Origin of the sequence: Massilia sp. Mn16-1_5 (assembly GCF_004798585.1) — a bacterium.
Taxonomy (GTDB): Bacteria; Pseudomonadota; Gammaproteobacteria; order Burkholderiales; family Burkholderiaceae_D; genus Telluria.
In genome coordinates this window covers 113394-164805 of sequence record NZ_PPXQ01000015.1, presented here as the reverse complement: position 1 = coordinate 164805, position 51412 = coordinate 113394, and the positions used below count along the sequence as shown (strand labels likewise).

The window sequence follows — 51412 nt, the reverse complement described above, 5'->3', positions numbered from 1 at the left end:
GGCGCCAGCTCGGCCGCATAGTCCAAGTTAAGTTGAAGAGCCATAATAAAAAACGGATTCATGATTGAACATGAATCCGTTTTAGCTCTTGCGGCGCAGAGATCAATGCCTTAAGTGACTGGCATTAGCCCTCAGGGGCGGTTTCCGGTGCTGCTTATTGCATAAGCTCAACGCGAGGACGCCACCATGAAGTCGACGGCGGCCTTGACATCGGCATCCGGTGCGGTCGAGCCACCCTTCGGTGGCATGACGCCAGCCTTGCCCTGGAAACCCTTGAGCGCGTGCTCGTACAGCACGGCATTGCCTTGCTTGATGCGTGGCGCCCAGGCCGCCTTGTCGGCGAGCTTCGGTGCGCCGGCGATGCCGGCACCGTGGCAGGCGACGCAGGCGCTGTTGTACAGGGCCTTGCCGGCGTCGGCATTGGCGACGGCCGGCGCGGCAGCGGCAGCGGCAGGCGCAGCCGGTGCAGCAGCGGCAGGTGCCGCTGCAGCGTTAGGAGCAGCGGCCGGGGTGGCGCTGGCCGTGCCGGCGACCGGCGCCGCCGTGGCGGCATTCGCAGCGGCGGGCGCGGCGCCGGTTTCGGTGCCGGCGGCAGGTGCGGCAGCGGCAGGGGCGGCTGCAGGAACGGCCGGCTCCTTGAACTTGGCGCCGCTCTGGTTGGCCATGTAGACCACCGCGCGCTCGACTTCGACGTTGTCCAGGTCGGGATTGCCGCCCTTGGCCGGCATCGCGCGGATACCCTCGATCGCGTGTTTCGCCAGCGTGTCGTAACCCTGCGCCAGGCGCGCAGTCCAGTCGCCGGCGACGCCGATCTTCGGCGCACCCGCGGCGCCGCTGGCGTGGCAGGCCGCGCACACGGCCGTGTACACGGCATTACCGGCTTGCAGGACTTTCGGCGCGTTGGCGTCGCGCAAAGTAAAACCTTCTTCGGCCACCGGGCGCAGGCGCTGGGCCACCGCTTCCGGACCGAGGCTGTTGGTGCCGGCCCCTTCGAGTTTGTCGTTGGTGACGAAGGAGACAAGCAGGATGATGCCGATGACGATTACCAGGAAGAAGCCTGCGACCACCCCGATGAGTTGCTTGGGCGTCCGGATAAACGATTGTTCATTGTGTGCGTCGCTCATGATTTCCTTAATACGATTAAAAAAACCTGCTACCCGGCGTTTGTTCTTCCTGCATGACTTTTTGGAAAGGTCCGCCAATCGGCGATTATAGTCTCAAAAGATGCCCCATGGCACATGACTCGGTTGCAACTTCTACTTTCCATGGACGGGGGGCGCGAAAGACTGTATCCTTCGCATCGCTCAGGCGTTTCTTACCGATGCCTGACGCGTCCCCCGTGCGGCTGTAGCTCAGTGGATAGAGTATTGGCCTCCGAAGCCAAGGGTCGCTGGTTCGATCCCAGCCAGCCGCGCCATTCGTACTAAGCTAGTACGAACCTGTTTCCTGCCTTGTTTATCCTTGTCGCGGTCGACTGCGCCACATGCGCATTACAGTGTGATGTAGCGCCGCAGGCGCCCGCCCAGGCTGTTCGCCACGCCCAGCGGCAATTTCTGCCAGGCGCTTTCGATCAGCGGACGCAGGGACGAGGCGCCGCCTTGCGCCGCCGGAGCAGCGATCGCCGCCACCCCTTGCGCATCCCATTCCTTCCAGTCGAGCGCCACCGGCTGCGCGCCCCACTGTTTCTTGAATTTATAGGTGCCTTCGCCGAAGGTCGAGCGGCCGAAGTCGAACTGGCGCACCCCGATCCCGCACAGGTGCGACTGGATCGCCCAGTACAGCAGCATGTTCGGTGCCAGCGAGTTGTAGTCGGCCAGGGTCGAGGCCCAGGGAATGACCGCCTTGTCGCCACAGCGCAGCACCCAGCCGGCGCCGACCGCCTTGCCCTCGTGGCGCACCAGGACCAGGAACATGTCGCCGCCGGCGCTGTAGTGGCGGTGGATCGCGTCGAACCAGGCCCGGCTGTGTGGCGGACTGCCCAGGCGCCGCATGTTGCGGCTGTAGACGTCATAAAAGGCGCCTACCGCCTCGAAACCGGTGACCACCTCCGAGGTCAGCCCGTTCTTTTCCGCCTTGCGCACCTGGCTGCGCAGTTTGGGAGGATAGGACTGCATCAGCGCCGCCGCGCTGTCGGGCAGGCCGAGCAGCATGCGCACCTTGCGGCCCTCCAAAGCACTGTCTTCTTCCGTGCCTGCTGCCGAGCAGCGCAGTTCCAGGCCGGTCGCACCTTGCGGGCCGGCATCGCGGCGGGCGCGTGCCGCCAGCGCGTCGGCGGCCTCGGGCGAGACGGCCAGTGGTCCGCCCAGGTCGCAGAAGGGCAGAGAGATCCAGCGCGGACGCGACAAGGGACGGGCGACGGCGCACAGCGGCAGCATGCCGGCGAGTTCTCCGCCTTGCCTTGCGACCAGCACCTTGCCCGCATAGCCGTAAGCGGTGGCGACGGCGCGGCGCCAGGCCGCCAGCTGATAGGCATTGCCTTCCGAATGCGCACGCACGAAGGCGTCCAGCGCATCGTTGCCGGGGTCGTCATTGTCGAGGTAGGAGAATGTAAGGTCGTTCAAGCGCTGCTCCGGCTGTGGCATCGGTGTTGGTTCCGATACATGGTGGGTCGCGCGAGATTGTAATCGATCGACAACATTTTCCGTCGAAGGCGTTTCAAATGTGTGCGGCGCGCACGATTCATTTTCTAACGGAACTTGTCAGACAGAAAATGCTATATTGCACAGTGTCATGCGGGCGCCAAGGCTTGCTCCCCTGTCGGCAGCGGTTCATGCTCCCTGAATAGGCGGGCGCCGGCCAGCCCGATCACGGCAGAGCACCAAAAAACAACGAACACGGGTGGATGCAAATACAACATCATTCCTGCATCCCTGTTGTTGATGGCGTACAAACTAGGATGCTCGGTTGAGGCAAATCTAGTTCCCATGCTATATTAAATATTGGCATAATTGCAAAATTTTATTCGATAACGGAAGCTGATAATGAAAGCAGATCAGGTCGTCGCGGTAGTAGGACTGGGTTACGTCGGGTTACCGCTGGCAGTGGAATTCGGCAAGAAAGTACGGACGATTGGTTTCGACCTGTCGGCGTCGAAAATCGAAAACTACAAAAAATTCATCGATCCGACCGGCGAAGTCTCGACCGAGCAGCTGCAGGCCGCGCGCCAGCTGGAAGTCACCACGGATGCAAGCCTGCTGGCGCAGGCGGACTACGTCGTCGTGGCCGTGCCGACCCCGGTCGACATCGCCCACAACCCGGATTTCACGCCACTGATCGGTGCCAGCACCACGGTCGGTAAAAACCTCAAAAAGGGCGCCATCGTCATCTTCGAATCGACCGTGTATCCGGGCGCGACCGAAGAAGTCTGCATCCCGCTGCTGGAAAAGCATTCGGGCACGAAGTGGAAAGAGGGCTTCCACGTCGGCTTCTCGCCTGAGCGTATCAACCCGGGCGACAAGGAACACACGCTGACGACGATCCTGAAGGTCGTTTCCGGCGACGACGCCGAGACCCTGGAAAGCGTCGCCCAGCTGTACGAAACCGTGATTACCGCCGGCGTGCACCGCGCGTCGAGCATCAAGGTGGCCGAAGCGGCGAAAGTCATCGAAAACACCCAGCGCGACCTGAACATCGCCCTGATGAACGAACTGGCGATCATCTTCGACAAGATCGGCATCGATACGCTGGAAGTGCTGAAGGCGGCCGGCACCAAGTGGAACTTTTTACCGTTCCGTCCGGGCCTGGTCGGCGGCCACTGCATCGGCGTCGATCCGTACTACCTGACGCATAAAGCCGAGATGGTCGGCTACCACCCGCAGGTGATCCTGGCGGGCCGCCGCATCAACGACGGCATGGCCAAGTTCGTTGCCGAGAAGACCGTGAAATCGATGATTTCCTCGGGCTTCCAGGTGAAGGGTGCGAAAGTCAACGTGATCGGCCTGACCTTTAAAGAAAACTGCCCGGACCTGCGCAATTCGAAAGTGGCGGATATCGTCCACGAACTGCAAAGCTACGGCGTCGACGTGCACGTCTGGGATCCGCTGGCCGACGCCGAGGAAGCCCAGCACGAGTACGGCATCAAGCTGGAAAGCTCCTGGGACGCGCTGCCGAAGGCGGACGCCCTGATTGCCGCCGTGCCGCACAAGGAAGTGTTGGCGATGTCGCTGACCGACTTCCAGGGCAAGCTGAACAACGGCGGCTGCTTCATCGACGTCAAGTCGCAATTCGACGAAAAGGCCATCCGCGAGGCGGGCTACTGCGTCTGGCGCCTGTAAGTCAATGTGCGGGACAAGCCGCCGCCTGAACGCGGCGGCTTCGTGCGTTGTGCACTGTCCGAACCGCGGCGTGCATTAATGAGAAAGTGTTCTGAAACTGTGAATAAGATTCAAGACGTTAGGCAGCAGCTGGGCCAGCAAAGCCATCACTGGCTGGTCACCGGCGCGGCCGGCTTCATCGGCTCGAACCTGGTCGAGGCCTTGCTCAAGCTCGGCCAGCGGGTCACCGGGCTCGACAATTTCGCGACCGGACATCGTCACAACCTGGAGCAGGTGAAAGAATCTGTCACGGAAGAGGCTTGGATGAAATTTAATTTCATCGAAGGCGATATCCGCAACCCGGCCGATTGCGCCCGCGCCTGCGATGGCGTCGATTTCGTCCTGCACCAGGCCGCGCTCGGCTCCGTGTCGCGCTCGATCGACGATCCGGCCACGACCAACGAGGTCAACGTCACCGGCTTCCTCAACATGTTGATTGCCGCGCGCGATGCCAAGGTCCGCCGCTTCGTCTACGCCGCCTCGAGCTCGACCTATGGCGACCACCCGGACCTGCCAAAAGTCGAGCACGTGATCGGCAACCCGCTGTCGCCCTACGCCGTGACGAAGTACGTCAACGAGCTGTACGCGAACGTGTTCGGCCGCACCTACGGCATGGAAACGATCGGCCTGCGCTACTTCAACGTGTTCGGCCCGCGCCAGGATCCGAACGGCGCCTACGCCGCCGTGATCCCGCAATGGGTGGCCGCGCTGATCCGCAATCAGGAACTGCGCATCAACGGCGACGGTGAGACCAGCCGCGACTTCTGCTACATCGACAACGTCGTGCAGGCGAACCTGCTGGCAGCCATGGCTTCCCAGGAAGCCGTGAACCAGGTCTACAACGTCGCGCTCAACGAGAGAACGAGCCTGAACGGGCTGTACGCGATGATGCGCGAGCTGCTGCGCGCGCGCTTCCCGCATGTGGACGCGCACCAGCCGCACTACGTCGACTTCCGCCGTGGCGACGTGCGCCACTCGCAAGCCGACATCGGCAAGGCCGCCACGCTGCTGGGCTATGCGCCCACGCACCGGATCGGCGAAGGCCTGCGCCAGGCCATGGATTGGTATGTCGACGACCTGCAAGGGGCACATGGGACACCCATGTCCAAGGTCGTTTCGGATGTAGCAGCTAAGTAAGTAAAAAGAATCAGGAGGCTGACGTGTTCAGGATTTCTAACCATTACGTGTCGAAGATCGTATCCGTCCTGCTTGTCGTGGAAGTGCTGGTACTGCTCGGCGCCGCCTACGCGGGCGCGGCATTGCGCTACATGGACATCGGCACCACGGTGACGGTGCCGTCGCTCGACCATTTCTTCACCTCGGCCGTCGCCTTCGCACTGGCGATCGTGTTCAGCATGAGCGCGATGGGTATGTACCAGCTCGATTTCGAGGAAGGCCTGCGCCATCCCTTCCTCATGAAACTGATGCCGTCCTTCGTGATGGGCTTCCTGATCCTGACCCTGGTGTTCTACGTCGCGCCCGAACTGTCGTTTGGCCGCAGCATCCTGCTGCTGGTATTCGCGCTGTCGGCGGTCGGCATCTTTGTCGCGCGCATGATCTTCTTTAAAACCTCCGAGGCGCGCTTCCTGCAGTCGCGCATCATGTTTCTGGGGGGCGGAGCCCTGGCCAAGGAATGCAGCGAACTGGCCGAGCGCGCCAACCGCTACCACCGCTACGACATCGCCGGCTTCATTCCCGCCCCGGGCGAGGAACTCTGCGTGAGCCAGTCGAACCTGCTCAAGATGCGCGACGGCGAGTCGCTGGTGAAACTGGCGCGCCAATACAACGTGTCGGAAATCGTGGTCTCGGTCCAGAACCGCCGCGGCGGCTTCCCGATCAAGGAACTGCTCGACTGCAAGCTGCAAGGTTTCAAGGTCACCGACGCCGCCACCTTCTTCGAACGCGAAACCTGCCAGATCCGGGTCGATTCGCTGCAACCGAGCTGGCTCGTCTTCGGCGGCGGCTTCGACCAGAGTTTCGTCCGCATCTTCATGAAGCGCACCTTCGACCTGGTCTGCAGCATCCTGATCCTGGCGCTGACCTTCCCGCTGATGCTGCTGGCCGCGCTGGCCGTGTGGCTGGAAGACCGCGGTCCGGTCTTCTATTCGCAGGAACGGGTGGGCAAGGATGGCAAGAGCTTCTTCGTCCATAAATTCCGCAGCATGCGCGCCGACGCCGAAAAGAGCGGCAAGCCGCAATGGGCGGCGCAGAACGACCCGCGCGTCACCCGCGTCGGCAACTTCATGCGCAAGACCCGGATCGACGAGCTGCCCCAGATCCTGAACGTGTTCAAGGGCGACATGTCCTTCGTCGGCCCGCGTCCGGAGCGTCCCTACTTCGTCGAGCAGCTGATCGAAGTGGTCCCGTACTACAATGTCCGCCACAGCATCAAGCCGGGCATCACCGGCTGGGCGCAAGTGCGCTACGGCTACGGTTCCTCGGCCGAGGATGCGCTGCAAAAGCTGCAGTACGACCTCTACTACGTCAAGAACAACAGCCTGTTCCTCGATTTCCTCGTGCTGATCAATACCCTAAAAGTCGTGTTGTTCCGCAGTGGCCGCTAATCGACGCCGGCGCTTGCGATAATGTTATCTGCCGGGCCCCGCGCCCGGCTTTTGCACATGGATAGTGTCTCTCTCACCAGTATCGCCACCTACAGCTACGGCCTCGCGGCCCTCGGCTTCCTGCTGCTGGGCGTGCCGCTGCTGGTCGCCGCCTGCCTGATCTCGAGCTTCTGGGCCGCCTCGCTGGCCTGGGCCGCCCTTGACTTGCTGATGTGGACCGACCTGTCCGATGGCTTCGAAGTGGCGCGCAACGCCGTCTGGTCGCTGTTCCTCGTCGTGCTGCTGGGCGACTGGCGCCAGGCCGGCAGCCGCCTGCCCTTCAAGCTGCGGCCGACCCTGTTCGCAGCCGCCGTCTGCTACCTGGTCGCGCTGGGCGCCGCCATCCTCGGCTACTGGGACCTGTCACTGGGCAACAGCGTGCTGCCGGTGACGGTGCGCGTGGTGCAGGCCGTCGGCGGCATGCTGCTGGTGGAACAGGCCTACCGCAACAAGACGACCCAGGAACGCTGGGCCATCAAGTTTGCCTGCCTCGGCATCGGCGGCATGTTCGCCTACGATTTTTATTTGTACAGCCACGCGATGCTGTTCCGCGAAGTCGATCCGGACATCTGGGCCGCGCGCGGGGTCGTCAACCTGCTGACGGTGCCGCTGCTGGCGCTGTCGATGCGGCGCGCGAAGTCCTGGCGCTCGCCGCTGGCCGTGTCGCGCCGCGCGATGTTCCATTCGGCCGCGCTGTTCGGTTCCGCCATCTACCTGCTGGCGATGGGTTCGGCCGGCTACTACCTGCGCTATTTCGGCGGCAGCTGGGGCACGGTGATGCAGGTGACCTTCCTGTTCGGCGCGCTGCTGCTGCTGGCCGGGATCCTGTTCTCGGGCACCTTCCGCGCCTGGCTGAAGGTCTTCATTTCCAAGCATTTCTACAGCTACGGCTACGACTATCGCGAAGAATGGATGCGTTTTACGCGCACCCTGTCGGCGGCCGGTCCGAACCTGGGCGAGCGCACCGTGCAAGCGGTGGCCGCCCTCGTCGAAAGCCCGGGCGGCGGGCTCTGGCTGCGCAGGGATGGGACAAACGGCGGCGGCCGCTTCGAACCCGCCGCCGGCTGGGAGGTGCCGCTGCCGGATGTCGTCGAACCCGCCGACTCGGCCCTGTGCCGCTTCCTCGAATCGACCCAGTGGGTGATCGACCTCGACGAATACGCGGACGACCCGGACAAGTACGAGGGCCTGCAATTGCCCGAGTGGCTGCGCGCCTGGCCGCGCGGCTGGCTGGTGGTGCCGCTGATGATGGGCACCGAACTGTTCGGCTTCGTCGTGCTGCAGACTGCGCGCAGCCGCGTCAAACTGAACTGGGAAGTGCTGGACCTGCTCGAGATCGCCGGCAGCCAGGCCGCCAGCTACCTGGCGCAGCAGAACGCGGCCAACGAACTGATGGTGGCGCGCCAGTTCGAGTCCTTCAATCGCATGTCCACCTTCGTGGTGCACGACCTGAAGAACCTGGTCTCGCAGCTGTCGCTGATGAACGCCAACGCCGAAAAGCACAAGCACAACCCCGAGTTCCAGGCCGACATGCTGGAAACGGTGTCCTTGTCCGTGCAGAAGATGCGCCTGATGCTGCAAAAGCTCTCGCGCATCGACGTCGAGGAAAAGCCGGTGCCGCTCGCCGTGGACCAGGTGGTGCGCCAGGCGGTGGCCAACAAGGCGGCCTTCGAGCCGCGCCCGCGCCTGGACGTGCGCGATACCGGCCTGCGCGTGCGGGCCGACCGCGAACGCCTCGAGCGGGTGGTGGGCCACCTGATCCAGAACGCGATCGAGGCCACGCCGAAAGACGGCAGCGTCACCATCGCCCTGCTGCAGGAGGGCGAGACGGTGCGCATCGAGATCACCGATACCGGCGAAGGGATGAGCGAAGAGTTCATCCGCGAGCGCCTGTTCAAGCCTTTCGAGTCGACCAAGTCGGCCGGCATGGGTATCGGCGTGTTCGAAAGCCGCGAATACATCAATGAGCTGGGCGGGCGGCTGGACGTTGTCAGCAAGCCGGCGCTCGGCACCACTTTTAAAGTCATCCTGCCCCTGTACCGGCAGGATGCGCTGCTCGTCGACCGCGCAGCCTGACCGAGGATTTAGCACTGTGACCCAGAACAAACCGAAACTCCTGATCATCGAAGACGACCCGGGCCTGCAAAAGCAGCTCAAATGGAGCCTGGACGCGTATGACGTGGCCGTCGCCGGCGACCGCGAAGCGGCCCTGGCGCAGATCCGCCGCCACGAACCGGCGGTGGTGACCATGGACCTGGGCCTGCCCCCCGACCCGGACGGCTCGACCGAGGGCCTCGCCACCTTGCAGCAGATCCTGGCGCTGGCGCCGGACACGCGCGTCATCGTCCTGACGGGCAACCAGGACCATTCCAACGCCGTGAAAGCGATCGGCATGGGCGCCTACGATTTTCACCAGAAGCCCTGCGACCCCGAAGTGCTGAACCTGGTGATCCAGCGCGCCTTCTTCCTGCACGAGCTGCAGCAGGAAAACCGCCGCATGCAGCGGGAGCAAGCCGATTCGCCGATGGCCGGCGTGATTTCGCGTGCGCCGAGCATGCTCAAGATCTGCCGCAACGTCGAAAAGGTCGCGCCGACCTCGGCCTCCGTGATGCTGCTGGGCGAATCCGGCACCGGCAAAGAAGTGCTGGCGCGCGCCGTGCACGCATTGAGCCCGCGTTCGAAAGAGCGCTTCATGGCGATCAACTGCGCGGCGATTCCCGAGAACCTGCTGGAATCGGAACTCTTCGGCTACGAGAAGGGCGCGTTCACGGGCGCGGCCAAGCAGACCAAGGGTAAGGTCGAACTGGCCCACGGCGGCACCTTCTTCCTCGACGAAGTGGGAGACCTGCCGATGCCGCTGCAGGCCAAGCTGCTGCGTTTCCTGCAGGAGCGCGTGATCGAGCGTATCGGCGGCCACGAAGAGATTCCGGTCGACGTGCGCATCGTCTGCGCGACGCACCAGAAATTGAAAGAGTTATGTGCGCAAGGACGCTTCCGCGAAGACTTGTATTACCGCCTGTCCGAGATCGTAGTGACGATCCCGCCGCTGCGCGAGCGAGAGGGCGACGCCGCCCTGCTGGCTCACCACTTTAAAAACAAGTTCTGCGCCGCCGAAGGCCGTTCGGCGCTGCACTTCGCCCCCGATGCGATCGCCGCCATCGAAGCCTATCCATGGCCGGGCAATGTGCGCGAGATGGAAAATTATATTAAACGCGCCGTGATCATGGCCGACGGGAACACGATCGTGGCCGACGACCTCGGCCTGCCGGGCGAAGGCCTTGAAGAAGAGCCGATCAACCTGCGCCAGGTGCGCGACGAGGCCGAATACAAAGCCATCGTGAAGGCGCTGGCGCGGGTGGACGGCAACATCGTCAAGGCCTCCGAAATCCTCGGCATCAGCCGCCCGACCATGTACGACCTGATGAGCCGTCACAACATCAAGACCGCGGCATGAAGTGGATCGCGGTGCTGGCCGCGCCGCTCCTGCTGGCGCTGGCCGGCGCCGGGGCTGGTCTGGTTTACCTGCAGTCGAAAGGCGCCACGCCGCGCGCGCTGGCGCCCTACCTGCTCAAGCGCACCAGTGGCCATAACGCTTACATCGAAGACGCGGGCCGCGTCGCCTCGTCCACCTTGCTCGCGCTCGACCGCGGCAAAGCGGCCCCATATGCGCCACCGCCGCTGATCCTGGGCGCGCAGCCGGAAGGCCCGGCGGCACCAAGCGGGCGCGAACGCCTGGTCGGCTCGATCGACGAAGCGCGGCGCGCGATGGCCGAAGCCGTGCCGGGCGAGGTCATCACGTTCCTGCCGGGCGATTACGTATTGCGCAGTACCGTGTATGCAAGCCGGCCGGGCAGCGCCGCGGCGCCGATCGTCGTGCGTGCGGCGCGTCCCGGCACGGTGACCATTGCAGTCCAGGCCAACGAAGGTTTTACGGTGACGGCGCCCTGGTGGCGTTTCGAGAACCTGGGCCTGCGCGGCGCCTGCCGCCACGACGACTACTGCAACCACGCCTTCCACGTGGTCGGCGGCGCCCATCACTTCGTTGCCCGCAACAACACGATCAGCGATTTCAATGCCCATTTTAAAATCAATGGCAACCGCTCCGGCTTTCCCGACCATGGCCTGATCGAAGCAAACACCCTGGCCAATACGGCGCCCCGCAAAACGTCGCGTCCGGTCACGCCGATCGACCTGGTCGCCGCAAGCGACTGGACCATTCGTGCCAACCTGATCCACGATTTCGTCAAGGCCTGGGGCGACCGCATCAGCTATGGCGCATTCGCCAAGGGCGCCGCCGAACGCACCGTCTTCGAGCGCAACATGGTGTTGTGCGAAGCGGCGCTCAGCGGGCAGCCGGGACAGCGCATCGGCCTTTCCTTTGGCGGCGGCGGCACCGGCAAGCGCTACTGCCGCGACGCGCGCTGCATCACCGAGCACGCGGGCGGCAGCATGCGCGCCAACCTGGTGGCCGGCTGTTCCGACGTCGGCATTTATCTGAACAGCGCGTCCGGCACGCAACTGGTCGACAATACGGTGCTCGACACGGCCGGGGTGCAGGTGCGCTTCCCGACCAGCAGCGCTACGCTCGCGGGCAACCTGGTCGATGGCCCCCTGCGCGCAGACGAGGGTGGCGTGCTGCGCGGCGAGGACAATCTGTCGACCGCGATCCCCTGGCTCTACCTGGGACGCCATCCGCAGCGCAGCCTGTTCGCGGATCCGGCACGCCTGGATTTGCGCTGGCGCGACGATGCGCCACAGCGCAACGCGGGCGCGCCGGCACCCGGCCTCTGTGAAAGTGAGCGAGGCAAGCAACGCGCCTACGGTGCCTTCGACGAATTCAAGCGCTGTCTTGGCGCAGCGCGCCAATCAGGGACGCTGGCTCCAGGGACCGCTGCGGGCGAACCAGCGGTGCAATAGACTGCGGGGAGGCGGTTCCCGAAACACCTTCCACCAGGTCGCATCGGCGACGCCCCGCCCGGATGCGAGCTGCAGCACGTCGACGTCGCCACCGGAATTAACCTCGATGGTTTGCGGACCTTGCTCCGTAAACGCGATGTCCCAGGACTGGTATTTAATGCCCGGGAACAGCGGGGCCGCGCGAATGCACATGTCCTTCGCCCGCTCCCAATCGGGCAAGGCGAATCCGATGATCTGCTCGCCGGTGTCCGGATGCGTGGCGATGGTGTCGAGCCGGGTCTTGTTCTTGCCGATCACGTTCGAGACAATGCCGGTGTCGATCTCGATGGCGCCGAGCAGGTTGCCCGATGCCCCATGCTGGAAATTGTCGACCATGTTCTTGCCGGCGGGGATACGCAGTGCGGCGCGATGGACAAGGGGCCCGTCCTCGGTCACCAATACGACGATCCGTGCCGTTGCCAGGCGGGGGCCGAAGCGCGCGGCGATCTCCGGGTGCGGATGCGCCACGGCTTGCAGCACGATCCCCTCGAGACAGAGCCAGCGTTCGAAGTATTGGGCGACAGGAATTGTATTCCCGTTGCGCAGCAGTAGCATCCCATCGGCATAGCCGTCCACCCAAATCGAACCGGCGCCGGCGTTGCCGGCGATCGGCTTCATAAACAGCGGGAACTCGGCTTGTGTTTCGAGATAGGCCGATACTTCCTTGACGGATTTGAGCGCGGCGGCGCCGGGAAAACCGCGGGCCGGATGCCCGACCGCCTTGATTTCCGGGAAGGGGAATTGGTGCAGGTACAGGATGCTGTACGCGATCAGCTTATCCCGGGTGAGCGCCTGGGAGCGCAAATCATTGTTCGAACTGATCGCCGTCGTTGAATTACCTCCAAGGAATTCAGCTTTTTCTTCCCAAGTGCGGCCTTCGAGCTGATAAAGGTCGTATTCGGCTGGCGTCAGACGATTGGGCGGCCGCCGCAGCTGTGCCATTTCATAGGTGCGTTTCATGTGCCTATATCCCGGTCCTGATAGACCGCCATACTAATTCAGTCAGCAACCATTTGTCCACACGCTACGACGACAGCAAGTCCATACTGGCTCACCAGCTGCGCGGTCGGTGCCGCCCAGTAGGGCGGCTGAAGCTCAGGCCGGCAGGATGTTCTGGTTCGCGCGGAACAGGTTTTGCGGATCGTACTGCGCCTTGACCTGGCGGAGCCGCGCGTAGTTCGGACCATAGGCTTCGGCGATGCGGTCGACCTCGTCCTCGTTGAGAAAATTGATGTACACGCCGCCGGCCGCATGGGGCGCGGCCGCTTTAAAAAATTCGCGCGCCCAGGCCAGGCAGCTTGCATCCTCGCTTGGCGTATCCCAGCGCGTGTGCACGTTCATCGCATACAGCGCCTTGCGGTGCGGGTAGGCCGTCTCGTCGGGCGGGCGGGTATTCGCCGCGCCGCCGATCAGTCCCAGGAAAATCTCGCTTTGCGTGGACGGCAGCCTGCCAGCATAGTCGACCACGACGTCGATGGCGGCATCGGACAAGGTATTGAAATTGTGCGACTTCCAGTAATTGCGCGCCGGCGGCACGAGTAGCGGATCGAAGGCCTGCTGCCAGGCGGCGTAGGGCACGGCGCCCACGTGTTCGCCGATCGGGGTGCCGAAGCCGCGCACGGTGGCCAACGCGTCCTGCACCTGGTCCACGGGCTGCGGCGAAAAGAAGGCGAGCGCCACGATCCCGGTGCCGTGCACGGATTCGGGCAGGAAGGGCAGCGGCGGCGCGCCGCGCAGCACGGCCCAGACCGAGATATTGTCGTCGAGCGCTTCGACGTAGTCGCGGTAGCTGCGCAGCAGGGAGCGCGCCTCGGCGAACGGGAACACGATCAGGCCGGCGGTCACCAGCGGGCCGACCTGGTGCAGCGCGAACTCGAAGGTGGTCACCACGCCGAAGTTGCCGCCGCCGCCGCGGATGGCCCAGAACAGGTCGGGGTGGTGGTCGCGGTCGATGTGCAGGCGCTCGCCGCCGGCGGTGACGATGTCGGCTGATACCAGGTTGTCGACGGCCATGCCATGCTTGCGCGTCAGCCAGCCGAAACCGCCGCCGAGGGTCAGGCCGCCGACGCCGGTGGTCGAATTGATGCCGAGCGGCGTGGCCAGGCCATAGGCCTGGGTTTCATGGTCGACGTCGCGCAGCAGCGCGCCGCCCTCGACCCAGGCGCGCTGCTTGTGCGGCGCCACCTGTACCGAGCGCATGCCTGACAAGTCGATCACCAGGCCGTCGTTGACGAGGGCGCTGCCGGCGATGTTGTGGCCGCCGCCGCGCACCGCCAGCGGCAGGCCGCGCTCGCGCGCGAAGTCGACGGCCGTGCGCACGTCGGCCGCCCCGGCGCAGCGCACGATCATGGCCGGGCGCTTGTCGATCATCGCATTCCAGATTTTACGGGCCTGCTCGTAGTCCGCATCCTGCGGCAGCAGCACGCTCCCCCTCAGGCTGCCTTGCAACACCTCCTTCTCGCTGCGTTCGACGGTGTCCATCACCTACCTCCGCATTGGTTCGTTGACGAACTTTCAGGATAGGGGAGTGGAGAAGAGATGCAAGCGAGGTCGGCGCCCGCCAGCGGACGCTGCGCAGCAGCAGCCCAAGGTCTTGCTTACCAGCTGCGCAGCCAGTCGCGCGTCCAGCTCGATACCTGGTCCTGCCAGGGCCGCCTGGAAAAGGTGTGGTCGGCCTTGTCGATCTGCTGGCGCGTGAAACGCGGCGTGCCCAGCAATCGCTGCCAGGCGCCGGGGCGGCTGGAGAGATCGGCGAATTCCTGGGCCGTCAGGTCGGCGCCGCTCAGCACGACCAGCACGCGGCCATGAAAACCGGTCAGCGCGCCGTGCATGCGTTCGGGCAGGGGCGCACTGTCGTTGCTGTCGCCGGCGCCGCGGTTCGGACTGAAGGCTTTACCGACGTTGTCCCACAGCGAACTGACCGAGGCCTTGACGTCGAACTCGCCCTTCTTGATCTTGTTCCACAGGCGCGGGTCGAACAGGCGGTCCTTGTAGTAATGCTTGATGGTGGCGCGCGCGGCGCCTTCCTCGGTGCGCACCCAGGGATTCAGTAACACCAGTCCGGCCACGCGCGCATCCTGCGGCGCGTACAGCGCGGCGGCCGAGGCGCCGTCGCACAGGCCCCACAGCACCACTTCGGTCATGCCCGGCACCTCGGCCATAAAGCGGTCGATGGCGGCGCGCAGGTCCGCGTCGACGTTCTCGAAGGTCTGCAGGTCTCCTTCGCTGTCGCCCATGCCGCGGTAGTCGAAGCGCATGGCGGGGATGCCGGCGGCGGCCAGGTCGCGCGCGAGCAGGGTGAACTGGCGGTGGCTGCCGGCGCGGTATTGCGGGCCGCCGACGACGATCAGGACGCCGCGGCGCGCGGCGCTGCTCGCCTGCGGCAGGCTCAGGATGCCGTACAGCCAGGCGCCGCGGCAGGCAAAAGCGAGGGCGCGTTCAGTCATCGGCTTTCTCCAGGCTGGCGAGCGTGGCGTCCAGCAGGGCGGGGCAGTCGACCGTTTCCGGCGCGGTCCAGAACTGGGGGCCCTGCACCGTCTGCACGTCGACCCGGCTGCCCTGCAATCTCCAGGTATCGGCCACGCGCACGGCGGCCGGCGGCAGCGGGCGCCCGGCGGTCGCCGTGACTTCGAACCAGCTGATCGGACAACGGGGGCCGAGCGCGCGCGCATCGGCCGCGTCCAGGCCGGCGGCCAGTTGCGGGTTGAGCAGGTAGCCGGCGATCTCGAGCGACTCGCCGGCGGCCAGTGATTCGCGCAGGAGTTCGGTGCCGCCGCTGTCGCTGCCGCCGGCCAGCAATTCGCCGGCCAGGCGCAGGCGCAGGAAGCCGTTCAGGTAGCCGGACCCGTTGGTGACCGGCTGCCACAGCAGCAGGCGTTCAGGCGGCACGGCGGCGGTCTGGGCGTGCACCACCGCGAGCAGGGCGCCGACGCGCAGGCCCATCAAACCGGCCGTGCGTCCCAGGCGCTGTTCGATCCAGGCGCGGCCAGCTGCGATATCGCGCAGCCAGCCGTCCCAGCTGGCGTCGCCGAAATCTCCTGCACTGTCGCCACAGCCGTGCAGGTCGAGCAGCAGCACGCCAACACCTTGCGCGGCCAGGGCGCGCGCGCCCAGCGCGGCCATGCGGCGCGAACGGTTCATCTCTTCGGCAAAGGGGTGGACGTAGACCAGCGCGCCGCGGCATTCGCCTCTTGGGGCGTGGTACAGGCAGAAGCGCTGCCCGTCGGGCGTGTCGAGGAAGAACGCGTCAGCGTGCGCGTGGCCGGGGAGCTCCATGCCTGGTTTATTCCGCGCGCTCAGCCACGAAGGCAGCCAGGCTGCCGAGGGTGGCGAAGGTGCTGGCGCTGATATCGTCGTCGTCGACCATGATCCCGAAATGCTCTTCCAGGGCGCCGATCAGGCTCACCACCGCCATCGAGTCGAGCTCGGGCAGGCTGCCCAGCAGCGGCGAATCGGCGTCCAGCGATTGTCCGGCCGGACCCAGGTTCAGCACGTCGATCAGGAGGGTTTTGACTTCTTCAAGGTACTTCATAGGCTTGTCGTCGTAGTGTGGGCCGCAGGTGAGCTCGTCCTGGAACGCGCCTGGGAGCGGGCTTCCAGCAGCCCATGCAGGCGGGCCAGTCCCGGCCAGCGGTAATAATTGACATGGTACATAGTGCGTACCTCTTCCGTCCAGCGTGTATGCCACTCCATCACGCGGCCGTAGAATTCCAGGCGCGTAAAGCGCCCCGCCTCGAACAGCTTGCGGGTGGCTTCCTCGCGCATCAAGAGGGTGGGCGACAGGTTCGAGGGCACGCTTTCGTCGTAGGCCGTTTTGAGCACCACGATGCTGTCGCCGTCCTCGACGCACAGGTCCATCGCCACCAGCTGCTCGCCGAAATAATAGCGGTAGACGCTCGCGGCGCCGTTTGCCGCCATCCCTTCGAGCATGGCGCGGTAGTAGCGGCCCTGGGCGTTCTCGCTGCTCACGGCCGTCCCTTCGCTGCCCTTCCAGCCCGCCGTTTCCAGGCGGCCGTAGTCGCTGACCGCCTGCGCCATGGCGGCTGGAGCGCGGTCGACAACCATGCGCGTCGTGACGCCTTCGCGTTCCAGGCGTGCACGCTGCTTTTTTAAATTGCCGCGCAGGTTTTTGCCGCGCGCGTTCCAGTAATCGTCGAAGGAACCGTCGAGCGTCACGCGCGCCGTATCGATGTAGTCAAGGGTGCGGGTCAAGGGGCCATCCTGCGGACGCGGCGACAGGTGCGGATCCATCTGCGTCAGCGCCAGCAGCAGCGGAAAGCCGGGCAAGGTGCCGAGCAGGCTGCGCGCGGCGGTGGCCGTGTCCAGGCCTTCTTCCTGCAGCCACAGCCCGACTGGCGCCTGCGCCGGCTGAAAGGTGCTCCAGGCGCCGCGCCGGCTCGGGTGCACGATCGCCATCGCGCGGATCCTGCCTTCCTCGCGCAGGCAGGCCAGCAATTCGTCGCCGCGCCCGAAGGACGCGACCAGGGGCGCAACAAAAGCCGCGGCCAGCAGGGACGAGGCCTGCTGCGGGGCCAGCGCGGCGTGCAGCCGCGACCAGTCCTCGGCGTGGCGCGCGAATTCGCGTGCGGGGCGCAAGGTCCAGCTCATGCCGTCACCGCCTCGCGCAAGCTGGCCGCAAGCCAGCTCATTTCCACTTCCGTCAGCTCCTGGTGGCAGGGCAGGGCCAGCACGTGCGTGGCCAGCCGCGCGCTGTTGGCGCAGGTGCTTGCGTCGACGCCGGGCCAGGGCGGCGTGCCGAAGCGGGTCAGCGGCACGCCGCGCGTTTTCAAGCGCGCGAACAGGGCGTCCGGGTCGTCGGCCAGCAGCGGGAAGACCCAGGGGCAGGCACCGTCAGGCAGGCGTGGATGCAGCGGGCGCACCCCGGGCAGATCGCGCACAGCCGCTTCCAGGCGCGCGTAATGGCGGCGGCGCAGCGCAGCGATGCGGCCCGGCGCGGCCAGTTTCAGCATGGCGCGCGCGAACAGGGACGAGCGTTTATCCAGCCAGTTGGGGTCGAAATTGAAACTGCTGTCGGAGGAATCGGGTGCCAGCATTGGCGCCGCGCCGCCGCCCCGGCGTTTTTTTAGTAAGCCCCACACCGCGCTCTTTGCGCGCAGCGGCAAGCGCAAGGCGGCGCGCACGGCCGGCAGGCGGCCGTAGGCGAAACCGCGCTCGAGCGAATTCAGGGCCACTTTCAATTCAAAACCGGCGCCGGCCGAGCGCAGCACGACCTTGTTCAAGGAGTGCCGTGCCGAGACCAGCGCGCCGCCTTCGTAAATCGGCAGGAATTTCATGCTGCTGGCGATCGCGTAATCTCCCCATGCGCCGACCGGGCGGCCATCGCGCTCGCCGATGAAACAATGGGCGCAATCCTCGATCAGGGCGACCCCGCGCGCGTCGCACAGGGCGCGAACCGGCGCCAGGTCTTGCGGGAAGCCGAAATAATGGGTGACCATCACGGCGCGCACGCCGGGCGTCATTTTCTCCGCCAGGTCCTCGAGGTCGACCGCGGCGTCGGCGCACACCCGGTAGAACACGGGTTCGGCGCCGCGCCACAGCACGGGCGGCACCATCGAGGCGCTGTGGTAGGCGGGCACCAGTACGCGTTCTCCTGCCTGGACGCCGAGTTCGCGCAAGGCGAGCGCGATCGCGACCCGGCCGCTCGTCACCAGGCGGACTTCGCCTGCGTCGAGCACGGTACGTACGGGAGCGTTGTGCGCGCGCCGGAACGAGGACGCCGACAGGATCGGCGCCAGCGGAATCAGGGGCCGGCCGGGAGTAGGGTGCGCAAGCATCCGGCCAGTATAAACCGGGTGTTGAAAAATTTGCCACGAGACATCCCTCATTGCCGCGCAAGCGCGCCGAATCGGCAGGGCAAAGCGGCGCCAAGCTGTTAAGATTGCGGGCTGTGCGGCCAGGCCGCGCTCCTGCATCGATCCCGTAGCGACTCCGACCATGACTGAGCTGATCCACGATTTCCTTTTCGCTTCCGCGCGCCGCAGTCCGCAGGCGGAGGCGCTGGTATATGGCGCCGTGCGCCTCGACTACGCAGCCCTGGCCGCGGCCGTCGAAAGCGCGGCCGGCGCGCTGATCGGCGCCGGCGCCAACCCGCGCGAACGGGTCGCCGTGTTCCTGGAAAAGAGAATGGAGAACGTGGCCGCGATGTTCGGCGCGGCGCTGGCCGGCGCCGTGTTCGTGCCGGTCAATCCGCAACTGAAACCGGAACAGGTGGCGCACATCCTGGCCGACTGCAACGTGCGGATACTGGTCACCTCGCCCGAACGGCTGCTGCAGCTGCGCGAGGTGCTGGCCGGCTGCCCGGACCTGCGCACGGTGTTCGTCACCGGCGCCGCGCAGCCCGCCGACGGGCTGGAGGTGCGCGCCTGGGCCGAGGCGCAAGTGGCGCCTGCGGCAGGCGTGCTGGCCGCGCGCCGCCCGATCGATGCCGACATGGCCGCGATCCTGTACACCTCGGGCAGCACCGGCAAGCCGAAAGGCGTGGTGCTCTCGCACCGGAACATGGTGGCCGGCGCCCACAGCGTCAGCAGCTATCTGGCCATCACGCCGCAGGACCGCATTTTATCCGTGCTGCCGCTCAGTTTCGACTACGGCCTGAGCCAGCTGACCTGCGCATTTTTAAAAGGCGCGACGGCGGTCCTGATCAACCACCTGTTCGCGAAAGACATCCTGAAAGCCGTGGTGGAAGAACGCATCACCGGCCTGGCCGCGGTGCCGCCGCTGTGGTTTCAATTGGCGCAGCTGGCCTGGCCGGCCGATTGCTCGCTGCGCTATCTCACCAATTCCGGCGGCGCGCTGCCCACGGCGACGGTGGCCAGCCTGCGCGCGGCGCTTCCGCACGCCGAGCTGTTCCTGATGTACGGCCTGACCGAGGCGTTCCGCTCGACCTATCTGCCCCCGAGCGAACTCGATCGCCGGCCGGAGTCGATGGGCCGCGCGATCCCGAACGCGCAGGTGCTGGTCGTGCGTCCCGACGGCACGCCCTGCGCGCCCAACGAACCGGGAGAACTCGTGCACCGCGGCGCGCTCGTCGCGCTCGGTTACTGGAACGATCCGATCAAGACCGCCGAGCGCTTCAAGCCGGCGCCGGGCCAGGATCCGGCGCTGCCGCTGGTCGAGATGGCTGTCTGGTCGGGCGACACGGTGCGCATGGACGAAGAAGGCTACTTGTACTTCATCGGCCGCAACGACGACATGATCAAGGTCTCCGGCTACCGCGTCAGCCCGCTGGAAGTCGAGGAAGTCGTGTACGCCAGCGGGATGGTAACGGAGGCGGTCGCCTTCGGCGTGCCGCATCCGCAGCTGGGCCAGGCGATCGTGCTGCTGGCGCTGCCGAAAGAGGAGGATCTCGCTACGGGAGCCCTGCTCAAGCACTGCCAGCGCCACCTGCCGGCCTGGATGGTGCCGGGCCACATCGCCCTGCGCCATGAAGCCTTCCCGCGCAACCCGAACGGCAAGATCGACCGCAAGCTGCTGCAGCAATCGTTTATCACCCTGTTTGAGAGCGCCGTATGAATGCAAAACCGGTCCACGCCGCCCAGACCCTGTTCCCGGTCGAGGACGACTGCCTGCTGGTGGGCGGCATCCCGCTCACGCGCCTGGCGCAGCGCGTCGGCAGCACGCCCTTCTATGCCTACGACCGGCGCCTGCTGAGCGAGCGCGTCGCGCACGTGCGCGCGCACCTGCCGCCAGCGGTCGAACTGCATTTTTCGATGAAGGCGAACCCGATGCCGGCCCTGGTGCAACACATGGCGGGGCTGGTCGACGGCATCGATGTCGCTTCCGGCGGCGAGCTGAAGGTGGCGCTCGATACCGGGATGGCCCCAAGCCGCATCAGCTTTGCCGGTCCCGGTAAATCCGAGGCCGAGCTGACCCGCGCGGTGGCGGCCGGTGCCGTCGTCCACGCCGAATCCGAACGCGAGCTGCGCCTGCTGGCCCGCATCGGCGAGCAGCTCGGTGTCAAACCCCTGCTGGTCCTGCGCATCAATCCGGACTATGAACTGAAAGGCTCGGGCATGCGCATGGGCGGCGGCGCCAAGCAGTTCGGCATCGACGCCGAAGACGCGCCGCGCCTGCTCGGCCTGTGCGCGCAGCTCGGCCTCACCGTGCTCGGCTTTCACATCTTCAGCGGTTCGCAAAGTTTAAAGGCCGAGGCGATCGTCGAGGCCCAGGCCCAGACTTTTACCTTGGCCCGTGAATTGGCCGGGCAGACGCGCGACCCGGTGCGCATCCTGAACATCGGCGGCGGCTTCGGCATCCCGTATTTCCCGGGCGAGGCCGCGCTCGACCTGGCGCCGATCGGGGAAGCGCTGGCCGCCGCGCTGCCGGGCGTGCAGGCAGATCTACCGGTCGCCCAGGTGTCGATCGAACTGGGGCGCTACCTGGTGGGCGAGGCCGGGGTCTACGTGGCGCGCGTGATCGACCGCAAGGTTTCGCGCGGCCAGGTCTTTCTTGTCACCGACGGCGGCCTGCACCACCACCTGGCCGCTTCCGGCAATTTCGGCCAGGTGATCCGCAAGAACTATCCAGTCGCAATCGGCAACCGGATGAGCGCCTCTCTCGAGCGCGAAACGGCCTCCGTCGTCGGCCCGCTGTGCACGCCGCTCGACCTGCTGGCCGAGCGCATGGAGCTGCCGCAAGCGCAGGTCGGCGATCTGGTGGTGGTGTTCCAGTCGGGCGCCTATGGCCGCTCGGCCAGCCCGCAAGGTTTTCTCAGCCATCCGGAAGTGCCGGAAGTGCTGGTCTGAGCCGGGACGCTGGTAGGCCAGGGCATGTTCAATCGTGCGATAAATTTCTTTAATTTGCGTTAAATTAATTGTTGCACGAAAATAAACGAAGTACCATGCTCGACCTGCGGCGGCTTCCAGGCGTATCCAGGCGTTTCACACGTCGTGCGGCGCGCCTCGCGGAACGGAGCGGATGCGGCCCCCAGGATTGACGACCATGCTAGCGCAACACACATCCAGTTTCGATTTCCGTTTGTCAGACCAGCTTGGGCACGCGCTTGCGCTGTGCGGACGCTACCTGCCCGACGCGCCGGCGCGGGTGCGCGCTTTTCTGGCGCAGTGGAGCGATCCGCCGCCGTATGGGGGTTTCAAGGCTGTTCCGCAGCCGGCGCGCGCGCTCTACGCGGACGTGCTGGCGCAGTGCGGCCAGGACGGCGCAGCGGCCTTCCTGCTGGCCTGCCTGCTGAGCGCCGTGCGCGATGCGCTCGAGGCGCCGCTGCTGGCGCGCCTGCCGGCGCGGGTGCGTGCTCACCAGTTGCGCCAGTTCGCCCGTATCGCCGAACATGGCGAAGGCTTCCTGCCGTATTGCCTCCTCGACGGCGACGTGTTCCTGAAGGAATTCGGCCTGGCAACACTGCGGCTGTATGCGGGAGCCTCGAGCGTGATCGATCCGCGTTCCGGAATCGGGCGCTCGCTGCTGTTCAAGGGCGGCGCGTCGGAGCTGCCGAGACGTGCCTGGCTGATCGCGCGCGCCGGCGGCTTCAAGCCCTATTTCGAGATTCACGTCCACAAGTTGTACCAGGACGAATTCAATGAGGAAGGCCGCAACGAGTGCTACCGCTGTTGCGCCGATCTATACGCGCTGCATCCGGAAGTGCTGGGCATGATCGCCGGCAGCTGGTTCTACGATCCCGCCGTCGAGTTCATTAGTCCGCACCTGGGCTACTTGCGCAAGGTGCCCGAAGCGGGCGGCGCGCGCGCGCTGTTCGTGTCGCACGACGAGCAGGCGGTCAAGAACGCCACGGCGACCTCGGAAAAGCGGCGCGCGCTGCACGCGGCCGGCCAGTACCAACCCGCGTCCTGGACCCTGGTGTGGGCCAAGCGCGACCAGCTGGCCTGGTCGCGCCGGTCCGACGTACAAAATAGGAAATGAAATGAGCATCAAACAGATGGTCCTGCGCGCAGCCAGGTCGGTGGGTGTGTTTGCGCTGATGCGGGTCGTGACGCGCAAGCATCCGCGGATCCTGTGTTACCACGGGGGCAACCTGGGCGACGAGCGCCTGTACAACCCGAAGCTGTTCTGCACTCCGGCGCAATTGCGCCAGCGCCTCGACTGGCTGCAGGCCAAGGGCTTCGTGCCGGCCACGCTCGACCAGGTGGTCGACCCTGATGCCACCCCCGCGGGCGGGATCCCGGTCGCGGTGACGCTCGACGACGGCTGGTATTCATCCTGGCACGACCTTCTGCCGCTGCTGGCCGAGTACGGCTACCGTCCGGCCCTCTACCTGCATACCGAAGCCTACCTGGCCGGCGCGCCGATCAGCGCCGTCAGCCTGCGCTACCTGCTGTGGAAGGCCGGCAGCGGCCAGGTCGTGGTGCGCAACATCGATCCGACCGTCGACGGTCCCTGCGACTTGGGCGACGCAGCCGAGCGCCGGCGCCTGTGCGGTCTTGCCGAGGCCTGGCTGGCGCGCCAGCCGCGCGCCGAGCTGGCGTCCTGCCTCGAACGGCTGGGCAGCGCGCTCGGGGTCGCGCCCGCGCAGCTCGACCTAGCCTCGCGCCGCTTCAGCTACATGACGGCCGACGAACTGCGCGCGGCCTCCGCTGCCGGATGCAGCATCGAGCTGCATGGCCACCTGCACGAATACGTGCCGGGCCAGGCCGTGCGCAACCGTGCCAATATCGAACAGTGCCGCGCCGTGATCGAGGCTGCCGGCTTGCCGCACCCGACGCATTACTGCTATCCGAGCGGGGCCTTCGACGCAGGCGCGGCGGCCGTGATGCGCGCCGCCGGCGTCGCCACCGCCACCACCTGCGTACCCGGACTGGTCAAGCTGAAGGATGCCGACACCCGCTACTTCCTGCCGCGCTTCCTCGACGGTGGCGACGTATCGATGATCGAGTTCGAAGCCGAGATGAGCGGCGTGCTGCAACTGCTGCGCGCGCTGACCCGGCGTCCGGGCTACGAAGCCCACGCGCTGCATCCGGCGCGCGGATGACCCGCGGTAGCAACAAGCGCAGGCTCAGGGGGTGCGCACGATTGTTGCAATCATTGACACACTTGACCACTTCCTCTACTCTGCTTTGGATACATTTCCCATAGTCAAAGCGCAATGTGTTGGGACAATGTGGCGTTGCGGCTCATGCACGACATGCATGCCCGGCCCGGCGCTCCCCGCGAGGTCCCGTCGCACATAAGGTCGTTTTAAACATGTTCCACAAGAAGACTCACAGCATTGCCAGCGGCGCCGTCATCATGATCGCGATGCGCTGGATCGATCGCTTCATCGGCATTACCAGTACGTTCATCCTTGCCCGCATCCTGGTCCCGGACGATTTCGGCATTGTTGCCATGTCCTCGATCATCGTCGCTTTTGCAGACATCATCTTCGACCTGGGCGTTAATATCGCCCTGATCCAGCGAAAAAATCCCACCCAGTCGTATTACAACACGGCCTGGACGATGCGTATCCTGCAGGTCGCCTGCGTGGCGAGCGTGTTGATGATCCTGGCGCCCTTCGCAGCCGACTACTACAAGGATGCGCGCGTCGCTCCGGTGGTGCGGCTGATGGCGCTGTCGCTGGTGATCTCCTCGTTCGAGAACGTCGGCATCGTCAACTTCCAGAAGGAGTTGCGCTTCGTCGACGACGCCAAATACGTGCTGTTCAAGCGCCTGGTCGGTTTCTTCATCACGATCGGTCTGACCCTGGCGCTGCAGAGCTATTGGGGCATGATCCTGGGCGCGCTCTGCGGGCGCCTGGCCGCCACGATCCGCAGCTACATGGTGCATCCGATGCGCCCCCGTTTTGCCTTGACCGACATCCGCGAGATCTTCGCGATCTCGCAATGGGTGATGGTCAAGAACATCAGCTCCTTCCTCGACCGCAAGCTGCATATCTTCCTGGTCGGCGGCATGGGCGTGACCCACGTTACCGGCGGCTATACGCTGGCCAGCGAAATCTCGGACGTGCCCGGCACCGACTTGCTGGCGCCGATCAACCGTGTGCTGTTTCCCGCGTTTGCCCGCGTCAAGGACGACCTGCACGAACTGACCCGCCTCCTGCTGAGGGCGCAGGCCGTGCAGGTGATGGTGACGTTCCCGGCCTGCGTCGGTTTCGTGCTCACGGCGCACGAGTTCGTACCGGTGGCGCTTGGCGCCAAGTGGGCCTTCATCGTGCCCTTCATCCAGGTGCTGGCCCTGTCGAACATTATCCAGTCGGTCAACAGCAGCGCAAATTACGTGCTGACCGTGATCGGCAAGATCCGCCTGCTGGCCCTGACCAGCTGGATCCAGATCGGCCTGTTCAGCCTGGGCATCCTGATGCTGGGCGCGCACCTGAATCCGGAACGGGTCGCCCAGCTGCGCATGGCGACGATCGTCGCGACCTTCGGGATTTCATACACGCTACTGATGCGCAATATCCCTGGCCTGTCGGTGCGCATGCTGGCGCGCGGCACCGGGCGTCCCGTGCTCGGTTGCCTGGCGATGGTGGTGGCGCTGCTGCTGCTCGAAGCCGAGGTGACGGCGCCGAACTGGCTGATGCTGACCTTGAAAGTCGCCACCGGCGCGCTCGTGTACTGCGCCGTCGTGCTTGGGCTGTGGCGCCTGGCTGGCCGCCCGGAAGGGGCCGAAACCTTTTTCCTCAACAAAATCAAACGGAAGACGCCACCGCTCGTTGGCGCACCTAGCGAGATCAAATGAAGATCGATCTGGACCTGATGGCGCGCCAGTTCGCCGATGTGGAGTTTTTCCTGGCCTGCGTGTTTCCGGACAGCGCACCCGAATTCAAGGGCCAGCCGGCCAGCCTGGCCGTCTCCAGCGCCCCCGAATTCTGGGCCGTCAGTTCGCGCGCGCCGGCCAGCGGCCGCGCCCTGGTGCACGAGATCGGCGGCGCCCAGCTGGTGTTTCGCGGCTACGAGGCTGAACTCGGCGTGCACTCGTATTCGAACGATGCCGCCCTGGCGCGCATCGCGGCGCCGCAGGCGCTGAACAACGGCGCGTTCAGCTATGTGCGCTTCGATGCGCAGCTGGGCCAGGCCGTCGTGAAAAGCGACGCCTTCGGTTTCGGCCCCTTGTATTACCGCCAGCAAGGCGGCGCCTGGCTGTTCGCCTCGCATCCGGTGCTGCTCCATTGCGCGGGCGACCAGCCGGACCTGCTGTCCTGGATCAGTATGATGCAAAGCGGCTACCCGATGGCCGACCGCAGCTTCTTCCGCGACATCGGACGCTTCCCGTCCGGTACCCAGATGACGATCCGGCGCGGCGGCCACGCCGACACGGAGCGCTGGTTCGACTTCGCCAAGCTGCCGCCGGGCGAGGACAAGATCGACGACGCGGCCTTCCAGCATGTCGAAGACGCCTACCTGGCGGCCATGGACCGCTGCCTGCGCCTGGACGTGGGCGAAGTGACGCTGCCGTTCTCGAGCGGCTTCGATTCGCGCCGCTTCTTCGGCACCTTCTTCCGAAAGAAGATCCCGTTCAAGGCCGTCACCTGCCAGACCTTCCACCGCAAGAAGGGGCGCGACTACGACATCGACTCCTTTTTCGCGCCGAAGATCGCAGCCGCCTTCGGTGTCGAGTGCGAATTGGTGCGCGCGGTGCCGCCAGCCGAACTGGAAGCGGATGCGGCGCGACGCCAGGCACTGATCGGCACCGAAACCTTCATGCACGGCTGGGCCATGCCCTTCATGCGCTGGCTGGCCAGGCGGCCGCCTTCGCTCATCTTCGACGGCCTGGCCGGCGATACCTTCGGCAACTCGGGTTACGAGATCGACGGCCTGCACGAGACACCGGAAAAGGACTACGAGCTGGTGCTGAAACGCACCACGCGTCCCTTCGCACTGGATCAGCTGTCCTCGCTGTTCCCGACCGTGGACACGCTGCGCGCGCGCTACCGCGGCTTCCTCGACCAGTTCGCACCGACCATGAACCTGGCCGAAATGGCCTTCCTGCAGGCGCGTACGCGGCGCTGCATCAGTCCGTGGATCACGATGATGCATCCGCCGGGCCACGTCGTCGTGTTCCCGTATTGCGACCTCGAGTTTGCCCTGGCCACCCTGCAATACCATCCGGCCGAGAAGTACAAGTATTTCTTTCAGAAGGAATGCCTGCGCCGCTTCTATCCGGAGTTCTACGATTTCAAGGGCTCGCGCAACCTGCCGCCCGACCACCCGCCACTCGACGCCGACGTCAGCCTGGCGAACGACCGCGCCGAGGAGCGCTATGCCTATGGCGATGCAGGCGGAGTGCGCGCCGCGCTCAAGTACCTGAGCCTGCCGAACCGGCTGCTGCTGCTCGGTTCGCGCCTGATGCCGAACCTGCGCCGACGCCGCGACTGGCTGTTCCGGCCCTTGCTGCTGCTGGTGCGCACGCTGCGCGAGGCGCCCGTATTCATCGATGCCGGACCGCGCGAACAGTATGCGCAAGACTCCGGCAAGACCGACTTGACCAAACTGGAAACCGAAAAGAGGGTGACGGCATGAAAACTGTTGGACTGATGATCAGTACCAAGGAAAACGAAAAGCGCCGCGCGATGCTGCCCAAGCACATCGCCCGCATCCGCAATCGCGGCCAGTTGTACTTCGAGACCGGCTACGGCGCCGCCTTCGGCCACCAGGACGAGGAATACATCGCCGCCGGCGCCAAGGTCGTCTCGCGCGAGGAAGCGCTGGCACAGGACGTGATCGTCGATCCGAAGATCGGCGACGCCACTTACCTGTCCGAGCTCCAGAACGGCCAGACCGTGTTCGGCTGGGTGCACGCGGTGCAGAACCGTTCGATCACCGACAAGATCGTCGAGAAGGGAATCACGGCGATCGCCTGGGAAGACATGTTCGAGGGCGGCCGTCACGTATTCTGGCGCAGCAACGAGCTGGCCGGCGAAGCGGCGATCATGCACGCCTTCACCCTGTACGGCAAGCTGGTCTACGAATGCAAGGTGGCCCTGATCGGCCGCGGCAACGTTGCCCGCGGCGCGCACCGGGTGCTCTCGTGCATGGGCGCGCACATCAACGTCTACGAGCGCAAGACCGAACTGCTGCTGCGCCAGGAGCTCGGCCAATACGACGTGATCGTCAACGGCCTGCTGTGGGACGTCTACCGCAAGGACCACATCATCTACCGCGAGGACCTGCCGAAGCTCAAGAATCCGGCCATGATCGTCGACATCAGCTGCGACCGCGCTGGCGCCATCGAGACCAGCCGCCCGACCACGATCGAAGATCCGGTGTACATGGTGGACGGCGTGCTGCACTATGCGGTGGACCATACGCCGGCCCTGATCGGCTATTCGGTGACCGATTGCCTGGGCGAAGAGATGGTGAAGTACCTCGACATCATCATCGAGGGCCGTACCGAGGACGATCCGGTGCTGCGTCCCGCCATCTGCATCCGCAACGGCAACATCGTCGACCAGCGCATCATCGATTTCCAGAAGCGCTGACACGCGGGCGCCGCGGCGCCCTGAAAAAAACGGCGTGCTACCGGTTCGGTGCACGCCGTTTTTGCGTTGACATACCCGCTCAGGCCTTGGCGACCTCGTCGAACAATGCCGCCAGTTGCCGGGCCCGGTGCGTGCGCGACGAACCCGCGACCAGTTCCGGCGTGGCGACGTGGGCCGTGCCGGCACGTACGCGCTCGAGGAAGCGCGCGAGCACGTCCGCGATCTCGGCGGGATCGTCGATGTACGCCTGGTCGCCGAAGCCGCCCTTGTCGAGTACGCGCGCGGTCTCTCCCGCGTGATCGACCAGTCCGAAAATCGGCCTGCGCGCACGGAAATATTCGTAGACCTTGGCCGGTACCTGATTGTTGAACGGCGTGCCCTGGAAGATCAGCAGGCCGTCGGCGGACAGCATTTCGGTCAGGGCCTGTGCGTAGGGGACGGCGGGTGCGGCGGCAACGATATCGCCCACGCCGTGCTTGTCGATCAGGGCATTGATGTTCGGCGTATTGCCGGGCGCACGCAGCACCACGCGCAGGGTCGCCGCATCGACTGCGCCACGGGCCTTGAGCCGCGCCAGCGCTTCGAAGAAGGGCGCGGGGTCGCGCCCGGTGTTGTACAGCAGGCCGCTGTGCACCAGCGTCAGCGGCCGCTCCGTGGCGGGGGCCGGCGCCGGCGGCGCGGCAGTGAACATGTCTTCGTCGTAGCCGTTTTCGATGACGACGAACTTGTCCGGCGCCAGCTCCGGGAAGCGCTCCCGGTACAAGGCCATCGCGCCATGCGTTGTGAACACGGCTTTACTGCAGCGGCGGATGGTCTGCCGCTCGATCCAGCCGTAGATGCGGCGCTGCGCCTTGTTGGTCGGATAGGCCGGCTGCAGCATCGGATCGCGGAAGTCGGCGATCCAGGGCAGGCCGGTCAGGCGGTGCAGGGCCAGGCCGATCAGGTGCGCGGTGGCGATCGGGAAGGTCGACCAGATGACCTTGGGACGCTGGGCACGGATCAGCGCCAGCCCGGCCGGTACGGCGCCCAGTGCCCACGTGGCCCAGCGGTCGGGCAGGGCGCTGGCGTTCAGGTAACGGCCGCGCCAGCCCAGGTGTTGCTTGGCGTCGAGGGCGAACGCGCGCCGCACCAGCAGCCCGCCCGGGATGCTGGCCAGCTGCGATGGATTCTGGTTGATATAGACGCGCGGCTGCGCCGTCAGGACCATGGGCTCCCAGCCGCTGGCGGGAAGATGGCGCGAGAAGCTCAGGCTGCGCTGGATACCGCTGCTGGCTGCCTGCGGCGGAAAATGAAAGGCGATTAATAATGCACGGTTGTGCATGTTGAAGTCCTTGTTGCAGATAGCGTGATTATCGTGGTTGCCGGTTGCTGAGCGCCATCCAGCTCAGCAGGCGCAGGCCGAAATGGAAAGGAATCCGGTCCCATGGTCGGCTACGCGGCAATTGGAAGCGGTCCTGGTCGCCGGTGATCGCGCCCACCGCGGTCGTGAACGCGGCGGTAAAGCCGGCCTGGCGCACCATCTCGACATGGCGTGCGTCGAAATCCTTGCCGACTTTCCCATTCGGATAGGCGAACAGGCGCACCGGCTTGCCGATCAGGTGTTCGAGCTGGGTCTTGCCGGCGGTGATTTCGAAGCGTGCGCTCTCGTCGTCCAGACTGGTCAGGATCGGATGCGACACCGTGTGCGCGCCGATCTCGATATTGTTGCTGTCGAGGGTGACCAGCATGGCAGGCGTCAGCATCAGCGCATCGTCCTTCAGGCCGCCCATCTGTTCGAGGCGCTGCACCAGCGCCTCGCGCGCGGCCGGTGGCATGTACTTGCCGGCCTCGGTCAGGCGCGCGGCGCTCAGGCGCCGGGCCTCGATCGAGGCAAGCGAATACGATCCCAGGCCCAGGTCGCTCAAGTCGAGGACCGGGGCCGGCAGCGATTGCACCACGTGGATGATGCGGTCGTTCCACATGTTGCCCGCGTCGGCGCCGACATAGCCGCTCGTGACGAACACCGTCGCCGGTAGCTTGAATTCGCGCAGGATCGGCAGCGCCAGGTCGTGTACCGAGCGGTAGCCATCGTCGAAGGTGATGCACACCGTGCGCGGCGGAAGCTTGCCGGCGTCGAGCGCGCGCAGGGCGTCGTGCAGCGGCATGACGTTGAAGCATTCGGCCAGCAGCGCCATCTGCCAGCGGAAGGCCACCAGATCCGGTTCCGATTCCAGCAGCGGATCGGGTTGCGCCAGCACACGGTGGTAGTTGACCACCGCGAGGCTGCGCCGGTTCGAGAGCAGGGCGATGGCGTTGCCGGCCGTGCGCAACGCGGCCGCACCGAGGCGGCCGAGGCGGCGGGGCTGGCGCGGCGGCCGGACGGCGGGCGCATCGGATGCCGGGGCGTGGGCCGCCCTGAGCGGAGCACCGGCGCCGCGGCCTTGCTCGGCCGCGCCCTTGTTCTGTTCTTCGGTTCTTGAGCTAACGATCATGATTGCCAGTTGTGGCCTTGGGCGCGTCGACGGAGCGGTTCAAACGCAGGTTTGGCAAGGCCAAGCGCACCAGCCAGTTCAATGATGTCGTGCCTGCCCGCCAGGCGGGCACCGCCCGCCTTCCGTGCAAGGAACCGGTCACGCAGGGCGGCGAGCACAACAGTAAAAATGAATGATACACAGAACGGTCGCGCAAGAGGTGTTCCGTAGCGCTTGCCACGCAGAATCGTGTGAAGAAACGCGGCAAGCACGGCCGCGTCAGCCCTGCTGCGGCTGGCGCGTGCCGGTCTTGGCGAGCAGCGGGGTCGGCTCGACCACCGCGCCCGCCCCGGCCGTCACGGCCGTCTGCGGCAGCGCGCCCGTCTCGGCCATCTGCCGCAGCGTGGCCGGCAGCAGGCGCTTTTCCACCACGACGATCAGGCCGAACAGGCAGAAGATCAGGTCGACGTAGGCAAAGCTGAGTGCGGCGCCGCCGAGGGCAAACGCAAACACGCTCAGCTGCAGCATGGTTCCGAGGTTGCGCAGCCAGGCAGGCGCGCCGGCGCGGCGCGCCTGGCGCACGATGGCGCCGGCTTTGAAGAAGGCGGTGACCAGGAGACCCAGGTAGAGCGCCAGACCGACGAAGCCCTGTTCGCCCAGCACCTGGAAGTAGACGCTGTGCGCCGCGCGGCCGACCTGGAGGTTGGGCAGGGCGCTGCCGGTATAGAACCAGGGGTAGGAGAAGAATTCGCGCGACAGCGAATTCCAGACCGGGAAGTACTCGAGTGACTTGAAGCCGCCGCCGAAGAACGGGTGGTGCGTAGCCATGATGAAGGACAGCTTCCAGGAGACGACGCGGGTCATGAACGAGGAGTCCTCGTCGGCCGCGCCGATAGTGTCGAGACGCTGCGTGTACTCTTCCGAGATATAGGGAGTCAGGCCGATGACCAGGACGGCGATCAGCACGCTGAACAGCAGCTTGCGCTCGCTCTTGTAGACCATGTAGACACCCAGCGCTGCCAGCGCCACGAAGCCACCGCGCGAAGCGGTGCCGATCACGCCGATCACCAGTGCCGCCATCGTGCCCAGCAAACCTAGTTGCAGCAGGCGCGAACGCTTGCCGTATTCGCCCAGCAGGTAATAGGCGATAGGCAGCGTCATCACGAAGGCCAGCGCCAGTTCGTTACGGTCGCCCAGCACGTGGCCGGGCAGGCCGACGATCTTGTGGCCGCCGCCGGAGACGATGAATTTCGCGCTTTCGATGTCGGCATAGAAACCCACCGACAGCATCAGGCACCACAGTACGAAGTCGACGTGCAGCTTGTCCTTGATGGCCAAGACCACGAACAGGAACAGCATGAACACCTTGAAAAAGCGGATCCAGTAGTCGAGCGCGATGTCGGGGCGGCCGATGGTGGTCAGCGTACTGCCGATGGTCCACAGGAAGAACGCCAGCGCGAAGCCGCCGATCGCTCCCAGCTCGACCTTCGGCTTGTGCTTGTAGAACAGGTAGCCGACGATCGCCACCGCGGTGAACAGCAGGTTGTAGCGGATGTGCCCGGCAATCCCGTACACCCAGGCGTTGGGGAAGAACAGCGCGGTCCAGACCCACATGCCGACGGCGATGAAGGGGCGCTGCGCCATCGCGTACAGCATCACCGGCAACAGCGCCAGGAAAAACAGGTCACGCATGCTTGTCCTCCCGCGCTGCCTGCGCGGCCGCGCGCTCCTTGTCTTCCTTTTCGCGGCGCTTTTCCGTCCTGAGTGCCCACAGGCAGAGATACGTCACCGCGACGATATCCATGGCCCAGAGTAGAGATTCCATTGTGTCAGTCCATCCGTTGTCAAGTTTGGGCCAGCGCCAGCGCGCCGGCGCGCCGCGCCAGGACCTGCTCGAACAGGCGCAGCTGACCGTCGGTGGTGTCGTCCCAGCTGAAGCGTTCGGCGTAGCGGCGGGTCGCGCCGCGGTCGGGGTAGTTGGCGCGCAATGCGTTGACGGCGTCGGCCACGCCCTGGTAGCTGCGCTCGGCCATCAGCACACCGGCGTCGGGCGATGCCACGACCTCGGGCGTGCCGTAGACTCGGCTGGCCACGACCGGGGTGCCGCAGGCCATCGATTCCAGCAGCACGTTGGCCCAGCCTTCGCGGCTCGACGACAGCACCAGCGCGTCGGCGGCGCCGTAATGGCCGCGCAGCTGTGCCTGCGGCACCGCGCCGAGGAAGGTCACACGATCGCTGACGCCCAGCTCGCGTGCCAGCGTCTCGAGTTTCGATCGGTCCGGCCCGTCGCCGGCCAGCACCAGGCGCACGCCCGGCAGCAGGGGCAGGGCGCCGATGACCAGGTCCTGGGCCTTGACCGGCACCAGGTGGCCCACCGCGAACAGGGTGAACATGGCGTTCGGCGTGCGCTCGATCGGCCGGAACAGGTTCAAGTCGACGCCGTTCCTCAGCGAGACCACGCGGTCGGCATCGATCCCGAGCGCCACCACTTCGTCGCGCAGCGCATTGCAGACCGTGATCACGGCGTCGGCGCGCTTTGCCGCCCAGGTGATCATGCGGCGCGGCAGCGGATAATGCGGGAACAGGGTGATGTCGGAGCCGCGCGCGGTGATCACCAGCGGCTTGTTGAAGGTGCGCGCCAGCATGGCGGCGGCCACGCCGTCAGGATAAAAGTAATGGGCGTCGATCAGGTCGAAATCGAAACCCTCGTCGAGCAGGCGCGCGATGGCCGGCTTCGCCGCCTGCGCCAGCAGCAGCGGCGACAGGTTCATGCCGACCTTCGGGATCACCGGAAAGCGCGGGTGCGCCACCTGGATCCCGTGGCGCACCTCGTGGCGCGGCGCCTTGGCGAATCGGGCGTAGTTACCGAAGCGCGGGTTGGTCGAGGGGAACCAGGGCACCGGCGCCACGACGCGCGCGTCGACTTCACCGCTGGCGACCAGGTGGCGCAGGCGCGTCTCCACGAAAATGCCGTGGCCCGGTTTCTCGCTGTTCGGGAACAGCGTGCTGAAGGTCAGGATCTTCATGCAGCTTTCAACTTCGTACCGGTCAGCTGGCCGTAGATGTTCTTGTAGCGCGCCACGCTCACCGGCCAGTTGCGTTCGACTTCCACGTATTCGCGGCCGGCCAGGCGCAGCGCCGGCCAGGTCGACTGGGCGTCGAGCAGGTCGCCGACTTTATTCGCCAGCGCGGCCGGATCGTCCGGCGCGAACAGGATGCCGGTCTTGCCGTCGGTGATCAGCTCGCGGTGGCCGCCGACGCTGGACGCGGCCAGGATGCGGCCCTGCGCCATCGCTTCCAGCGGTTTTAATGGCGTCACAAGGTCGGTCAGGCGCATCGACTGGCGCGGATAAACCAGCACGTCGAGCAGGTCGTAGTACTTCTGCACCTGGTCGTGCGGCACGCGGCCGGTGAACACGACCTTGTCGGCGATATGTAAATCCTTGGCCAGCTGGCGCAGATTGGCGTCCTGCGGACCGCCGCCGACCAGCAGCACGCGCAGGTCGGGCGCGCGCGCGACCAGCGCCGGCACCGCGCGCAGCAGCACGTCCAGGCCTTCGTAGGCGTAGAAGGAGCCGATAAATCCGATCAGGCGGTGGCCCTGCAGGCCGAGCTGGCGTTTCAGGTCCTGGTCGGCTTCGCCGCCGACGGCGAACTTGTCGATGTCGACCGCGTTCGGGATCACCGTGACTTTATTGGCCGGGATGCCGCGCTCGACGATGTCGCGGCGCAGGCCTTCGCAAATGGTGGTGACGGCGTCTGCGCGTTTCAAAGCATAGGTTTCCAGGCCGCGCGTCAGTTTATAACGCAGGCCGTTTTCCGTGCTGGTGCCGTGGTCGACCGCGGCGTCTTCCCAGAAGGCGCGCACTTCATACACGACCGGGATGCCGAACTTGCGGCCGGCGCGGATGGCGGCGATCCCGTTCAGGCAAGGCGAGTGCGCGTGCAATACGTCCGGCTTGATTTGCGGGATGATTTCACTCAAGCGCTTTTCCAGGCCCTGGATCACTTCCAGCTGGTTCAGGACCGGCAGTTTCGCCATTGCCCCTTGCGATTTGGCGGTGCGATAAAAGTGCAGGCCGTCGGCCGTTTCTTCACGCAGGTCGTTGCCGCCCTGGTGCTTGGAGCCGGTCACGTGGAAGGTCTCCCAGCCGAGCGCGCGCTGCTCGCGCAGGATCGAGGCGGTGCGGAAGGTATAGCCGCTGTGCAGCGGGATCGAGTGGTCGAGGACGTGAAGGACACGCATGGTAGTGAATACTCCGAATTCTTGAATGCTCGTTATGCGGCGCTGGCGATCAGCGGCGCGGCCACGCTGGCGCTGTCGGCGCCGTTCTTGCGCAGGAAGGCTTCGAACATCAGCACGGCCCACAGGGCGGTGCTGTGGTCCTTGGTGCCGGCCAGGTGCTCGTCGATCATCTGCTGCAGGTAACGCTGGTTGAAGATGCCGGTATCGAGCAGCAGGGGATTGAGCACGGCCGCCTTCATGGCCTCGCGCAGCGGGCCGCGCAGCCAGGACGCGAGCGGAATCGAGAAGCCCATCTTCTTGCGGTACAGGATGTCGTCCGACAAGTAGGGCTGCAGCGCCTTCTTGAAAATGTGCTTGCCTTCGCCGTTGCGCAGCTTGCACGAGGACGGCAGGCCGGAAACCCATTCGACGAACTTGTGATCCAGCAGCGGCACCCGCACCTCCAGCGCGTGCGCCATGCTGGCGCGGTCGACCTTGGTGAGAATGTCGCCGGGCAGGTAAGTCTTCATGTCGACGTACTGGGTGATCGAGAGCGGATCGTCGGTCGGGGCGTTGGCTGCATGGCCGCGCATCACCTCGACCGCGCGGTAGCCCTGCAGCTGGCTGCGGAAGCTCGGCGAGAACAACTGGTCGCGCACGCGGTCGACCAGGATCGACACGCCGTGGAAGTAACCGTCGACCAGGTCGCGCGCCAGCGCCTCGAAGGTAGTCTTGGCGCGGAAGATGCGCGGCGCCCAGTCGGCCTTCGGATAGGCTTTACCCAGGAAGCCGAACACGGGTTTGCGTAGGGCCAGCGGCAGCATCGAGCGCACCTGCTGTTCGCCCATCGCCATGCGGTAGCGGCGGTAGCCGGCAAAGTTCTCGTCGCCGCCGTCGCCCGACAGCGCGACCGTGACACGCTTGCGGGCCAGTTCGCACACGCGGTAGGTCGGAATCGCCGAGCTGTCGGCATAGGGCTCGTCGTACAGGCCGGCCAGCAGGTCGACCAGGCCGTAGTCGTCCTTGTCCACGGTGTCGCACTGGTGGTTGGTTTTATAGCGCTCGGCTACCTGGCGCGCATAGGTCGATTCGTCGAAGGCCGGGTCGTTGAAGGCGATCGAGCAGGTGTTCACCGGACCCTTGTTCAGGCCGGCCATCATGGCCACGATCGCGCTCGAGTCGACGCCGCCGGACAGGAAGGCGCCCAGCGGCACCTCGGCTTCCAGCTGGCTCTCGACCGCTTCGCGCAGGCGCACGATCAGCTCTTCTTCCATCTGCTGTTCGGACATCGGCGCGTGCGGGGTAAACGGCACGTCCCACCAGCGTTTCGGCTTCACACTTTGCGCGTTGGCGCCGACCTTCAGGGTCAGAGAATAGCCCGGTTCGAGTTTAAAGGCGTCCTTGAAAATGGTGCGCGGCTCCGGAACGTAGCCATATGCAAAATATTCCTCGACGGCGCGCGGCTCGATCACGCGCGGCAGTTCCGGGAAGGACAGCAGGGATTTCAGTTCCGAGCCGAACACGAAGGTGCCGTCCGGCAGGAAGGCGTAGTGCAGCGGCTTGATGCCGAGATGGTCGCGTGCGACGAAGAAGGTCTGCTTGTTGCGGTCCCAGATGGCGAAGGCGAACATGCCGCGCAGGTGCTTGACGCAGTCTTCTCCCCATTCTTCCCAGGCGTGGACGATGGTCTCGGTATCGGACTTGGTGGCGAATTTGTAGCCGAGGGCGCTCAGTTCCGCCGTCAGTTCGCGGAAGTTGTAGATCTCGCCATTGAACACGGTGACGACCGAGCGGTCTGCGTTGAACAGCGGCTGCTGGCCGGCGGCCAGGTCGATGATCGACAGGCGGCGGTGGCCGAAGCCGACGCCGGGCTCGAGGTAGACGTCGCCTTCGACGGGGCCGCGGTGGAACTGGGTCTGGTTCATCCGCACGAGGGCGTCGCGATCGAATGCGCGCATGCCGCGCGGGTCAAAAATGCCTACGATTCCGCACATGGTTGGGTGATTTCTCTAGGGTTTGTCTTGGTGTTGCAGAGCTGGTCGTAGAGCGCCGTGTAGGCGCCGACCATGGCTGCAACGCTGTAATGGCGTTCGATTTTTTCACGTGCGGCCGCGCCGTGGGCGGCAACGCGCGCCGGGTCGTCCACATAGGCGGCCAGCGCGTCGGCCAGCGCCTGCGGGTTGGACGCCGGGACCAGTGCGCCGCTGACGCCTTCCTGCACCACTTCCGGGATGCCGCCGACGCGGGTCGCGACCACCGGCAGGCCGCAGGCCATCGCTTCCAGCAGGGTGACCGGCGTGCCTTCGGCGATCGAGGACAGGGTGAACAGGTCGAAGCTGCGCATCAGTTCGGGGATGTCGTTGCGCGCACCAGGGAACCACACCAGGTCCGCCACGCCGGCCTGTTCAGCTTTCTGTTCCAGCCGTGCACGCAGCGGGCCGTCGCCGACGATCGCCAGGCGCATTGTCGCACGCAGGGCTGGCCGAGCCGCGCACAGCAGAGCAAAGGCGTCGATCAGGCTCGCCTGGTCTTTTACGTCTTGCAGGCGCCCGACGGTGCCGATGACGAAGGGTGCATCGGTCCAGGGCGTGGCGGCGGCCGGCAGGCCTGGTGCGAAGCGCTCGGTGTCGACACCGTTCATGATCAGTTCCAGCTTCGGCGCCGGGATCCTGACCACCTGGCCCAGCCAGCGCGCCAGGTCGTGCGAGACCGGCACATAGCGGTCGATGAAGGGGACCAGTGCGCGCCGCAGAAAATTGTGCTTGCGGTTCAAACCCTGCGGGTCGCTGGCGTCGCGTCCGTGCTCGGCGTGGATGCGCACCGGCACGCCGGCGGCCCAGGCCGGGACGGCGTATTCGGCGCAGGCGAAATTATAGGTGTGCAGCACGGCCGGGCGCAGTTCGCGCAGCAGCTTGAACAGTCTGGCGTGGATGCCCAGGCCCAGGCCCGGCTGCTTGTGCAGGGCGTACAGCGCCACGTTCGGCGCCGTGATCTTGTCGGCGAAAGCCGTGTAGTCGGTCAGGCAGACGATCGCGTGGCGGTAGCGCTCGGGCGGCATGTGGTTGATGCAGTCGACCAGCAGCGTTTCCAGCCCGCCGAAGTCGAGCCGGTAGATCAGGTGCACGACCAGCGGGGCCGGCACCGGGTGGAGCTTCGTGACAGCCATGCCTTAGCGCCCCCGTGCCGCCTCGAGGCTTGCCTGCAGTGGCGCCAGGTTCGCCGCCAGGAAGCTGCGCAAGACCACGCGCGCGTTTTCGGGCTGCTCGCCGATCGGCGTCGCGACCAGCACGGCGGCGCCGTCGTCGCCATGCATCATCAGCTTGGCGCGCGCCTGGCGCAGCTTGCCGACGTAGTCGTTGGCGGTAAAGGCGCCGTCGACCCAGGTCCAGTGCCAGACCAGGTAGTTGGTGCCGTCCGGACCCTTGACCCGGGTTTCGCGCACCGCCAGCGGCTGGCCCTGGACGTCTTCCTGGCGCAGGGTCGAGCCGATCTGGCGGAAGTCGGCCTTGCGGTTGTCGACCCGGTTGACGGAGCTGATCAGGCGTTTATCGGGTCCCTGGTTGCGGTAGTACAGCACGTTCAGGTGCACCGGTGCGCCGGCGGCCATGTACTTGCCGGCCAGGGAGGCGTCGGGCGTCATGAATTCCGGATTCCAGGCCGCCGGGCCGCTGGCCGGCGTCGCCAGGCGCGCGCCAGTCAACTGCACGGGCGCCGGATTGTGCGCCGCCTTGTCGCTCACGGCACCCAGTGCCGGCCACAGCGCGCACACCAGCACGGCGGCGATCGCCACGCCGGTGAGTGGACGCACGGGCAGGGCGGCAGCACTGCGGGCGGCAGCGGCTGAAGCGGCGGGAGCGGGGACGGCCTCGTCCTCACGCCAGTAGCTGCCGATCCAGAACATGATGAACATCACCAGGCCGAAGAACAGCCAGCCGTAGATCAGGTGGTCAACGCCGGTCGCCAGCGCCATGTCGCTGGTGTGGCCGATCATCACGATCATGTAGGCGCGCAAGCCGTTGGCGATGATCGGCACGATGATCGACAGGCCGATGAACAGCACCCGGCGCTTCAGCGAGCGGTAGCTGAGGTAGGCATACAGGCAGCCGAGGGTGATGGAGGAAATCAGGTAGCGCACGCCGCTGCAAGCTTCGACCACCGACCAGTTGCCGGTCGGGAGTTCGAACATGGTGCCGTTGCGCAGGACCGGAATGCCGGTGGCGCGCACCAGGGCGACCGTGAAGTCGGCCGTGAAGTTGATCAGGGGCTGGACGAAGACTTCGCCGAAGGGCACCGCGAACAGCAGGAACAGCAGCGGGAAGGCGAGCGCGCCGGCCAGTTGGCGGCCCAGCAGCGCCAGGGCCAGGGCCGGGAACATGGCAACGAAGGCGTACTGCATCACGACCTGCACTTCGCCCGCGCGCGCCAGCAGCCAGCCGGCGCCGCACAGGGCGAGCAGGCCCAGCGCCGGCCACCAGGGTGCGGCCGGGATGCGGCTGAAGACCTCGCGCCGGCGCCAGATCAGCCAGAGGCTGATCGGCAGGATGGCGTAGCCGTGGGCGAAGGTTTCGGAGCTGTTCCAGACCGAGACCATCGAGGCGGCCGTGCCCCAGTAGAGCAGAAGCAGCGCCACGAAGGCGCCGACGATGACGGCGATACGGGGCACCGACAGGCCTTGCGGACCGGCACCAAGCAGGGCCGGCTGTTCGTTCATCAGCATTCGAACCTCGTTTCGATCGGGGACAGGTGGGCCGACCAGCTGTAGCGGCGCTCGACGCTGGCGCGCGCGGCCTGGCCCATGGCCGGATCCGGATTGCGCAGCAGGGCGATCACGCTGTCCGCGTACTGTTCCGGCGCGTCGGCCACGATCAGTTCGCGGCCCGGGGTGGCGTCGATGCCCTCGAAGGCCTGCTGGGATGCGACGACCGGACGGCCCATCGCCATCGCCTCGAGCACCTTGTTCTGGATGCCGCGCGCGATGCGCAGCGGCGCGACCGCGGCGCTGCAATGGGCCAGATACGGACGCACGTCGGGCACGGTGCCGGTGACGGCGATGGCGTCACCCGCCAAAGCCTGGACCTCGGGCGCGGGGCGCGAGCCGACGATGTAGAAGCGCGCGCCTGGGACGGCGGCGCGCACGCGCGGCAGCACGTGCTCGGCGAACCATTTGACCGCGTCGATGTTCGGCCAGTAGTCCATCGCGCCGGTGAAGACCAGCGCCTGTTCTCCTGCCGCGAACGGATCGTCGTAGCTGCGCAAGGGGCTGAAATAATCGGTGTCGACGCCGTTGCTGAAATGGCCGATCTTGTTGCGGTTTTCCGGCGCTAGGGTGCGGAACAGCTCGGCCTCGGGCTCGGAGACGAACAGCGAGGCGTCGAAGGTGTCGGCGATCTTGCGCTCGTAGTCGAGCAGGCTCTTCGCCTCGTGGCGGTACACCCAGCTCATCGGCCACTTCTTCTTTTCGGCGTACTGGCGCCACTTGTCGGAGTCGACGTCGCAGAAGTCGATGACGCGGCGCGCGGCCGGGAAGTCTTCCGCATATTGCGCCATCACCGAGCAGAAGGTCATCACGCGCGCGATGCCCTTCTGGCGCATGGTGCGCGCGATCCAGCGTTTCATCTCGGCGTCGCGGTAGTACTCGATCGACAGCGACTTGCCCATGGCCAGCGCCTTCGCGCTGCGCAGCTTGCCCTTGAACGGGTCGAGCTTCACGAACACGCTGCTGGCGCACATCGCCTCGACCGCCGGCACATGCTGCCAGTCGTCGGCGTCGTCCACAAACGTGGCGAGGTGGACGCGGTACTTGCTTGCCAGGTGCTTCAGCAGGTTGTACGAGCGGATCTTGTCGCCCTTGTTCGGCGGGTAGGGGATGCGGTGCACCAGCAGCAGCAGGTCCGGCTTGGCCGCCTCAAAGGCCGCGGCCTGCTGGCGCTGCAGCGCGCCCTCGATGATCGAATTCATGGCTTGCTCAGGAAAATGCGGTCCATCCGGTCCCACGCGAAATCGCGGGCGAGGGCGGCAATGCGCCCTTCCATGCGCTCGATGTTGATGTAGTGGCGGAAGCGCGCCTTGGCGCCGAGACCTTCGGGACGCGGCTGGCCCGGGTCGACTTCCCACGGGTGGAAGTAAAACAGCGCCGGCTCCTTGTCCATCTCGTTGACGCGCTTGACCATCCAGCGCGACAGCGCGTAGGGCAGCAGGCGGAAGTAGCCGCCGCCGCCGGCCGGCAGTTTACGATTGCCCAGCATCGCGGTGGTGATCGGGATCTCCAGCAGGCCGTCCGGACCGTTCGGATAGAAGGCGAAACGGGGCGCGTCCGGCATGCCGTAGTGGTCATGCTGGATCGGGTAGATGCTCGAGCTGTAGCGATAGCCCGCTTCCGTCAGCGCATCGAGCGCCCACAGGTTGCCGTGGCCGATCGAGAAGCTCGGAGCGCGGTAGCCGAGCACCTGCTGGCCGCCGATATCTTCCAACAAGGCTTTCGCGCTGCGGATGTCGTTGTCGAATTCGGCGCGGCTCTGGTCGGAGGCGCGCAGGTGGCCGTAGCCGTGGCTGGCCAGTTCATGGCCGGCGGCGACGATGCGGCGCACCATCTGCGGATAGCGTTCCGCGATCCAGCCGAGCGTGAAGAAGGTGCCTTTGACGTCGTTCTTGTCGAACAGCGCCAGGATGCGCTCGACGTTGGCTTCGACGCGGCATTCGCGCGACGGCCAGCTGTCGCGGCTGATGTAGGGGGCGAAGGCCGAGACCTGGAAGTAATCCTCGACGTCGCAGGTCATCGCGTTGCGAATACGCTCGCCCGGCTGGCGCTGCGGCCGGGCTGCGGGAGTCTGCATCTTCATTCCTGGGTATCCACGTGTTGGTTGGCGGCGACGCCGTTCGGCGGCGTGGCGACGATCTTCTTGAGGATCGACAGCACCGAGACGATCGATTTCTCGAGGCGCATCATGCGTTCGTCGAGCACTTCGACGCTGTCGCGGCGCTCGGCCAGCAGCGGGTCGTCGAGGCCGGCGACGGCATTCGCGGCCGGCGTGCCCATCACGTCCGGCAACTGGAATTCTTCGCTGAGGTCGGCGATCACGGTCTGGATGTGGCCCTCGTTGAAGGCGTGCAGCTCTTCCAGGTAGCCCATCAGCAGCACGCGGTCGAGCAGGGTATTGGTCTTGCGCGGGATGCCGCCGGTGTAGGCGTAGATGGCGGCGTGGGCGCCGTCATCAAAGGAAGGGTCGCCGTTCCAGCCGACCGTGTGCAGGCGGTGCTCGATGTAGGCGCGCGTTTCCGGCGCATCCATCGGTCCCAGGTGGTAGCTGGCGATGACGCGCTGGCGCAGCTGCTGCATGCTGGGGCTGTGCAGGGTGCCGCGGAACTCGGGCTGGCCGAGCAGGAAGGTCTGCAGCAGCGACTTGTCGTCGGTCTGGAAGTTCGACAGCATGCGCAGTTCCTCGACCGTCTTCGGGTTCAGGTTCTGCGCCTCGTCGATGACTAACAGGGCGCGCTTGCCCTGGCGGTCGACCGTGTGCAGGAACTGTTCCAGACGGGTCAGCAGGTCGGTCTTGCTCGCACCTTCGTAAGGCAAACCGAAGGCCGAGACCACCATGCGCAGGGTGTCGTCCGGATCGAGGTGGGTGTTGACGATGTGGGCGGCGACGATCTGGTCCGACGGCAGTTTATTAAACAGGTTGCGTACCAGGGTGGTTTTACCCGCACCGACTTCGCCGGTGACGACGATAAAACCTTCGCCTTGCGAAAGGCCGTATTCGAGATAGGCCATCGCGCGCTTGTGGCCCTTGCTGCCGAAGAAGAAGTGCGGGTCCGGGCGCAGCTGGAAGGGTTTGGCGGTCAATCCATAGAACTGTTCGTACATCGTGTCTCTCCGCTTAGAGCTGGGCCGTGATGGTGGCGCTGATTGCGTTTTCTTTGTAAGTCGTATTGTCGAAGCCGCGCTCGCCGCGCACGTGGCGCAGTTCCACGACGCCGAGCAGCTTGCGGCTGAAACGGCGCGTCAGGTTCAGGCGCAGGTTCTGCTGGTCGCGGTTGAGGCTGGCGCTCCGGGACTCGGAGTGCGTCGCCGTCAGCGCGACCGTGGCGCTGGTGCGCGCATTCATCTTGTAGCTGTACGCGGCGCTGGCGCCGGCCTGGCGCACGTTGTCGTTCAGGTCGAACAGCTGGTTGCCGAGCAGCTCGCTGTCGGCCGTGCCCGAGGACAGTGCGACGCGCTGGTCGGCGAACAGGGTCAGCACCGCGCCGTGCTGGCGCATGTTGTAGGCGACCGAGGCTTGCGCCAGCTTCTGGCGGAAGTAGCGGTTCGTCAGGAAGTTGATCTGCTCGCCGGTGACCGGCGGCAGGCCGGCCAGCCGGATGTAGTCGTCGACCGCCTGGCGCCGCGCCACCGGGTCCGGATAGGTCAGCGCGAACAGGCTGTCGAGCAGCGAGGCGGTATCGATTTCCTGGCCCTGCGCGTATTCCCGGCGCGTCGTCGTCACCGAGTCGGAATAACTGGCGCGCCAGGCCGTGTGGCGGCTGCGGTGCGTGGCCAGCAGCGAGCCGGTGTTGCCGAGGAAGTGGCGTCCGGCCGACATCTGGACGGCAGTGCGCACGGTCGGGTTCCACGCGAAACCGGCTGACCAGCTGGCGCCGGAGGTGCGTCCGCCGAAGTCGCCATAGTCGTAGACGTCGTAACCGCCCGTGACGGTGAGCTGCAGGGTACGGTGCAGGCGGTAGCTCAGACCGGCCAGGGCGTTTTCCGACGAGGATTCGCCGAAGCGTTCCATGTCGACATCCTGGCGCGTATAGCGCAGGTTCCAGCCGAGGTCGCGCCAGGCGCGTCCGCTGTTCAGGTTGAAGGCGATGCCGTCGGAGTCGCTCTTGCCGAAACGGGCATCGTCGGCTTCCACGCTGTCATGCGTGTAGCGCAAGGTCCCGGCGGCGAAGTTGCCGAAACGCCGGACCAGGTAGGGGCTGACGCTCCAGGTGTTCAGCTGGGTGCGGTTCTCCCTGGTAAAGCGGTTGGTGCCCGTATCGTCCGGGCCGAAGGCCGAGACGGCACGCGAACTGCCGTTGGCGCGCGCGTCGACGTACATGAATTCGTCGATGACCTTCAGACGGCCGGCGCCGTTGTACTGGACATTGCTGCGGCGGGCATTGGTGGGCCTGCCTTCGCTGTAGTTGTAGAGCGAGGCGCTCGCGCTGGCGTTGACCTGAACGCGCGTGTTCTGGCCATACACCTGGATCGCCGGCATGACTTCGGTAATGAACTGGCCGCGCTTGTTGGCGTCGCTGGACAGGGTCGGATTGTCCGAATAGGTTTCGGTCAGCGACAGCGATGGAGTGATGTTCCACTGGGCCTGGGCCGGCAGCGCTACCAGCAGCAGCGCCGCCAGTGGCGCCAGGCGTGCAGGGATTCGCGCAGGAATTCGTTTAGCCGTAGTGATAGTCATACGTCTCTTCGATCCCCGGGATGTCCCGCGCCTTGTTGTAGATGAGATTGACATTGCTGCAGCCCTCGAGCTGGCGCAGCGATTCCTTGACCGCATGCTGGGTCGTGCCCTGGGCTTCGACCACCATCACGATCTGGCCCATGTGGCTGGCCAGCACGCGCGCTTCGCTGGTCAGCAGCAGCGGCGGCGAATCGAAAATGATGACGCGGTCCGGATAGCGGTGCGCGATTTCGTTGACCAGGTTGCTCATGGTCGAACTGGCCAGCAGTTCGGTAGCGCGCGGCGTGCTGGTGCCGGCCGGCAGGATGCTCAGGGTATCGACATTCGTGCGCAGCATGACGTCCGACAGATCGAGCTTGTCGTCGATGAGGATGTCCATCAGGCCGCGCTGGGCCGGCAGGCCGAGAGTGCGCAGCACCGACGGACGGGCGACGTCGGCATCGACCAGCAGCACGGTGTGGTCGAGTTCCATGGCAATGCTCATGGCCAGGTTGATCGCGCAATACGTCTTGCCTTCGCCCGGCAGCGAGCTGGTGATCATGATCAGGTTGTTCGGGCGGCCCGGCGCGCCTTCGCTGAAGGCGCGCTTGAGCAGCGGGCGCTTGATGACGCGGAAGTCTTCCAGCAGGCTGGTACGGCCGCTGGCGGCGGTGACCATGCCGGCGTCGCGCATGCGTGCCAGATCGAGATCGACTTTACGTACGCCTGGCTTCGCTGCCGTCTTGCGTGGCGCGGCAGCCGGGGCTTCGCTACGTGGGGGCGCAACGCCCGGCGTGGCGGTGTGCGGGGTCTCGACACGCGCCGCCGGTGCGGCTGGCGTCGGCTGGTCGGCAGGTGGCACGACTGGCGCGATTGCCGGTTGCACCGCGGGAGCCGGGGCTTGCGCCGCCAGGCCTTGCGTTTCGAGGACGACGCTCTGGCCATCATGTTCGACGACGGCAGGGGCGGGTGCCGCTGCGCGGGTGTGGTCAATGCGGCTGGCCGCTTTTTCGATAATGCTCACGTTCGCTCCTAATATTGTCCGTTACGGCGCGCGGCGCCGGTCAGGCGCTGGCGCTGGCGCGCGCCAGCATCGTGGCTACGCCGACGCCATAGGCGCCGACCAGCAGCAGCACTGCGGCACCCACGCCGAGCAGACGGCGCTTGCGCATGGCTTTCTGGCCTTCGGTCCAGTGCATGTTGATCGATCCCAGCACCGGTACGCCGGTGACTTCACGCAGCGCGGCATGGCTGAGGAAGGTCGGGCGCACCTGGCTCAGCAGGAAGGCGCCGATCAGGCCGGCCGCCAGGGCCAGGAAGAACACGCCGGAGAACAGTGCCACGCGGTTCGGGCCGCTCGGCTTGGTGGCGGCCATCGGCGGCTCGACCACGCGGAAAGTCAGCATGTCGGTGGCCGAGGACAGGTCGCCGGACAGCTTGGCCTGCTCACGGCGCTGCAGCAGCTGCTGGTAGTTCTCGCGGTTGACGTTGTAGTCGCGGTTCAGCTGCACCAGCTGGGCCTCGACTTCCGGCGCCGTCTGGCTCTGGTTACGCAGCGTGGTCACGCGCGCCTGGTACTCGCCGACGCGGGCACGCAGGGCGGCAACGCGCGATTCGGCATCCGACAGCGACACGCTCAGCTGCTGCATCATCGGGCTGGCGGCGATGCCCGGGTCCGGGCGGCCTTTCTTGATCTCTTCCTTCTTTTGCGCCTGCAGCTGCTCGACCAGGCGCTTGGTGGCGATGATGTCCGGATGCTGCTCGGTGTATTGCAGGCGCAGGTTGTCCAGGTTCTTCTGCGCGGTGGCGATGCGGGCTTCGAGTTCCGGATCGACCATGCCGCCGCCTTCCTTGCTGCCACCGCCGGTCATGCGGCGGCGGATCGCGTTGCGCGACTGTTCGGCTTCGGCCAGTTCCAGGCGTGCCTGGCTCAGCGAGTCGTTGGCGGCCGAGACACGGGCGCTCCAGTCGCCGCCTTCGCGCGGCAGCAGGCCCATATTCTTGATCTTGAATTCCTTCAGGGCGTTCTCGGCCGTGGCCAGCTTCTCTTCGTAGCTCTTGATCTGGTCGTCGATGAACTGGACCGCCTTGTCCGATTCCTGCTTCTTGCCGCCGAAGCTGCCTTCCACGAAGATCGTCAGCAGCGACTGGACCACGTCCTTGCCCAGCTTTGGATCGGTCGAGGTGTAGCTGATCGTGTAGATGTCGTCGCGTTCCGTGCCGGCGATTTTGATCTTCTTCGTCAGATCGTCGATCATCGCTTCCTTCTCGGCCGTGCTTGCCGCCTTGACGTCGAGATCGGTATCGCGCATCACTTTTTCGACGTTCGGGCGGCTGATCAGGGTCTGGCGCATGAACATCACCTGCTGGTCGAGATTCGGCAGGGTGGTCATGCCCGACAGCAGGGGTTTCAGGATGCTCTGGGTGTCAACGTAGACGCGGGCCGAGGTTTCATACTGGTTCGGCAAGCGGAGCACGATCGCCCAGCCAATCAGTGCCACCAGCCAGGCGATGGTCACTGCATGCCACCGGTACTTGCCGAGGGCCTTGAGGAAATTCAGGATTTGGGCTGTTATTTCTGCCATCTCAGTCTCGCCATGTTCGCCCGGCGCGCAGCCAGGCACAAATAATCACAAAAGAACACGCATCATCGCTTGTAGTTTGTGCAATTGCAATTGCGTGTCGGAAAATTGTGCTAATAAAGGGCGCTTCTTAGCATCCGTTACAACACAAATTCCAGACTGCAATTCCGAATTTCCCTGTCCAGGCGTCTTATCGGGGTTATTATTGCCAACCGACAAGCAACTGCTGGGAAAAATGTTGCACTTCGTCAAGAATGAGGTGAGGAGCATATCGTCGTCATCGGGTCCGTGACGGCGGCTTTGCTTAACATCAAGCCGTTGTATTGTAATGTTTAATTTGCAAAAGGGCCTGCACGATTGATTCCTATTCGAAATAATGAATGTAAAGCCGCTAAGTCTGTAGGACGGCGCCTATTGCTGGCTGTCTGTACGGCCCTGGCGACCTGCCTGACAGCCCTGCCGGCGGCTGCCAATAAGCTCCCGGCCACCATCGCCGCGGTCAAGCCGTCGATCGTCGGGGTCGGCACTTTTCTCAAGACGCGCAGCCCCGCGGTCGTGTTCTCGGGTACCGGCTTCGCCGTCGGCGACGGCCTGAGCATCATCACGAACGCCCACGTCGTGCCCAGTAACCTGGATGCCGGCAAGATGGAACAGCTGGGCGTCGTGGTCGGCGCCGGCCAGGATTTCCGTTTCCGGCCGGCGCGCCTGGCCGCGCTCGACCGCGCGCATGACCTGGCCCACCTGCGCCTGGAAAGCGGTCCGCCGCTGCCGGTGCTGACCCTGGGCGATTCGCGCGGCGCCGTCGAGGGGCAGGCGCTGGCATTTACCGGTTTCCCGCTCGGGATGGTGCTCGGCCTGAACCACGTGACCCACCGCGCCACGCTGTCGGCGATCACGCCGATCGTCATGCCCTCGCTCAGTTCGCGCCGCCTCGACGCACGCGCGATCACCCAGCTGCAACGCGATCCCCTGCACATCTTCCAGCTCGACGGCACGGCGTATCCGGGCAACAGCGGCAGCCCGGTCTACGATGCCGAGAGCGGCGCCGTGCTCGGCGTCATCAATATGGTGTTCGTCAAAGGCTTGAAGGAATCGGCGATCACCAGTCCCAGCGGTATCAGCTACGCAATCCCGTCCCGCTACGTGCAGGAACTGTTGCAGCAAAAGTGAAAAGAAAACATTTCAATCGTGCACACCTTTCGTAAAAGCACGATTGATATACAATCTGGCGGAGTTTGCTAGCTAAACAACAATTTTTAATTTGGTAACAACAGCCTGGCTTTGCCGGTCGCTGCTGTCGTGAAGGGGAATGACGTGAGCAAGATCATGACGAATCTGACGAAACTGGCCTTGGCAACCGCCTGCGCCCTGGCCGTATCCGGCTGCGCATTGTGGAACAAGCCGGCTGCGCCTTCGGCGGCAGCGATGGCAGGGGCCGCGCCGGCCGACTACCTGATCGGCCCGGGCGATGCCGTCAACATTATCGTCTGGCGCAATCCGGAAGTGTCGATGTCGGTGCCTGTCCGTCCGGACGGCAAGATCACGACCCCGCTGGTCGAAGACCTGCCGGCCGCCGGCAAAACCTCGACCGAACTGGCGCGCGACATCGAGAAGGCGCTGGCCAAGTTCATCCAGCAGCCGGTTGTCACCGTTGTCGTTACCGGCTTCGTCGGCAACTACGGCGAGCAGATCCGCGTGATCGGCCAGGCCGCCAAGCCGCAGGCACTGCCGTATCGCCGCGACATGTCGCTCATGGACGTGCTGATCGCCGTCGGCGGCGTCACCGAATTCGCTTCCGGCAATCGCGCCAGCGTCATCCGCATGGTCGACGGCAAGCAGGAAAAGCTGAATGTGCGCCTCGATGACCTGATCAAGGATGGCGACATTTCGGCCAATATGCCGATGCGTCCGGGCGATATCCTGGTCATCCCGGAAAGCTTCTTCTAAGCAGAGACTGTCGGGTTTTCTTACAACGGCGCCTGCAGGCGCCGTTGCCTTTTACGGTAAACCTGCACATTACCGGGCTAAGTGCTTGATTCGGTATTGCATTTAGTCAACGGACCATGCCGTGGTCCGTATCTTGCTTATTTTGGGAAATATCCCTTTGCCTACATGTGTGTGGCATACTCTCAAGCATTGAGGAACCGTGGCTATGGACGATCAACAGAACAATTCCCCCCTGTCGGCTGATACGCAGGCGACGCCGCACGCGCCGCTGGACGCGAAAGGTGTGGCACGGCGGCGTTTTGCCCGTGCCAGCGCCGGCGCCACCGGTGTGATCCTGACGCTGCACAGCCAGCCCGGCATGGCCACCTTCAGCAAGACGCTGTGCAAGTCGCCGTCGGGCTATATGTCGATGAAGCCGGGTGCGAGCGCGCGTCCCCAGGTGTCGTGCAGCTACAATCGTTCGCACGGTTACTGGAAGAACCATCCGGACGAGTGGAAGACGTCGGCAGGCATGGATTCCAGCGCCAAGTTCAGCAGCTTCTTCCGCTGTACCGGCGCCTACGTCGGCTTGGCCAACGTGACGATGATGCAGGTGATCAATCCTTCGCAAGCCATCAAGAGGATCGACCGCAACAACGTGGCGATGCAGTGCGTAGCCGCCCTGCTGAACGGGCGTGCGGCGCGCTTCGCGGGCCTGCCGACGGTGCTGCCGGACGATCAGGTTGTCGAGATCTGGAATCAGTTCGTCACGCGCGGCTATTACACGCCGACCAAGGGTGCCATGCCGTGGAATGGCGCGGTCATCGCTGCCTATCTCGAGAGCACCTTCCGCTAGACCTATGCGCTGCGCATGACAAGTCCCCCGATCTGGCGCCTGGCCCCAGGCCAGCGCCTGCAGTACCGTTGCTGGGATGGCGAATGCGTGCTGTACAACGATCTGTCGGGCGATATCCATCTGCTCGATGAATTCGCCCTCGCATTGCTCGAACAACTCAAGGCGGGACCGCAGGCTGCCGCGCAGCTGGCTGCCGCCTTCGAGCTCGATGCGCAGGACGAGGACGCCGTGCTGCAGACCGTGCTGGACGATCTTAGCGCCCTGTTCCTGGTCGAAGCCCTTTCATGCTGACCGTCGCCGCACTTGGCCAACCGGAGCTGAGCGCGCGCCTGCGCGGCCCCGGCCTGCGCCTGCGCACCGGCCCGTTCATCTCTTGCATCCGCAGCAGCGTGCCGGCCCTCGGCGTCGCCCTGGCGCGCATGTACGGCGACTACCCGGTGCTGGAAGACGACGTTCCCGCCGATTTCGACGTGCTGCTGCGCCGCCCGCGCGGCTTGCGGCGCCTGGTCAAGCCGCAAGTCTTTTTTCATTACGACGGGATGGAGCCCTTCCAGCCGCTGCCGCTGGCCCAGCTCTATCCGATGTTCGAGTGGGCGATGAACTGGTGCGTCTCGAGCCATGCGCACTCTTGGCTGGTCATCCACGCCGCCGTGGTCGAGAAGGAGGGCGCGGCCGTGATCCTGCCGGCGCCCCCCGGTTCCGGCAAAAGCACCCTGTGCGCGGCCCTGGTGGCGCGCGGCTGGCGCCTGCTGTCCGACGAGCTGACCCTGGTGCGGCTAAGCGATGGCCGCATCGATCCGGTGCCGCGTCCGGTCAGCCTGAAAAATGCCTCGATCGACGTGATCCGCGCCTGGGCCCCGCAGGCGCAGCTGTCGCCGCCGGTGGCCGACACGATGAAGGGGACGGTCGCCCACATGCGCCCGCCCCAGGCGAGTGTCGTGCGCGCGGACGAGCCGGCCAGCCCGGCCTGGATCGTGTTCCCGCAATGGCACGCCGGCGCCCCCGCCGAACTGGTGCCGGTGCCGCAGGCGCGCGCCCATCTGCGCCTAGCGGAAAACGCCTTTAACTACAGCCTGCTCGGCGCCGCCGGTTTCGCGACGGCGGCGCGCCTGATCGACGCCACCCGCACCTTCGATTTCAGCTACGGCGCGCTGGACGACGCCATGGCCGTATTCGAACGCCTCCTGGCAGAGCGCCGGTGACCGCCTTGCCGCTGTTGACCCGCGTGCTGCGCCAGCCGCCTTCGATGGCGCAGCTGGGCGCGCCCGAATGGGAACTGCTGCTGCGCCAGGCGGTGGCCGCGGACCTGGGCGCCACGCTGGCCCTGCTGGCCGAGGAGCACGGCCTGCTGCAGGCGCTGCCGCCGCGGGCGCAGCGCCGCCTGGAGTGGGAGAGAAGGGGCTGGCAGCGCCACGGCCAGGCCGTGCGCTTCGAAGTGCGCCAGGTGCAGCATGCGCTGCGCACGACCGGCCTGCCGCTGATCTTATTAAAGGGAACGGCGTATGTCGCCGCCGGGCTGCCGGCAGCGGCGGGGCGCCTGTTCTCCGATGTCGACATCCTGGTGCCGAAGGCCAGCTTGCATGAAGTCGAGGGCCTGCTGATGGCGCACGGCTGGGCTTCCAGCCACCACGACGCCTACGACCAGCGCTATTACCGCGAGTGGATGCACGAACTGCCGCCGAT

The 51412-nt window shown here is 65.5% G+C and carries 42 protein-coding genes and 1 tRNA gene (1 of these 43 running past the window's edge); 20 read left to right on the top strand and 23 right to left on the bottom strand.

The features are described from left to right. Positions 1-167: 167 nt before the first annotated feature. Complete coding sequence (locus C2862_RS18575; RefSeq protein ID WP_136221613.1) at positions 168-1124, bottom strand: cytochrome c5 family protein; 957 nt, start codon at positions 1122-1124, stop codon at positions 168-170. Positions 1125-1341: 217 nt separating this feature from the next. Here C2862_RS18575 and C2862_RS18570 point away from each other — a divergent pair. Then, positions 1342-1417: transfer RNA gene (locus C2862_RS18570), tRNA-Arg, on the top strand. A gap of 73 nt (positions 1418-1490) precedes the next feature. Here the strand turns inward: C2862_RS18570 and C2862_RS18565 are convergent. Beyond that, positions 1491-2561: a GNAT family N-acetyltransferase gene (locus tag C2862_RS18565; RefSeq protein WP_168710107.1), complete on the bottom strand. Its 1071-nt coding sequence runs from the start codon at positions 2559-2561 to the stop codon at positions 1491-1493. A 420-nt stretch (positions 2562-2981) separates the two neighbouring features. On the opposite strand from C2862_RS18565, the gene C2862_RS18560 reads away from it, so the two are divergent. The 6 genes from C2862_RS18560 to C2862_RS18535 all read left to right on the top strand — a co-directional run bounded on the left by C2862_RS18560 (position 2982) and on the right by C2862_RS18535 (position 11833). Continuing rightward, entirely contained in the window at positions 2982-4274 is a 1293-nt protein-coding gene (locus C2862_RS18560) for a nucleotide sugar dehydrogenase (protein WP_136221611.1), read from the top strand. Between the two features lie 99 nt (positions 4275-4373). Continuing rightward, positions 4374-5450: an SDR family oxidoreductase gene (locus C2862_RS18555; RefSeq protein ID WP_229467507.1), complete on the top strand. Its 1077-nt coding sequence runs from the start codon at positions 4374-4376 to the stop codon at positions 5448-5450. A gap of 23 nt (positions 5451-5473) precedes the next feature. Then, positions 5474-6877 (top strand): TIGR03013 family XrtA/PEP-CTERM system glycosyltransferase, encoded by a 1404-nt coding sequence (locus C2862_RS18550; protein ID WP_136221609.1) that lies wholly within the window; start codon positions 5474-5476, stop codon positions 6875-6877. Positions 6878-6934: 57 nt separating this feature from the next. Then, positions 6935-8992 (top strand): XrtA/PEP-CTERM system histidine kinase PrsK, encoded by a 2058-nt coding sequence (prsK, locus tag C2862_RS18545; protein ID WP_136221608.1) that lies wholly within the window; start codon positions 6935-6937, stop codon positions 8990-8992. Between the two features lie 16 nt (positions 8993-9008). Continuing rightward, a complete protein-coding gene (prsR, locus tag C2862_RS18540) occupies positions 9009-10370 on the top strand; it encodes a PEP-CTERM-box response regulator transcription factor (protein WP_136221607.1) in 1362 nt (453 codons plus the stop codon). Then, a complete protein-coding gene (locus tag C2862_RS18535) occupies positions 10367-11833 on the top strand; it encodes a right-handed parallel beta-helix repeat-containing protein (protein WP_210736058.1) in 1467 nt (488 codons plus the stop codon). The genes prsR and C2862_RS18535 overlap by 4 nt, the downstream gene beginning before the upstream one ends. Here C2862_RS18535 and C2862_RS18530 read toward each other — a convergent pair. The 7 genes from C2862_RS18530 to C2862_RS18500 all read right to left on the bottom strand — a co-directional run bounded on the left by C2862_RS18530 (position 11783) and on the right by C2862_RS18500 (position 18666). Beyond that, positions 11783-12832, bottom strand: a complete 1050-nt coding sequence (locus tag C2862_RS18530) for a sugar-transfer associated ATP-grasp domain-containing protein (RefSeq protein ID WP_136221606.1) — start codon at positions 12830-12832, stop codon at positions 11783-11785. The two genes, C2862_RS18535 and C2862_RS18530, sit on opposite strands and share 51 nt — an antisense overlap. 135 nt (positions 12833-12967) lie before the next feature. Continuing rightward, positions 12968-14353, bottom strand: a complete 1386-nt coding sequence (locus C2862_RS18525; RefSeq protein ID WP_136221605.1) for an FAD-binding oxidoreductase — start codon at positions 14351-14353, stop codon at positions 12968-12970. 116 nt (positions 14354-14469) lie between these two features. Beyond that, entirely contained in the window at positions 14470-15318 is an 849-nt protein-coding gene (locus tag C2862_RS18520) for a hydrolase 1, exosortase A system-associated (protein WP_136221604.1), read from the bottom strand. After that, entirely contained in the window at positions 15311-16147 is an 837-nt protein-coding gene (locus C2862_RS18515) for a hydrolase 2, exosortase A system-associated (protein ID WP_136221603.1), read from the bottom strand. The genes C2862_RS18520 and C2862_RS18515 overlap by 8 nt, the downstream gene beginning before the upstream one ends. Before the next feature lie 7 nt (positions 16148-16154). Next, on the bottom strand, positions 16155-16403 hold the full coding sequence (locus tag C2862_RS18510; RefSeq protein ID WP_136221602.1) for an acyl carrier protein: 249 nt from the start codon (positions 16401-16403) through the stop codon (positions 16155-16157). Continuing rightward, on the bottom strand, positions 16400-17479 hold the full coding sequence (locus tag C2862_RS18505) for a GNAT family N-acetyltransferase (RefSeq protein WP_136221601.1): 1080 nt from the start codon (positions 17477-17479) through the stop codon (positions 16400-16402). Before C2862_RS18505 ends, C2862_RS18510 begins: the two co-directional genes overlap by 4 nt. Beyond that, positions 17476-18666: a DegT/DnrJ/EryC1/StrS family aminotransferase gene (locus tag C2862_RS18500; RefSeq protein WP_136221600.1), complete on the bottom strand. Its 1191-nt coding sequence runs from the start codon at positions 18664-18666 to the stop codon at positions 17476-17478. Before C2862_RS18500 ends, C2862_RS18505 begins: the two co-directional genes overlap by 4 nt. A 160-nt stretch (positions 18667-18826) precedes the next feature. Between C2862_RS18500 and C2862_RS18495 the strand changes: the two genes are divergently transcribed. The 7 genes from C2862_RS18495 to C2862_RS18465 all read left to right on the top strand — a co-directional run bounded on the left by C2862_RS18495 (position 18827) and on the right by C2862_RS18465 (position 28277). Further along, positions 18827-20404, top strand: coding sequence for an acyl-CoA ligase (AMP-forming), exosortase A system-associated (locus C2862_RS18495; protein ID WP_136221599.1), 1578 nt, complete (start codon positions 18827-18829; stop codon positions 20402-20404). Further along, positions 20401-21636, top strand: coding sequence for a pyridoxal-dependent decarboxylase, exosortase A system-associated (locus tag C2862_RS18490; protein ID WP_136221598.1), 1236 nt, complete (start codon positions 20401-20403; stop codon positions 21634-21636). Before C2862_RS18495 ends, C2862_RS18490 begins: the two co-directional genes overlap by 4 nt. A gap of 196 nt (positions 21637-21832) precedes the next feature. Then, positions 21833-22768: a hypothetical protein gene (locus C2862_RS18485; RefSeq protein WP_136221597.1), complete on the top strand. Its 936-nt coding sequence runs from the start codon at positions 21833-21835 to the stop codon at positions 22766-22768. Between the two features lies 1 nt (position 22769). Then, positions 22770-23834 carry a polysaccharide deacetylase family protein gene (locus C2862_RS18480; RefSeq protein WP_136221596.1) on the top strand — a complete coding sequence of 355 codons (1065 nt, stop codon included), beginning with the start codon at positions 22770-22772 and terminating at the stop codon, positions 23832-23834. Between the two features lie 212 nt (positions 23835-24046). After that, the gene (locus C2862_RS18475) at positions 24047-25537 is read left to right on the top strand and encodes a lipopolysaccharide biosynthesis protein (RefSeq protein ID WP_136221595.1); all 1491 of its coding nucleotides are present in this window, start codon (positions 24047-24049) and stop codon (positions 25535-25537) included. Continuing rightward, positions 25534-27318: a hypothetical protein gene (locus tag C2862_RS18470; protein WP_136221594.1), complete on the top strand. Its 1785-nt coding sequence runs from the start codon at positions 25534-25536 to the stop codon at positions 27316-27318. Before C2862_RS18475 ends, C2862_RS18470 begins: the two co-directional genes overlap by 4 nt. Continuing rightward, positions 27315-28277, top strand: coding sequence for a N(5)-(carboxyethyl)ornithine synthase (locus C2862_RS18465; RefSeq protein ID WP_136221593.1), 963 nt, complete (start codon positions 27315-27317; stop codon positions 28275-28277). The genes C2862_RS18470 and C2862_RS18465 overlap by 4 nt, the downstream gene beginning before the upstream one ends. 79 nt (positions 28278-28356) lie before the next feature. On the opposite strand, the gene C2862_RS18460 is transcribed toward C2862_RS18465, so the two are convergent. The 14 genes from C2862_RS18460 to C2862_RS18395 all read right to left on the bottom strand — a co-directional run bounded on the left by C2862_RS18460 (position 28357) and on the right by C2862_RS18395 (position 46950). Then, a complete protein-coding gene (locus C2862_RS18460) occupies positions 28357-29598 on the bottom strand; it encodes a glycosyltransferase (RefSeq protein WP_136221592.1) in 1242 nt (413 codons plus the stop codon). 28 nt (positions 29599-29626) lie between these two features. Next, positions 29627-30748 (bottom strand): polysaccharide deacetylase family protein, encoded by a 1122-nt coding sequence (locus C2862_RS18455; protein WP_136221591.1) that lies wholly within the window; start codon positions 30746-30748, stop codon positions 29627-29629. 258 nt (positions 30749-31006) lie between these two features. Further along, on the bottom strand, positions 31007-32419 hold the full coding sequence (locus C2862_RS18450) for a putative O-glycosylation ligase, exosortase A system-associated (protein ID WP_136221590.1): 1413 nt from the start codon (positions 32417-32419) through the stop codon (positions 31007-31009). A 152-nt stretch (positions 32420-32571) separates the two neighbouring features. Beyond that, the gene (locus tag C2862_RS18445) at positions 32572-33753 is read right to left on the bottom strand and encodes a glycosyltransferase family 4 protein (protein ID WP_136221589.1); all 1182 of its coding nucleotides are present in this window, start codon (positions 33751-33753) and stop codon (positions 32572-32574) included. After that, complete coding sequence (locus tag C2862_RS18440) at positions 33750-34973, bottom strand: TIGR04063 family PEP-CTERM/XrtA system glycosyltransferase (protein WP_136221588.1); 1224 nt, start codon at positions 34971-34973, stop codon at positions 33750-33752. The genes C2862_RS18445 and C2862_RS18440 overlap by 4 nt, the downstream gene beginning before the upstream one ends. Before the next feature lie 32 nt (positions 34974-35005). Beyond that, positions 35006-36946: an XrtA/PEP-CTERM system amidotransferase gene (locus tag C2862_RS18435; protein ID WP_136221587.1), complete on the bottom strand. Its 1941-nt coding sequence runs from the start codon at positions 36944-36946 to the stop codon at positions 35006-35008. After that, entirely contained in the window at positions 36931-38118 is a 1188-nt protein-coding gene (locus C2862_RS18430) for a TIGR03088 family PEP-CTERM/XrtA system glycosyltransferase (RefSeq protein WP_136221586.1), read from the bottom strand. The genes C2862_RS18435 and C2862_RS18430 overlap by 16 nt, the downstream gene beginning before the upstream one ends. 3 nt (positions 38119-38121) lie before the next feature. Next, positions 38122-39669, bottom strand: a complete 1548-nt coding sequence (gene xrtA / locus C2862_RS18425) for an exosortase A (RefSeq protein ID WP_136221585.1) — start codon at positions 39667-39669, stop codon at positions 38122-38124. Then, complete coding sequence (locus tag C2862_RS18420; protein WP_136221584.1) at positions 39663-40910, bottom strand: TIGR03087 family PEP-CTERM/XrtA system glycosyltransferase; 1248 nt, start codon at positions 40908-40910, stop codon at positions 39663-39665. Before C2862_RS18420 ends, xrtA begins: the two co-directional genes overlap by 7 nt. Next, positions 40907-41791 carry an XrtA system polysaccharide deacetylase gene (locus C2862_RS18415; protein WP_136221583.1) on the bottom strand — a complete coding sequence of 295 codons (885 nt, stop codon included), beginning with the start codon at positions 41789-41791 and terminating at the stop codon, positions 40907-40909. The genes C2862_RS18420 and C2862_RS18415 overlap by 4 nt, the downstream gene beginning before the upstream one ends. Then, positions 41788-42813 (bottom strand): XrtA/PEP-CTERM system-associated ATPase, encoded by a 1026-nt coding sequence (locus tag C2862_RS18410; protein ID WP_136221582.1) that lies wholly within the window; start codon positions 42811-42813, stop codon positions 41788-41790. Before C2862_RS18410 ends, C2862_RS18415 begins: the two co-directional genes overlap by 4 nt. Positions 42814-42826: 13 nt before the next feature. Continuing rightward, positions 42827-44386, bottom strand: coding sequence for a TIGR03016 family PEP-CTERM system-associated outer membrane protein (locus C2862_RS18405; protein ID WP_168710106.1), 1560 nt, complete (start codon positions 44384-44386; stop codon positions 42827-42829). Then, on the bottom strand, positions 44367-45389 hold the full coding sequence (locus C2862_RS18400) for an XrtA-associated tyrosine autokinase (RefSeq protein WP_136221580.1): 1023 nt from the start codon (positions 45387-45389) through the stop codon (positions 44367-44369). Before C2862_RS18400 ends, C2862_RS18405 begins: the two co-directional genes overlap by 20 nt. Before the next feature lie 40 nt (positions 45390-45429). Next, positions 45430-46950, bottom strand: a complete 1521-nt coding sequence (locus C2862_RS18395; protein ID WP_136221579.1) for an XrtA system polysaccharide chain length determinant — start codon at positions 46948-46950, stop codon at positions 45430-45432. Between the two features lie 411 nt (positions 46951-47361). Here C2862_RS18395 and C2862_RS18390 point away from each other — a divergent pair, with 411 nt between their 5' ends. The 6 genes from C2862_RS18390 to C2862_RS18365 form a co-directional block, all read left to right on the top strand. Next, the gene (locus C2862_RS18390; RefSeq protein ID WP_210736056.1) at positions 47362-48117 is read left to right on the top strand and encodes a serine protease; all 756 of its coding nucleotides are present in this window, start codon (positions 47362-47364) and stop codon (positions 48115-48117) included. Between the two features lie 156 nt (positions 48118-48273). Then, the gene (locus C2862_RS18385) at positions 48274-48894 is read left to right on the top strand and encodes an XrtA/PEP-CTERM system exopolysaccharide export protein (RefSeq protein WP_136221628.1); all 621 of its coding nucleotides are present in this window, start codon (positions 48274-48276) and stop codon (positions 48892-48894) included. Between the two features lie 205 nt (positions 48895-49099). Further along, on the top strand, positions 49100-49729 hold the full coding sequence (locus C2862_RS18380; protein WP_136221578.1) for a hypothetical protein: 630 nt from the start codon (positions 49100-49102) through the stop codon (positions 49727-49729). Between the two features lie 15 nt (positions 49730-49744). Further along, entirely contained in the window at positions 49745-50020 is a 276-nt protein-coding gene (locus tag C2862_RS18375; protein ID WP_136221577.1) for an HPr-rel-A system PqqD family peptide chaperone, read from the top strand. After that, positions 50014-50931, top strand: coding sequence for an HprK-related kinase A (locus C2862_RS18370; RefSeq protein ID WP_136221576.1), 918 nt, complete (start codon positions 50014-50016; stop codon positions 50929-50931). The genes C2862_RS18375 and C2862_RS18370 overlap by 7 nt, the downstream gene beginning before the upstream one ends. Further along, on the top strand, positions 50928-51412 hold the 5' end (the start) of the coding sequence (locus tag C2862_RS18365) for a nucleotidyltransferase family protein (protein ID WP_210736053.1). The gene runs 610 nt beyond the window's last position; only the first 485 of its 1095 coding nucleotides appear in the window; its start codon is at positions 50928-50930; its stop codon lies beyond the right edge, outside the window. The genes C2862_RS18370 and C2862_RS18365 overlap by 4 nt, the downstream gene beginning before the upstream one ends.

Coding starts and splice junctions, on each gene's coding strand:
- C2862_RS18510 (WP_136221602.1), bottom strand. CDS start 16,403: ATGAAGTACCTTGAAGAAGTCAAAACCCTCCTGATCGACGTGCTGAAC.
- C2862_RS18410 (WP_136221582.1), bottom strand. CDS start 42,813: ATGTACGAACAGTTCTATGGATTGACCGCCAAACCCTTCCAGCTGCGC.
- C2862_RS18560 (WP_136221611.1), top strand. CDS start 2,982: ATGAAAGCAGATCAGGTCGTCGCGGTAGTAGGACTGGGTTACGTCGGG.
- C2862_RS18470 (WP_136221594.1), top strand. CDS start 25,534: ATGAAGATCGATCTGGACCTGATGGCGCGCCAGTTCGCCGATGTGGAG.
- C2862_RS18440 (WP_136221588.1), bottom strand. CDS start 34,973: ATGCGTGTCCTTCACGTCCTCGACCACTCGATCCCGCTGCACAGCGGC.
- C2862_RS18520 (WP_136221604.1), bottom strand. CDS start 15,318: ATGACTGAACGCGCCCTCGCTTTTGCCTGCCGCGGCGCCTGGCTGTAC.
- C2862_RS18435 (WP_136221587.1), bottom strand. CDS start 36,946: ATGTGCGGAATCGTAGGCATTTTTGACCCGCGCGGCATGCGCGCATTC.
- C2862_RS18490 (WP_136221598.1), top strand. CDS start 20,401: ATGAATGCAAAACCGGTCCACGCCGCCCAGACCCTGTTCCCGGTCGAG.
- C2862_RS18415 (WP_136221583.1), bottom strand. CDS start 41,791: ATGAAGATGCAGACTCCCGCAGCCCGGCCGCAGCGCCAGCCGGGCGAG.
- C2862_RS18500 (WP_136221600.1), bottom strand. CDS start 18,666: ATGCTTGCGCACCCTACTCCCGGCCGGCCCCTGATTCCGCTGGCGCCG.
- C2862_RS18445 (WP_136221589.1), bottom strand. CDS start 33,753: ATGAAGATCCTGACCTTCAGCACGCTGTTCCCGAACAGCGAGAAACCG.
- C2862_RS18530 (WP_136221606.1), bottom strand. CDS start 12,832: ATGAAACGCACCTATGAAATGGCACAGCTGCGGCGGCCGCCCAATCGT.
- C2862_RS18380 (WP_136221578.1), top strand. CDS start 49,100: ATGGACGATCAACAGAACAATTCCCCCCTGTCGGCTGATACGCAGGCG.
- C2862_RS18575 (WP_136221613.1), bottom strand. CDS start 1,124: ATGAGCGACGCACACAATGAACAATCGTTTATCCGGACGCCCAAGCAA.
- C2862_RS18495 (WP_136221599.1), top strand. CDS start 18,827: ATGACTGAGCTGATCCACGATTTCCTTTTCGCTTCCGCGCGCCGCAGT.
- C2862_RS18465 (WP_136221593.1), top strand. CDS start 27,315: ATGAAAACTGTTGGACTGATGATCAGTACCAAGGAAAACGAAAAGCGC.
- C2862_RS18395 (WP_136221579.1), bottom strand. CDS start 46,950: ATGGCAGAAATAACAGCCCAAATCCTGAATTTCCTCAAGGCCCTCGGC.
- C2862_RS18485 (WP_136221597.1), top strand. CDS start 21,833: ATGCTAGCGCAACACACATCCAGTTTCGATTTCCGTTTGTCAGACCAG.
- C2862_RS18525 (WP_136221605.1), bottom strand. CDS start 14,353: ATGGACACCGTCGAACGCAGCGAGAAGGAGGTGTTGCAAGGCAGCCTG.
- C2862_RS18370 (WP_136221576.1), top strand. CDS start 50,014: ATGCTGACCGTCGCCGCACTTGGCCAACCGGAGCTGAGCGCGCGCCTG.
- prsK (WP_136221608.1), top strand. CDS start 6,935: ATGGATAGTGTCTCTCTCACCAGTATCGCCACCTACAGCTACGGCCTC.
- C2862_RS18430 (WP_136221586.1), bottom strand. CDS start 38,118: ATGGCTGTCACGAAGCTCCACCCGGTGCCGGCCCCGCTGGTCGTGCAC.
- C2862_RS18375 (WP_136221577.1), top strand. CDS start 49,745: ATGACAAGTCCCCCGATCTGGCGCCTGGCCCCAGGCCAGCGCCTGCAG.
- C2862_RS18515 (WP_136221603.1), bottom strand. CDS start 16,147: ATGGAGCTCCCCGGCCACGCGCACGCTGACGCGTTCTTCCTCGACACG.
- C2862_RS18535 (WP_210736058.1), top strand. CDS start 10,367: ATGAAGTGGATCGCGGTGCTGGCCGCGCCGCTCCTGCTGGCGCTGGCC.
- C2862_RS18475 (WP_136221595.1), top strand. CDS start 24,047: ATGTTCCACAAGAAGACTCACAGCATTGCCAGCGGCGCCGTCATCATG.
- C2862_RS18480 (WP_136221596.1), top strand. CDS start 22,770: ATGAGCATCAAACAGATGGTCCTGCGCGCAGCCAGGTCGGTGGGTGTG.
- C2862_RS18505 (WP_136221601.1), bottom strand. CDS start 17,479: ATGAGCTGGACCTTGCGCCCCGCACGCGAATTCGCGCGCCACGCCGAG.
- C2862_RS18385 (WP_136221628.1), top strand. CDS start 48,274: ATGACGAATCTGACGAAACTGGCCTTGGCAACCGCCTGCGCCCTGGCC.
- C2862_RS18405 (WP_168710106.1), bottom strand. CDS start 44,386: ATGACTATCACTACGGCTAAACGAATTCCTGCGCGAATCCCTGCACGC.
- C2862_RS18450 (WP_136221590.1), bottom strand. CDS start 32,419: ATGCGTGACCTGTTTTTCCTGGCGCTGTTGCCGGTGATGCTGTACGCG.
- C2862_RS18420 (WP_136221584.1), bottom strand. CDS start 40,910: ATGAATTCGATCATCGAGGGCGCGCTGCAGCGCCAGCAGGCCGCGGCC.
- C2862_RS18460 (WP_136221592.1), bottom strand. CDS start 29,598: ATGCACAACCGTGCATTATTAATCGCCTTTCATTTTCCGCCGCAGGCA.
- C2862_RS18455 (WP_136221591.1), bottom strand. CDS start 30,748: ATGATCGTTAGCTCAAGAACCGAAGAACAGAACAAGGGCGCGGCCGAG.
- xrtA (WP_136221585.1), bottom strand. CDS start 39,669: ATGCTGATGAACGAACAGCCGGCCCTGCTTGGTGCCGGTCCGCAAGGC.